This window comes from Mesorhizobium sp. SARCC-RB16n (assembly GCF_008520305.1).
Taxonomy (GTDB): domain Bacteria; phylum Pseudomonadota; class Alphaproteobacteria; order Rhizobiales; family Rhizobiaceae; genus Mesorhizobium.
The window spans coordinates 1-45,693 of sequence record NZ_ML703296.1 but is presented as its reverse complement, the minus strand read 5'-3'; the positions used below and the strand labels follow the sequence as shown (position 1 = coordinate 45,693).

Genomic DNA, 45,693 nt, shown 5'->3' with positions numbered 1-45,693 from the left:
GCTTACAGCAGGTCGGGCGAATCCTATTCGCCGCGACATGCTGTAGCGGCCGCTCAGCCGCCGCCAAGAATATCCAGGATCGAGGTCTGCCGCTTCTTGAGCGGACCGCCGACGCTGCCTGGCGGCACCGGATGGCCGACCGAAGCGGTGGTTCCGCCATCCGCCGGCATGTTGAAGCCATCGGCATCGACAGTCTCGGCAGGCCGCGCCGCGCGGACCGGCGCTGGCGTCGCCGGTGCCGCCGCCTGCGCGGCCGGCGCTTGCTGTCCAACCGAAACCGACGGAACCGGTGCCGGCTGGTTGTTGTCGGCCGAGGGAATGTCGTCGGGCACGATGGTGTCCGCCGGCGTCGATTTCCAGGTGCCGGGCAGCGGCCGAACCGGCACGCCCTCATGCGCGGCGACCATGAATTCATGCCAGGCCTGCGCCGGCAGTGCGCCGCCGGTGACCTTCTTCATCGCCGTGCCGTCATCATTGCCGAACCACACGCCGGTGGTGAGATTGGCGGTGTAACCCACGAACCAGGCGTCGCGCGAATTCTGGCTGGTGCCGGTCTTGCCGGCCGACGGCCAGGCGAAGGCCGCCTTCTTGGCGGTGCCGATCTCGACCGTGCCGGTCATCATCGAGTTCATCATGCCGACGATCTCGGGTTTTACGACACGTGGTGCGGCGCCGCCGGCAGCGTCGTAAAGCACCTTGCCCTCGGCGGTCGTGATGCGGCGGATGAAATGGATGTCGGGCTTGTAGCCGCCATTGGCGAAGGGCACATAGGCCGAGGTCAGTTCCAGCGGCGTCACTTCCGACGTGCCTAGCGCGATCGAGGTATTCGCCTGCAAATCGGACTGGATGCCCATGCGGTGCGCGGCTTCCACCACCGCGTTCGGCCCGACTTCCATGGTCAACTGCGCGGCAACCGAGTTCAGCGACTTGGCCAGAGCCGTCGCCAGGGTGACCTTGCCGAAGTACTTGCCGCCGTAATTATCGGGCGTCCAGTTGCCGATCTTGATCGGCGCGTCGTTGCGGATGCTGTCGGGCGTGCGACCGGCCTCGAGCGCCGCCATGTAGACGAACGGCTTGAACGCCGAGCCAGGCTGCCGGCGCGCCTCGGAGGCGCGGTCGAACTGGCTGGTCGAATAGTCGTAGCCGCCGACCATGGCGCGCACCGCGCCGGAATCGTCGATCGATACCAGCGCGCCCTGGGTGACGTTGAGCTTCTTGCCGCTGTCGTCGATCAGCTTGCGGATCGACTGTTCGGCGAGTTTCTGCAGGTTCAGGTCGACGGTGGAGTCGATGACGATATCGCCGCGCACGTCGCCGATCAGGTCGGGCAGTTCTTCCATGATGGTGTCGGCGACATAGTTTTCCGAGCCGGTCCAGTAAGAAGGCGAGCGCGTCGCCGGCGCGCTGAGCGCCGTCTTCAGCTCCTTCTCGCTGATCTTGCCCTCCTCGCGCATGGCGGCGAGCACCAGCTGCGAGCGCTCCTCGGCGGCCTTGGGATCGCGCGCCGGCGACAGCCGCGAGGGCGCCTTCAGCAGGCCAGCCAGGAGTGCGGCTTCCGACAAGGTCACGTCGCGCGCGCTCTTGCCGAAATAACGACGCGAGGCCGCCTCGACGCCATAGGCGCCGGAGCCGAAATAAACCCGGTTGAGGTACATTTCGAGGATCTGGTCCTTGGTGTGTTTGTGCTCCAGCCATAGCGCCAGCAGCACCTCCTGCACCTTGCGTTCCAGCGTGCGGTCGGGCTTCAGGAACAGGTTCTTGGCCAATTGCTGCGTCAGCGTCGAACCACCTTGCGAGAAGTGCCCGCCGATGAGGTTGGTCACCATGGCGCGCGACAGGCCGATCGGATCGACACCGAAATGCGAATAGAAACGGCGGTCCTCGATGGCGATCACCGCCTCGGGAATATAGGGCGACATTTCGTGCAGGCCGACGGCTTCGCCGCCGCTCATGCCGCGATTACCCAACAACTGCCCATCGGCCGAGACAATCTTGATATTGGGCGCGCGGTCGGGGATCGACCAGGTCGTGGCCGCGGGCATCTTGGCGCCATAGTAGATGACGACGCCGGCCACCGCGATGCCGCCCCATATGGCGAGCACGAAACACCAGTAGACCAACCGGCCGAGCACGCCGAACAGGCCACGCCCGCTTCCACCGCGTCTGGACCGCGACGATTTCCCCTTCGATGATTTGCGTTTGGCGGAGGCTTTGCGGTTGCTCGGCACGACGCGGTCCTCCTCGCTAGCCGAAAGACCCGTCTGGGATCTCGCCCGTGGCGGCCCCTCGAAGCTGGGCTCGATGCGACTGTCTCTGCGGTTCGCCATGCGCTGCGCTTGATGTCCCCGGTGCCAATGGCGCTCGGGTTGAAGAGTAGATGCGGCGATTTAAGGGCGGGTTAAGCAGGCCTCCGGCCAAACCGTTGAAATCCGTTAGGAATTTGTTAATCCTCTTCTCCCGTCACCTGTTGATCCCGACGAGCGCCCTTATTGCCTTCCCTGCGTTTTTCGATCTCATAGGTCAGCCATCGGCAGAACATGCCGGTGATCGAAGCCGCCGCGCCGACAAGCAGACAGGTGGTCAGCAGCGGGCTTTTGGAAGCGCTTGACCAACTGACGATGGCCAGCAGCACAACGCTCAGGGTTGAAATCAAATAACCCACGCCCTTGAGCAAGTGCAAAGAAGCCTTTGTCATCTCCTGGAATCTCCTAGGCCTGCTCTTCGGAACATTCATTGCGCCTTGGAGTTCCAATCCCGGACCATCCGGAACGCGACAGAGGCGCCTCATGCCCGACTACCTCAAGCTGCCGACGACGACGAAGGGCCTTGTCAGGGTCGTCGTCGAAACTCCGCGCGGTGCCGCGGCCAAGGTAGCGTATGAGCCGGCTACCCAGGTATTCGGCTATGTCCGCCCTTTACCGGTCGGAATGACCTACCCCTACGATTGGGGTTTTATTCCCTCCACATTGGGGGACGATGGCGATCCACTGGATGGACTAGTCATCCATCAGGCAGCCACGGGTGCCGGCACCGTCATCAAATGCAACCTTTTGGGTGCGCTGCGGGTCAAGCAGAAGGATCAGGGCGGCGAGGCCCTGCGCAACGACCGTTACGTCTTCTGTCCTCACCGCGAAGACGCTGCGGACGAGCCGGTGGCTGCGGACCATGTGCCGGAGCATCTCAGGCGCGAGATCGAACAGTTCTTTCTGTCGTCGGTGCTTGGGACCGGCAAAACCATCAAGTTCAAAGGCTGGCAGGATGCCGATGAGGCGCACAGAGCAATCAGGAAGGGCATGAAGGCCTTTGCTGCCAGGCTGCGCAAGTAGGCATGGCCACTTTCTGGTGCTTTGTTCCGATAGATCAGGCGCTTAAAGGCGCGCCATACTAGGTTCGAGCCCCCACCTTGTCTTTCCGACAATCGACGCCATCGGATAGAAGGCCAGCGACTGCTCCTCGCAGGTGACCGCGACGACACTGTTCGAACGGTCGATGTCGAGACCCTTCGGGCCACCTTCCTCGACACTGGCCCTGCCCCGCAGAAAGGTCTCCTCGTCGAGCACGCCGACTGAATGCGTCGGGCGGCGACGCCCGGCCCAGCCGTCGCCGCGTTCATAGATATGCACCGCCGGGCTGCCGGCATCGGCCACGAGGATATGCCGATCATCCCTGGTGAAGCGCAGGCCATGTGGAAAGCCGGCGTCTTGCAGGATGCCGACGGGCTCGCTCTTTGGCCCAAGCGACGAGGACGTCCGGTAAAGTTTCACGTCCCTGGTGCCATGGCTGCTGACGGCAATCCATTGGCCGTCATGGCTGACTGCGATCCCGTCGGGTACATCGAGGCCGTTCCTGAGCAATGGCTGGTTCTTGACCGTCCGATAGCCCAGCCAGCGTATGGCCACGTGCCGGGTGACCAGATGCGTATAATTGTTGCAGGCCAGCAGGCTGATACGGCCGCCGGACTCGCGCCGGACGACGACCGAGCCCGGTGTCCTGAGTTTGCAGAAAGGCTTGCCGTCGATCCGCCGAAGCGCGGTGATTTCCCGATGCTGGCCCGCCATGCTTTCCACGGGCAGGGCAAATATCGCAAGCTGCCCGTCGCGGTTGGCAACCACCAGGGTCTTGTCATCGATGAAATCGAGGCCGTGGACCTCGCCGATGTCGTCCGACCTCAGTTCCATGAAATCATGGATGGTAATCTCTGGGCCATCAGGCCACATCTCGACATCGATACGCAGGAGCAGACAGCGTTTGCGCGCGAAGGCCGCGATCGCCAGCAGCCGGTTGTCGGGCGAAAAGCGCAGATCCTCGGTGCGTCCCATAGCCGAAAGCGCTGCCCGAACTGCTTGGCTGGCCCTGAATGCGACCGGAGCTATCGTCGTGCAACTCCCACCGAGATCGAGCATTGGAAGATCCGTCTTGCAGACCCGGACCATTGACGCCCCCGCGCAGCCCCTGGATTTCGGGCCGCCGACCCCGTCGCGCTTGTCGACCAAAGCTGCCCGCCATCCGGAGAATCAAAACGGCATTCCAGTCGAGCGCAGGCTCAGTTCTGCTGGATCGAAATGCCCTTGTCGTCGATCTTGAGTTCGACGCCTTTCGGCCTGGTCTGCTCGCGGTAGACGAAGACGCCCAGCGCGATGACCACGACGACGAGCGCGCCAATGATGAGATAGAGTGTGTTCTGCTTCATGGCGCGCCCTTTGCCGTGCCGAGCCTCAGGCTCGTTTCAGGACCTTGACCAGAACCAAAAGGATGATGGCGCCGATCGTGGCGTGGATGATGGAGGCGATGATGCCGCCGCCGATCGAGAAGCCGATCCGCGGGAACAGCCAGCCGGCGATGAACGCGCCGACGATGCCGACGATGATGTTGCCGATCAGGCCGAAGCCGAAACCCGAAACGATAAGACCGGCGAGCCAGCCGGCGATGGCACCAATGATGATGAAGACGAGAAGGCTTTCGGCACCCATAGCGGTTTCCCCCGAGCAAGAGGGCGTGCGGAGCGGAAGGCTCCGAATCGGCCTCGATATCAACGACTTCAGCCTATGCGAAAGCCCCCGGCCTCGCCAGCGGCGCGCTCACTGGTCGTCGTCGCCGGCAGTGGGCCGCCAGCTGGTCGGCTCGACCTTCTTTTGCGTATGGCTGTCGGTGTAGACCCACCAGCCGCCGTCGCGGTACTGCGCTATGGATTCGTTGAGGACGCCGTCGCTGTCCTTCCAGGTGACGGTGACCTTGGAGCCGTCGGTCGGCGCGGTCGATATCGGCTTTCTGTCCGCCATCTCATCCCTTTTTTCAGCTATGGGCGAAGATATCCTCTTCGGCCCAGCCCATCAGGTCAAGCTTGGACCGTGTCGGCAGGAAGCGGAAGCAGGCGTCCGCCTCCTTCGTCCGCCCGTCTCGCGCCAGCCGCCCGGCCAGCACGTCGCGCAACCGATGCAGATAGAGCACGTCCGAGGCCGCGTATTCGAGTTGCTCGGGCGACAGTGTTTCGGCCGCCCAATCCGACGATTGCTGCGCCTTGGACAGGCCGACACCGAGAAGCTCGAAGCAGATGTCCTTCAGCCCGTGCCGGTCGGTGTAGGTGCGCGTCAGCCGCGAGGCGATCTTGGTGCAGAATACCGGCTCGGGCATCACGCCAAACGCATTGTAGAGCACGGCGAGGTCGAAGCGACCGTAGTGGAACAGCTTGGTGATGGTGCGGTTCCTCAGCAGGCTGACGAGGTTCGGTGCCTTTTTCTGGCCCGGCGTGATCTGGATGACATCGGCGCTGCCGTCGCCAGGCGAAATCTGTACCACGCAGAGCCGGTCGCGGTGCGGGTTGAGGCCGAGCGTTTCCGTATCGATGGCCACCGCCGCGACATTGTAGCGGGACAGGTCAGGCAGATCGTTTTTATGGAAGCGGATATCGCTCATCGTCTTCTCCGGGTCGCTGCCTTCGGCGTCGCGCATCCATCGAAGAAGCGCACACGCGCTCCGACACATTGCGCTGTCGACCCGTCCTCGCCGTGATCGGCGGAAAAATCAACAGAAAGTTGATTTTCCGCCCTCCAGGGTTGTTCGTCTTACCGTGTCAGCGCATCCAGAATGCGCGCCCAGGAGCGCTGGCCCTTGTGGAAGGAACTGAGTTCATATTTCTCGTTGGGCGAGTGGATGCGGTCGTCGTCGAGGCCGAAGCCGACCAGCAGCGATTCCATGCCGAGGTAGGTCTGGAAGTCGCCCACCACCGGAATGGAGCCGCCGCTGCCGGTCGTCACCGCGGGCTTTGGCCATTCGTCGGAAAGCGCGGTCTTGGCTTTGGCGAGGAAGGGCGAGTCATAGGAAAGCTGGATTGCCGGGGAACCGCCATGCGCGTGGAATTCGACCGAACAGTCAGCCGGAATACGCTCCTTGACGAATTTCTGAAACGCAGCCCGGATCTTGGCCGGGTCTTGCTTATGGACAAGGCGGAACGAGACCTTGGCCGATGCTTCCGCGGCAATCACCGTCTTGAAGCCCTTGCCGGTGTAACCGCCGATGATGCCGTTGAACTCGGCCGTGGGCCGGGCCCAGGTCAGCTCCAGCACCGAGCGGCTTTTTTCGCCTGACGGGATCGACAGGCCGACAGGTCCGAGGAATGTCTCGGCCGTCTCGCCCAGCGTCTCCCATGATTTCAGCACCTGCGAGGGCGTTTCCTCGACACCGTCATAGAAGCCCGGGATGGTGATATGCCCGTCCTTGTCGTGGATGTCGGCCAGCACCTTGGCCAGGATGCGGATCGGGTTGGCGGCAGCCCCGCCGTAAAGGCCCGAATGCAGGTCGCGGTCGGCGGCCTTCACCGTGATCTCCTCGCCGACCAGACCGCGCAGCCCGACGCAGATCGACGGCGTGTCGCGGTCCCACATGCTGGTATCGCACACCAGCGCGAAGTCGGCCTTGAGTTCCTCGGCATTGGCCTCGAGGAACGGCTTCAGCGAGAGCGAACCGGATTCCTCCTCGCCTTCGAACAGGATGGTGACGCGGCACGGCAGACCGCCGTGCACCTGCTTCCAGGCGCGACAGGCTTCGACGAAGGTCATCAGCTGGCCTTTGTCATCGGCCGAGCCGCGCCCAGTGATGATCTTGTGACCAGGTCCGACCTCCTTGATCGCGGGGGCGAAGGGGTCGTTTTCCCACAGTTCGATCGGGTCGACAGGCTGCACATCATAGTGCCCGTAGAACAGCACATGCTGCGCACCCGCCGGCCCGTCATGATGCGCAACCACCATCGGGTGCCCGGGCGTGTCGCGCACGCTGGCGTCGAAGCCGATGAGCTTGAGTTCCGCCACCAGCCATTCCGCCGCCTTGCGGCAGTCGGCGGCATAGGCCGGATCGGTGGAGATCGACTTGATCCCGAGCAGGCCGAAGAGCCGTTCCAGGCTCTGACCGAGGTTCTTGTCGAGACGGTCGAGGACAGGGGAAACTGCGGACATTTGCATAGCCTTTCGATTCAGTGCCGGAACCGTAAAGGCAGAGCGGCGAAACGAAAAGCCCGGGACATTGGACCAAGGCGCCGGGCGGCCGCCGCGGGCAAAAAAATGCCGCCGTGGTGGAGGGGGAACCACGGCGGCCTTTTACTCGAAACGATGCGGCAGCCCGGAGAGGGGGGATAGGCTGCCGCAGTTGTCCGGTATAGGCGGGGGACGGGCCTTACTCCGGACTTCGGCGAAAACTGCCGATGACGTGTATTTGGGTCTGTGAACGTGGCGATTCAAGGGCGCCAACGTTACACTTTTGTAACGTGCCCGTGAGCAGACTTGTATAACCCCGATCCGTCAGGGTTCCGATCTGTCAGGGGCCCGATCTGTCAGGGTGTTGACGGAACCGATACCTGGCGATGTCTTTGGCATGGACCAACCCACCGCGCCGCGCTATCCCTGCCGGCATGAAAAAAGGCGATCATCTTTTCCTCATCGACGGCTCCGGCTACATCTTCCGGGCCTACCACGCACTGCCGCCGCTGACCCGCAAGTCCGACGGCCTGCCGGTCGGCGCCGTTTCCGGTTTCTGCAACATGCTATGGAAGCTGATGCAGGATGCTCGCAACACCGATGTGGGCATTGTGCCGACGCATTTCGCCGTGATTTTCGACTATTCCTCGAAAACCTTCCGCAACGACCTCTATCCCGAATACAAGGCAAACCGTTTGGCACCGCCCGAGGATCTGATCCCGCAGTTCGGCCTGATCCGCCAGGCGACCAGGGCGTTCAACCTGCCTTGCGTCGAGATGGAAGGTTTCGAGGCCGATGATCTCATCGCCACCTATTGCCGGCTGGCCTGCGAGGCCGGCGGCGACACCACCATCATCTCCTCCGACAAGGACCTGATGCAGCTGGTCGGCGACACGGTCGGCATGTACGACCCGATGAAGGACCGCCAGATCGGCATCCCCGAAGTCATCGAGAAATGGGGCGTGCCGCCGGAAAAGATGATCGACATGCAGGCGCTGACCGGCGACTCCGTCGACAATGTGCCTGGAGTGCCCGGCATCGGACCAAAGACCGCGGCACAACTGCTCGAGCAGTTCGGCGATCTCGACGGATTGCTCGCACGCGCCGGCGAGATCAAGCAGGAGAAAAGGCGGGAATCGATCATCGCCAACGCCGACAAGGCGCGCATCTCGCGCCAGTTGGTGACGCTGAAGAACGACGTGCCGGTGGCCGACGGGCTGGACGATTTCGTGCTGCATGCCCCCGACGGGCCGAAGCTGATCGGCTTCCTCAAGACCATGGAATTCACCTCGCTGACCCGCCGCGTGGCGGAAGCGACCGGCACGGAGGCCGGCGACGTTCAGGCCGTCGCCGTAACGGTCGAACGCGCCGACAACGCCCATGGCCCCGACGTCGGCGCCGGAACACCGCCCGTTGCCCGAAACGGAGCAGGCACCGAGCTTGGCCAGGCTGCTGAAACCGAGACGACAGAGAAGCCAAAACAGGGTGACACCCCTTCGCTCCTGGCCGCATTGCGGCTGGAGAGCGCGGCGACACGCAAGATAGATACGTCGGCCTACCAGTGCATCCGCGATATCGCGACGCTGAAAGCCTGGGTCGCCGAGGCGCGGGAGGCCGGTATCGTCGCCTTCGACGTCAGGGCTACCTCGACCGATCCCATGCAGGCCGAACTGATCGGCCTTGCCATGGCCACGGCGCCCGGCCGCGCCGGCTACATTCCTTTTGCCCACAAGAGCGGCAACGGCGACCTGCTTGGCGGCGGCATGCTCGAAAACCAGATTCCGCTTCGCGAGGCACTGGCGGTGCTCAAACCGCTGCTTGAGGACAGGTCGGTGCTGAAGATCGCGCAGAACCTGAAATATGATCTGGTCATCATGAGCCGCTACGGCATCGATGTCGCGCCGTTCGACGACACCATGCTGATCTCCTATGTACTCGACGCCGGCACTCCCCATGGCCACGGCATGAATGCCCTTGCCGACAAATGGCTTGGCCATACACCCCTTCAGCTCAAGAACGTGACCGGTTCCGGCAAGAGCTCCGTCGGTTTCGACCAGGTCGACATCGACAAGGCGACCGCTCACGCCGCTGAGGATGCCGACGTGACGTTGCGGCTGTGGCTGGTGCTGAAGCCCCGCCTTGCCGCCAAGGGCCTGGTCTCGGTCTATGAGCGTCTGGAGCGGCCGCTGGTGCCGGTGCTGGCCCGCATGGAACAGCGTGGCATTTCGGTCGACCGGCAGATCCTGTCCAGGCTGTCGGGGGAACTGGCGCAAGGTGCAGCACGGCTCGAAGAGGAAATCTACCAGCTCATCGGCGAGCGCATCAACATCGGCTCGCCCAAGCAGCTCGGCGATATCCTGTTCGGCCGCATGGGCCTGCCCGGCGGCTCCAAGACCAAGACCGGCCAGTGGTCGACCTCGGCGCAACTGCTCGAAGACCTTGCCGCCGAGGGCCACGAACTGCCGCGCAAGATCGTCGACTGGCGCCAGCTGACCAAGCTGAAATCGACCTACACCGATGCGCTGCCCGGCTTCGTCAATCCCGAAACCAAACGCGTCCACACCTCCTACGCGCTGGCCGCGACGACGACCGGCCGTCTCTCGTCTTCCGATCCGAATTTGCAGAACATTCCGGTGCGCACGGCTGAAGGCCGCAAGATCAGGACCGCCTTCATCACCGACAAGAGCCACCGGCTGGTCTCAGCCGACTACAGCCAGATCGAACTGCGCGTGCTCGCCCATGTCGCCGAAATCCCGCAGCTGCGGCAGGCCTTTGCTGATGGCGCCGACATCCACGCCATCACAGCGTCTGAAATGTTCAACGTGCCGGTGGAGGGCATGCCGTCGGAAGTGCGCCGCCGCGCCAAGGCGATCAATTTCGGCATCATCTACGGCATCTCGGCTTTCGGCCTCGCCAACCAGCTGTCGATCCCGCGCGAGGAAGCGAGCGCCTACATCAAGAAATATTTCGAGCGCTTCCCCGGCATCCGCGACTATATCGAGGAGACCAAGGCCTATGCCCGCGAGCACGGCTTTGTCGAAACGATCTTCGGCCGCCGCATCCACTATCCCGACATCAGATCGTCGAACCCGTCGCTACGGGCCTTCAACGAGCGCGCCTCGATCAACGCCCGCCTGCAAGGCACCGCCGCCGACATCATCCGCCGCGCCATGATCCGCATGGAGGAAGCCTTGGACAAGGCCAGGCTGTCCGCCCGCATGCTGTTGCAGGTGCATGACGAACTGATCTTCGAGACGGTCGAGGCGGAAGTCGAGGCGACGATCCCGGTCGTGCGTCAGGTCATGGAAAACGCGGCGATGCCGGCGGTGTCGATGTCGGTGCCGCTGCATGTCGACGCGCGGGCGGCGAATAATTGGGATGAGGCGCATTGAGGCTCCGCCGACGAGAAGACCTTAGGCAGCCTCAGCCCGGCACTTCGCGCAGGTCCCACGAAATTCTATCACCGCCTTCTTGGCAGCGAAGCCGGTCGAACTGACCCATTCGTTCAGCCGGTGGTCGACGTCGTGATCGGACATTTCGGTCACTTGCCCACAGCTGTCGCAGATGGCGAAAGCGGTCATCGAATGGCTGTGGTCGTGCGGCTCGGCGCAGGCGACGAAGGAGTTGATGCTTTCCAGCCGGTGCACGAAGCCTGACTTCACCAGCGTGTCGAGCGCTCGATAGACCTGCAATGGCGCGCGAAAACCGCGCTCGCGCAGTTGGTCGAGCAAGGTGTAGGCGCTGAGCGGCCCGCTGGCGGTCTCGAGTTTCTCGAGCACGCACAACTGGTTTTTCGTCAGCACATCCCTTGCCGCCATGGTTCTGTTCCAACCCGTCCCGCGCCACCTGAAGACTGTTTGCGCGTGCAAACGGCCTGATCCCATTCAGATAGCGACGAACCGCGGTCTTTGCTACTCTTGTGTTGTTGTCCCGGGCCGATCGATGACGTGCCGGCACGTTAACAAGGCCGGCGGAATCATCCACCGCCCTTGTCAGCTGGCTTCGCCTATTTCCTTGGCGGGCCTTTGCGCTCGGCTGAGGCAGCCCACAGATTGATGTCGGACTCGCGCGCGTAAGTATCGATCTCGGCCAATTCGGCGTCGCTGAAATCGAGCACCTTGAGCGCCCCGACGCAATCTTCCACCTGCTCGGGCCGGCTGGCGCCGATCAGCGCCGACGTAACCCGGCCTTTGCGCAGCACCCATGCCAAAGCCATCTGTGCCAGCGTCTGGCCGCGCTTGCCGGCGATTGCGTTGAGCGCCTTGATGTTGGCGATGGTGCGGTCGTTGATGAAAGCTGTCTTCAGCGACTTGCCCTGGGATGCCCGGCTGCCGTCGGGAATGCCGCCGAGATATTTGTCGGTCAGCATGCCTTGCGCCAACGGCGAGAACACGATCGAGCCGACGCCAAGGCCCTCGAGCGTGTCGAGCAGGCCGTCCTCCTCGACCCAGCGGTTCAACATCGAATAGCTCGGCTGGTGGATGACGCATGGCGTGCCGAGCTGCTTCAATATGTCGGCGGCCTCGCGGGTGCGCTGCGAATTGTAGGAAGAGATGCCGGCATAGAGCGCCTTGCCTGAACGCACCGCATGGTCGAGCGCGCCCATGGTTTCTTCGAGCGGCGTGTCGGGATCGAAGCGGTGCGAATAGAAGATGTCGACATAGTCGAGCCTCATCCGCTTCAGGCTCTGGTCGAGGCTGGCCAGCATGTATTTGCGCCCGCCCCATTCGCCGTAGGGGCCTGCCCACATCTCGTAGCCGGCCTTGGTCGAGATGATCAGCTCGTCGCGATAGGCGGAAAAATCGGTGCGCAGAATCTCGCCGAAGGCGGTCTCGGCCGAGCCGGGCGGCGGTCCGTAATTGTTGGCAAGGTCGAAATGGGTGATGCCGAGGTCGAAGGCCTTGCGGGCGATCGCCTGCTTGGTCCGATGCGGCGTGTCGTCGCCGAAATTGTGCCACAGCCCGAGCGAGATCGCCGGCAGCTTGAGGCCGGACCGACCGCAACGGTTGTAGATCATTTTCTCGTAGCGGTTTTCAGCGGCGATATAGGGCATGGGAAAATCCTCGAATTTGAACGGACAAGGCACCGTCATCGCAGAGGCGATGAGCATGCCCATATCCATCCTTTAACCCCTCCCCGGAGGAACGGGGAGAGGGGTAAAGCAAAATTATCGATAATCTCCGCGCCCTATTTCTTCTTGGCCAGGAGATCCTTGGCTTGCTTGACGCCAAGCGCGGCCGGGCGCTCGCAAGTGGTCTGCATGGCGACGAACTTGCCGGTTTCGCCGGAGCGCAGGAGGCCGGTCATGACATCGACGGCATGCAGCGCGAGTTCCATCGAACAGCGGTGTGGCCGCCCTTCGGCGATTGCCAATGCCATGTCGGCGAGGCCTGCCGTGCGGTAGTTGGCCATCATGCCCTGGCCGTGCATCTCATTGGGGATACCAAGCGGATGCTTCCATTTCGGCAGCTTCTTGACCGGCTTGCCTTCTTCGGTGAAGCGCACGTCGCCGCCGAAAAAGTTCGGATCCGGCACGAACACCGTTCCGGCCTCGCCATAAAGCTCCATCGGCGCGTGGCCGTGGGCCCAGACGTCCCAACTTGTGTTCAGCGTCACCACGGCGCCATTCTCGAATTCCAGCAGGCCGTGAATGGTGGTTGGCGTGTTGACCGGGATTTTTTCACCCGCGCGCGGCTTGGAACTGATGGTCCGCTCCTTGGCCGGGGTCGTCGCGAAGGCCGCCACCTGCTTCACAGGCCCGATCAGTTGGATCAGATTGGTGATGTAGTACGGTCCGATGTCGAGCACCGGTCCAGCGCCGGGCTGGAAGAAGAAATCCGGATTGGGGTGCCACTGTTCCATGCCGTGGCCCATGACGTGGCACGTGCCGCTGGTGATCCTGCCAAGCTTCCCCTCGTCGATCAGCTCACGCACCAGTTGATGCGCGCCGCCCAGGAACGTGTCGGGCGCCGAGCCGATGCGCAGCCCCTTCTTCTCGGCCCGCGCCTTGAGGTCCTGGCCCTCCTTGAGCGACAGCACGAACGGCTTTTCCGAATAGACATGCTTGCCGGCATCGAGCACCTGCTTCGAGACCTCGTAATGCACGGCCGGAATGGTCAAGTTGACGATGATGTCGATGTCGTCGGCCTTGAGCAGATCCTCGACGGTCTCGGCGCGGAGCTTGAATTCCTTCGCCCGTGCCCTGGCCGCATCCATGTTGATGTCGGCGCAGGCGCGCATCTCGATGCCGCGAAACAGCGGCGCCAGTGAGAAATACGCCTTCGAGATGTTGCCGCAGCCGATGACGCCAATACCCAGTTTCCCATTACTCAGCTTCTTTGCCATGGTGACTGTTCCTAGTAGCTCTTGACGGTTGCGATCGAACGGCGGGCAAAGCGCTCGATATCGTTGGGATTGTCCTGTTCCATGACAAAGTATTTCGCCGCGCTCTTGGTCCGCAGCACCTTGATCAGCTCAGCCCAGTCGATCGTGCCGTGACCGACATCAGACCAGCCATCCTCATCCAGCCCCTCGCCTCGCCTGGCCATGTCCTTGACATGGACGGCGACGATGCGCTGGCCGTGCTTTTCGATCCAGGGCAGCGGGTCGGCGCCGCCGCGCACCACCCAGGCAACGTCCATTTCCCAGCCAATATTGGGGGCCGACGACAAGATATGATCCTGCGGCACCGAGCCGTCGGCGAGCGCCTTGAACTCGAAATCATGGTTGTGCCAGGCGAAGCCATAGCCGGCCTTCCCGGCGGTCTCGCCAACCTTGGCCAGACGCTCGCCGAAGCCGCGCCAACCGGCGGCGTCGGACGGCCTGTCCTCGGCCATCAGGTAGGGACAGATCAAAAGCTTGACGCCGAGCGCTTCGGCGATCCTGCGCACGCCGTCGAAATCCTTCTCCAGCGCGCCGATGGAAAAATGCCCGGTCGGCATCGAAAGGCCGTTCTTGTCGAGTTCGGCGCGGAAGGCCTTGGGATCGTCATAGACGCCGCCGAATCCTTCGACCTCGGCGTAGCCGAGCTTGCCGAGCATCTCGAGCACATCGGTCCAGGGCAAGAAATTGCGGGCGCTGTAAAGTTGAAATGACCAGTTCATCGTCTCTGTCCGTTCTGCTTGGGGATTGTCTTGGGGAGGATGGTTTCTTGAAGCTACATGCGGTTGCCGGATGGGGTATCGAACAGCGAGGCGCGGGCGGGATCAAAGCCGATCCGGATCGGATCGCCATTGCGCAGCGTCTTTTCCGCCTCGACACGGAAGGAAAAATTGCGGCCGCCGAGCTTCGTCCACACCAGCGTATCGGAGCCCATGGGCTCGACGATTTCCACCGCGGCATCGGTGGCAAAGGGCATGGAATTCGCGACCTCGCCAAAGGCAACGTGCTCGGGGCGGATCCCGAACACGCAAGGCCCGCTCTTGTTGCCGGCGCCGTCGAAGCCGTAGCGATCGAGCGGTATGGTCAAATCCCCGGTCTTGAACGTTGCCGTCGTGCCGGTCTCCAGTTGCCCCTCGACGAAATTCATCGCCGGCGAACCGAGGAACCCTGCAACGAACCGGTTGACCGGACGGTTGTAGATGGTCTGCGGCGCGTCGAGCTGCTGGATGACGCCGCCCTTCATCACCGCGATGCGATCGGCCAGCGTCATCGCTTCGATCTGGTCATGGGTGACATAGATCATCGTGTTCTGCAGCTTGCGGTGCAGAAGCTTGATCTCGACGCGCAGCTCCGAGCGCAGCTTGGCATCGAGATTGGACAGCGGTTCGTCGAACAGGAAGACGTCGACATCGCGCACCAGCGCCCGCCCGATCGCCACGCGCTGGCGCTGGCCACCGGAGAGTGCCGCCGGCTTGCGCTGCAAAAGCGGTTCGATCTGCAGGATCTCTGCGGCACGCGCGATGCGCCTGGCGATCTCATCCTTGGCGATGCCGGCGACACGCAGGCCGAAGGACAGGTTTTTTTCCACCGTCATCTGCGGATAGAGCGCATAGGACTGGAAGACCATGCCGATGCCGCGGTCCTTGGGCTCTTCCCAAGTGACGTTCTTGCCCTTGATGAAGATGCGGCCTTCGGAAATGTCGAGCAGGCCGGCGATGCAGTTGAGCAAGGTCGACTTGCCGCAGCCTGAGGGCCCGAGCAGCACGATGAATTCACCTTCGGCGACATCGAGGTTGAGCGTCTGCAGCACCGAGACCGCGCCGAAGTTCAGCGACAGGTCCTGGATCGAAACGCTGGTGCCGTTCGCCGCCATCGCCATCATCCTTTCACCGCGCCGGCGGCAATGCCGCGCACGAACAATTTGCCGGAAATGAAGTAGACGATCAGCGGCACCAGCCCGGTCAGGATGGTGGCGGCCATATTGACGTTGTATTCCTTCACGCCCTGCACCGAGTTGACGATGTTGTTGAGCTGCACCGTCATCGGATAGGTGTCGGGGCGGGTGTAGACGACGCCAAACAGGAAGTCGTTCCAGATGCCCGTCACCTGCAGGATGATGGCGACGACGAAGATCGGCAGCGACATCGGCAGCATGATGCGCAAATAGATGCCCCAGAAGCCGGCGCCGTCGACGCGCGCCGCCCGGAACAATTCCTCCGGCATGGAGGTGAAATAATTGCGGAACAGAAGCGTCAGGATCGGCATGCCGAAAATGGAGTGCACGATGACCAGGCCGGTAAGGCTGCCATAGAGGCCGATCTCGCGCAGGATGATGACGATCGGATAGATCATCACCTGGTAGGGAATGAAGGCGCCGACGATCAGGATGATGAAGAAAGTGTCGGCGCCCTTGAAGCGCCAGTTGGCCAGCGCGTAGCCGTTCACCGAAGCTATGGCGATCGAAAGGATCACCGAGGGAACCGTGATACGCACCGAATTCCAGAAACCGCGCGAGAGCCCGTCGCAATTGAGGCCGGTGCAGGCCTGCGACCACGCCTTGACCCAAGGCTCGAAAGTGATCTCGAGCGGTGGCGAGAAGATGTTGCCGAGGCGGATCTCCGGCATGCCCTTGAGCGAGGTCACGACCATCACATAGAGCGGCAGGAGGTAGTAGAGCGCGACCACGACAAGCGTGCCGTACAGGAAAATGTTGCGGCGCGAAAACATGTGCCGCGGCTTCGGTCCACTCGGGCCGGAGGCGCCAGCCCGCAGGTTTGACGAGGTGGCGGACAAGGCATGGTCAGACACGCTTGCGGCCTCCGAATTCGAGATAGGCCCACGGCACGATAACGATCATCACCGACAGCAGCATCATGGTCGAGGCGGCAAAGCCCTGGCCGAGGTTCTGTGCGAAGAACATGTAGTCGTAGACGTATTTTGCCGGCACTTCGGAGGCGATGCCCGGCCCGCCGCTGGTCTGCGCGACGACGAGGTCGTAGACCTTGACGATGCCGGACGCGATGATCACCAGCGTGGTGATGAACACCGGCCGCATCATCGGGATGATGATGAACAGATAGGTCTTCCACATGGGTATCCCGTCTACCCGTGCGGCCTTCCAGATATCCTCGTCGATGCCGCGCAGGCCCGCCAGCATCAGGCACATGATCAGCCCCGTACCTTGCCAAAGCGCCGCGATCGATATGCCATAGATGACGATGCTGGAATTGTAGAGCGGGTTGAAGTCGAAGCTGGTCCAGCCGAGGCTTCGTACCACGCCCTGGACGCCGAAATCCGGATTGAGCAGCCATTGCCAGACAAGGCCGGTGACGATGAAGGACAGCGCGAAGGGGTAGAGGAAGATGGTGCGGAACGTATCCTCGAAACGGATTTTCTGGTCGAGCAGAGCCGCCAGCAGAAAGCCGATCACCAGCGAGAACACCAGGGAGATCACGCCGTAGATCAAAAGGTTCTCGATCGAGATCAGCCAGCGCGGCGTCGCCCACAGCCGGTAATACTGCTCGAGCCCGACGAAATTCAGCCGCGGCAGCAGCTTCGAATTGGTGAAGGAATAGAGCACCGTCCACGCGGTGCCGCCGACAAAGACCACCATTGCGGTGAGGATCATCGGGATCGAAGCGACCTTCGCATTGAGATTGCGGAAGAGTTGGCTCGGGCGTTCGCTCTTGCTCATCGGTACAGCCGTGCTGGATCGGATAAGGGCGGCAAGTCAGCACGCCTGGGCTCCCGGCCCTGCTTGGCGAGGCCGGGAGCGAGGCGGCTCGTCAGTCGTCAGTCAGCCGAAGCGATGATGTCTGCGAAACGCTTCTGCGCATCTTCGAGGCTCATGTCGGGCTTGGCGAAGAACTCCGAGAACAGGTCCTCCTTCTGCTTCTGGCTGTCCTGCGAGAGCAACTGGTCCGTCCACGGGATGACCGCGCCCTTGGCCAGGATGGCGAGGCCCTTCTTCATGCAGTCATTGGCCGCGTTGAGGTCGACGTCGCCGCGCACCGGCAGCGAGCCCTTCTTGAGATTGAAGGCAACCTGGGTCTTGGGATCGAGCAAGGTTTCGGCCAGCACTTCCTGCGCCTTGGCCTTGTCGGCGTCCTTCAGCAGCGGGAAGTAGAAAGCGTCGCCACCGGTGGCGATGACCTCGTTCAGGCCAAGGCCGGGAAGGCAGGTATAGTCCTTGCCGGCGGTCTTGCCGGCGACCTGGAACTCACCTTGCGCCCAGTCGCCCATGATCTGGCCACCGGCCTTTCCGGTGATGACCATGTTGGTGGCCTGGTTCCAGTCCTGCACATTGGTGTTCTTGGCCATCTTGCGCGCATCGTCGGCCGCCTTGAAGACCTTGGCGACTTCGGGACCGGCGGCGAACTTGGCGTCCTTGTCCTTGTAGACCTTGAGGAAGGTGTCGGTACCGCCGACCGCGGCAAGCAGCACGTCGAAGGCGCCCGATGCCTGCCAGGCCTGCCCGCCGACCGCGAGTGGCACGATGCCTGCCTTCTCCAGCGCCGGAGCGGCGGCCACATACTCGTTCCAGTTCTTCGGCACCGGCACGCCGGCCTTCTCGAAGGCCGCGTTCGACAGCCACAGCCACTGCCAGGAATGGATATTGACCGGCACGCAATAGATCTTGCCGCCGATCGTGCACGAGTCGAGCAGGCTCTTGGGCCGTACCACTTCCGTCCATTTGCCCTTGGTGGCGACATCGGTGAGGTCGCGCATCAGGCCGGCCTGCACCAACTCTTCCGCTTGCCGGCCATGATTGAATTGGGTGGCCCCCATCGGATCGCCGCCGGTGATGCGGCTGATCATGATCGGCCGCGCCGTGCCGCCGGATCCGGCGATGGCGCCGTCGACCCAGTGGTTACCGGTGGCGTCGAATGCCTTGGCGAGTTCGGCGACCGCCGCCGCCTCGCCGCCGGAGGTCCACCAATGGGTGACTTCCAGATCAGTCGCGGCCGCCGGCCCGGCGAAATTGAGCGCAACCGTCGCGGCAAACACAGCGGTCAGGAATTTGTATCGCATTTCGGCTTCCTCCCAGAAATCTGAAACGTTACAGATTTTCGATACGGCAATTGAAGAACATGCGCAACCCCTTCCGGCAAGAGTCGGTTTGATATTTTTCGAGCCGCGAACAAAATCCTTTGGCCACAGCGCTATTGTGCGTCGCAATATGCAAAATTGCACCGCACACTAGGAAAAAGAGCAAAAAAACTTGCCAGGAGCGCGCTTCCCTCTGAATCCCAACGATTTTTCGCCACACGGTTGACGGCGTCTTTCCGCGCCCGCCAGGACCCGTTTTTACACCGATCGTGACAAGCTGTAACGTTTCAGTATATTAACCCCATTGCAGGTGGCGCGCCATGGAAGCGCCGCAACGATTGCCGGCCTGCCCGGCGGCTGCTATGCGCCTGATGGGCGGGACGGATGGACAGACAGCGCACGGACAAGGATGACGAGGCGACGGCACAGGAGCGGCCGACGCTGAAGACGCTTGCCTTCATGACCGGGCTCGGCGTCACCACCGTCTCGCGCGCCTTGAAGGACGCGCCGGAGATCGGCGCCGAGACCAGGCGTCGTGTCCAGCTCGTGGCCAAGCAGATCGGCTATCGCCCGAACCGCGCCGGCGTCCGTTTGCGGACCGGCAAGACCAATGTCATCAGCCTCGTGCTCAACACCGAGCACGAACTCATGAGCTTTGTCTCGGACATCATCTATGGCGTGACGGAAGTGATCGCCGACACGCCCTACCACCTGATCGTCACACCCTATTCGCGCTCGCAGGATCCGCTGGATCCCGTGCGCTATCTCGTGGAGACAGGCTCCGCCGACGGCGTCATCATTTCACGCACGCAGCCGAACGATCCGAGGGCCCGCTACATGCTGGAGCGCGGTATTCCCTTCGCGACGCACGGCCGCACCGACATGGGGCTCGTGCATCCCTATCATGATTTCGACAACTACGCCTTTGCGACCGAGGCGGTGCGCCATCTCGCCGGCATGGGCCGCCGCCGGCTCGCTTTGGTGACGCCGCCGGTTGGCTTGAGCTACTACCGTCACACGGTCGACGGCTTTGCCGACGCGCTGAGCGAAGTCGGCGCCAGCGAGGTGCCGTTCAACACCGTTTCGATCGACCACTCGATCGAGCAGATCAGGATGAGGACCGCACAGCTGATGCGGCGCGACGTCAGGCCGGACGGCATCATCAGCAGCGCCGCGGCCGCGACCCTCGCCATCGTCGCCGGTATCGAGGATGCCGGCCTGAAGCTCGGCCGCGACGTCGACGTGGTGTCGAAGCAGTCGTCGGAACTGCTGCATCTGTTCCGGCATGAATTGCTGGTCGTCAATGAAGATTTCCGGCTGGCCGGCTCCGAGCTTGCGCGCTCGGTGCTCGGCTGGATCGGCGGCACCGCACCTGGCTCGCTGCAGAGCCTGAGCGAGCCGAAGGGCGTCGTGGCCTATCGGCGCTCAGGCGATTAGCCGGCCGCTCCGCTGCCCCATGGCCCGTGGAAGGCACCCTGCTCGCCGACGCGTTCGAAGCCATGCGCACCGAAGAAGTCACGCTGCGCCTGGATCAGGTTCGAGGTACCACGGCCCTGGCGATACATGTCGAAATAGGCAAGCGCCGAAGACAGTGCCGGCACCGGCGCGCCGGCTTCGGAAGCCCTCGCCACGATACGCCGCAGCGACGGATGCGCCTCCTGCATCATGGTGATGAAGGCAGGCGCCATCAACAGGTTGGTGGAAGCGCCGCCGCTGCCGAAAGCTTCGGCCATCGTGTCCAGCATCTGCGAGCGGATGATGCAGCCGGCGCGCCAGATCTTGGCGATGGTCGGCATCGGCAGGTTCCAGTTAAACTCCTTCGAAGCGCCGCTCATCACCGCAAAGCCCTGCGCGTAAGCGGCGATCTTGCCGGCGAACAGCGCCAGTTCGAGGTCTTTCAGCAGCGCGTCCTTGTCGCCGGAAATCCTGGTCACCCCGATATTGCCATAGGCTTTTTCAGCCGCCTGCCGCTCGTCCTTGATCGACGACAGGACGCGCGCCGCCACCGCCGCCTCGATCGCGGTCGCCGGAATGCCGAGCTGCTGCGCCTCGATGACGGACCATTTGCCGGTGCCCTTCTGGCCGGCGCGGTCGAGTATGATGTCGACCACCGGCTTGCCGGTCTTCGCATCGTCGGCAGCCAGCACCTTGGCCGTGATCTCGATCAGGTAGGAATTGAGCCGGCCCTTGTTCCAGTTGGAAAACACCGTGCCGATCTCCTTCGGCCCCATGCCCATTCCGTCACGCAGGATGCCGTAGATTTCGGCGATCATCTGCATGTCGGCATATTCGATGCCGTTGTGGATGGTCTTGACGAAATGCCCGGCACCATCGGTGCCGAGCCAGGCCGCACACGGCTCGTCCTTGAACTTGGCGGAGATGGCGGTCATTACCTTCTCGACACGCTTCCAGGACTCTTCCGTGCCGCCGACCATGATCGACGGTCCATGGCGTGCGCCCTCCTCGCCGCCGGAGACACCCATGCCGATGAAGGTGAGGCCCGAGCCGGACAGTTCGGAGAAGCGCCGCATCGTGTCGCGGAAATTGGCATTGCCGGCATCGATGACGATGTCGTTGGCCGACAGCACGCCACGCAAGGCTTCGATCTGCTCGTCCACCGGCTTGCCCGCCAGCACCATGATGATGATCGGGCGCGGCGGCCGGATCGCGGCGGCGAGCTCCTCCAGACTGTAGCAGGGTACGACCATATCTTTCAGGGCACCGGCATTTTCGACGAAGGCGTCGGTGCGTGCCCTTGTGCGGTTGAAGACGGCGATGCGGTGTCCGTGCTCGGCGATGTTCAGCGCCAGGTTGGAGCCCATCGTGCCAAGGCCGATCAGGCCGATTTCGGCTTTTTCCATCGTTTCTTCCCTGCTTTCGGATCTGTGTTTTCGAGCTTGCGCTCATTGTTGCTTGAATGATTGACGGGCCTTCAGGCCTGCGTCAACCGCCTCGCCCAATTGTGTTGCCGGGGCCATTACGGCCTGATGTCGATCGGCGCCTCGATCTTCACCATCTCGAAGTCCGAGACCAGGATGTCTATGCGCACCATCCAGCGGCCGGGTACCGGGACGATGAGGTTGTCGACATGCCAGCTGCCGTCGCTGGGCTTGGTTGCCGCACGCTTCAGCGGCTCGATGCCGGAATCGGGCTTCGACAGCACCAGCGTCACTTCCTTGGCGTCGAGCGGCCCGAAATCGCCGGTCATGATGATCATCGAGGCGGCGACCGGCCCGGCATGGCCAGGCGTGATGCTGAGATCGGCTATCGCCTGCAGTGCGTGGATGTGGACCGAAACCGGCTCGGCCGCTGCGAGCGACAGCGCCCGTGGTGGCGGCGTGAAGCGCCAGCCCGAGGCGACTCCGAAGATCGCCAGCACGATCAGCACTTCGACGCCAACCGATCGGGTGAGCCTGCGTTGCACCTCGGTTGCTCCCGCTTCGGCCAAGGCAGTGAGCTTCCAGCGATTGAGGGCGGCAAGGGTGAACAGGAAGACCAGCAGCCCGAGTTTCAGCAGCAGCAGACGGCCATAGGCTGTGTCGATCAGCGCCGAGGGCGTCTGCACCTGGATCACGGCCAACACCATGCCTGCAGCGGCAAGCAGAGCGACCACAGGCAGGATTGCCCATGAGAAGCGGCGCAGGAACTTAACGGCGCCGGGCTCTTGACGCTTCAGCGCGAGGCCGAGCGGCACCAAAGCGCCGGCCCAGAAGGCGATGCCTACGCCGTGCACGAAGACCAGGGGCCGTGTCAGCCATTGCGGTTCGGCGGCACTGGCATGGCCGGATGCGGCAAGTGCGACGCCGACGCTGGCGAGGCCCGCAAGAGCAAATGGCCTGGCTGCCACGCGCGGTCCAGCGAGCGACAGCAGGCCAAGCCCTAGTGCGATCAGGGCGATCAGCACCGTCCAGCCGAAGCTGGTGCCGAGCCCGGTGCGCCAGATCACCGGCTGCGCCAGATGGGAAAGCGGCGCCCCGAGCGCATCGAGACCTTGAAAGCCCAGAGACAAGGGCGCCGCGACCAGCCCGCACAGGATCGCCCCGGCAACAAAGCGCCGACCGGCACGGCCATCCCCGGCCAGCCAAGCAAGGGTGAAAGCGCCGCCAATGCCTAGGAAAAGGCCCGCATAGAGAAGAACCTTGCCGATCCATATCGCCGACCGCAGCGGCCAGTCGATCGCTTCGGAGACGGCCGGCGGCTCGCTTGGTGCGCCGATGGAAAACAAGAGCGAGCCGCCGACCGGATGGCCGTCGGCGGAAATGACACGCCAGCTCAGCACATGCGTGCCCGATTTGAGTAGCCGCGGATTGTCGATCTCGACCGTCTGGTCGCTCAGGCGGAAGGACGTCAGCGCAACCGGCGTGCCGTCGGGCGTCCCCAGCGTCAGCACCAGCGGCGAGACCGGCTCGCTGAAGGTCAGCGAGAACCGCGCCGGCGCCTGCGCCATCACGGCGCCGTCGACCGGGTCGGTCTTGATCAGCGCCGCATGGGCAAGGGCCTGGCCTGTCGAGGCCATGACGATGAGCACCATGACCATCGCGAAAAGCCCACCGGCCCAGCCGAAGCGTTTGCCGGTCGTTGCGGGCCTTTGAAGTGGGGATGTCGCGTTCATGCTTTGGCCATGGAATTGGCGGCGCACCTTGCGGACAGGGCGCGCCGCCAGAAAATCACTTCTTCGGCTTGAGCTTGATGCCAGGCGCCGGGTTCTCCAGCGCGTCCTCATCCTGTCCAGCCGCCGGAATCTCGATCCAGCGGACGGCGGCATCGCCGCATTCCTGCACCACCGGGATGTAGAGCTTCTGGCCAGCGGGCAGATCCGCCTTCAGCGTCGCCCGGAAGACGAACTCGTCGTAGAATTCATCCGGCAGATTGCCGCCGCTCCAGTCGACTTCCTTCACCCCGTCGGCCACCGCCTGGCCATAGAGCTGGTAGGACTTTTCGTATTTGCCCTTCTTGGTCTGCAGCGTCCAGCCTGGCTTCGGCATCGGCTTCACCGCGATCACCCCTTCCGGGATCTGCACACGCACGGCGGTCGTCGTCTTGCCGTCGCAACCATGCGGCACGCGCAGCACTGCCTTGTAGGTCGAGCCAACGGCCGCCTCCTGGGTTTCGAGCGTGATGTGCGCGAAGGCGGCATTTGTCCCCAGCACGAGAAACGCGCCGGCCGCCAAAAGATACTTGTTCATGATGGTCCCTCTGATTTCAAATTTGTGAATCGGCGCGATCAATTGGCGTGGTCGTCCATGCCGCCCATTTCGCCCATGCCTTCGACGGCGAACTCGACGTTGACCGTACCGGCCTTCTCGAAAGTCAGCGTGGCGGCGAATTTCTCGCCCTGCTTGGGTTGCCGCTTCAGGCCGATGAACATCAGGTGATAGCCGCCGGGCGCCAGCGACACCTTGCCTCCGGCCGGTATCTCCAGGCCACCGGTGACCGGCCGCATGGTCATGACGCCGTCCTTGACCCCCATTTCATGCAGTTCGGCCTTTTCGGAGACGTCGGAGGAAATCGACAGCAGCCGGTCCGCGGCGCTGCCCTTGTTGAGGATGGTGAAATAGCCGCCGGCCACCTTGGCGCCGGCCGGCGTGGCGCGCGACCAGGGATGTTCGATTTCGAGATCGCCGACCTTGAATTCATGCGCCAGGACGGCCTGGGCGCCAAGGAACACAAGCACTAGGGCTAACGCCGCAATGCCGAGATCAGCTTTGAAGCGAGACAGGGTGCGGCCGAACACTGTGCCCGTCGAGATAGGGAAAGAATGGGACATGGTTACTCCATGACGTGATGATCGCGCCGTCGCCGGTCGCGAATGGTTTTGATCTTGGATTGAGTACGCTCGCGAAAGGTTCCGCAAGCAAGCAAGCTCAAGCCGCCAGTGGCGGCGCGCGCGGGTTCGACGGGGAGCGTTCGCGGGCGAAATCGAGATGCGTGGTCGCCGGGAAGACAAAGGCGACGGCCTCGAAGGAAAGGGACGAAAGCGCGAGCCCGGCATCGGGCGGCGGCGCATAGGCTGGAGAAAACATGCTGCAACCGAGCGTGCAGCAGGCCGGCAGATGGGACGGATGCTGGTCGCCGCCGGGGAGCTGAGTGGCGCCGTCATGGGTACAGATGACGTTGCCGAAGGCATCCAGTTGCGCGGCACTCGGCCCGGCGAAGGCAAACGCACCAAGGGTCGACTGGAGCAGCAGCAGGTAGGCCGCGACAAGCGCGACCGGTATGCTCCACCGTCTCCCCTTCTTGTTCAAATGACTTGCCTGTTCAAACCATCTGCATCTTCAAGCGATTCCTGAAAGATGCTTATCACGGCACGCAGAGGTCGAAAATCGCCAATTCGATCCTGCGGCAACGCGGCAGGATCAGGCCTTTTGGGATGGTCGGCTTTCCGGGATCGAGGTCAGCAATGTCTGGCGTGCCGACTTCAGATGCTTGCGGCAGGCTGAATCGACCTTGCCGAGGTCGCGCGACTTGAGTGCCTCGATATAGGTTAGATGCTCGCCGATCGCGACTTCGTTGCGCTCGCGCTCCTGCGCCTTGTTCCATTGGTAGTGGTAGTGGAAGATCATGGCGATGACGTCGTAGAAATCGACGATGAAGCGGTTGTGCGAGGCGCGATGGATAAGCCGGTGGAAGCGCTCGTCCAACTCCGAGAATTCATTGAAGCGCGTCGCGATCTCGTGTGCCAGAACGCGATGTTCCCCCTCCAGCCGGTCGAGATCGCCCCAGACCGCACTGTCTTGCGGCAGCGCGGCGAAGGCGGCGGCCGAGCGCAATTCGAACATTTCGCGGATCTCGGTCAGTTCCAGCGCGAAGGCCCGTGTAAAGCCTTTCAGCACCCAGTGGCTGTTGCGGCGTTTTTCGATCAGGCCGAAGCGGGAGAAGCGGATCAGGAACTCGCGTACGCTGGTGGTGCCGACGCCGATCTCGCGCGCCAGTTCGAGCTCGTTGATCTGCATGCCGGCCTCGGCGCCGCCGGCCAGCAGCCTGCGCATGAACGACCGCTCGATGATCTCGGCAAGCGTGTCGGTCTCTTCCTCGGGAAAGAAATCGTCGGGACGCGGGTCGCGCAGCACCGTCTTGGCGCGCTTGTTCCAGGCGATCAGCCCGGTTTCCTCCATGCGCGCCAGGATGCTGCGCACGGTCGTGCGGCTGACGCCGAGCAGCGCGCCCAGCTCCGGTTCCGAAGGCAGGCTGCGCGTCTCGTCGAGCAGCCTGAGGCAGCGGTTGTAGGCGTCCTTGTAGACGTTGTTGCTCTTCGACATCCCTGACCCATTCATGCCGGCGCTTGCGGCGGCCGGCTTGAAGCGCAATATGACGTTCCCATGACCCTGAAAAGCAGGAATCGCTTTCGCTGGGTCCGGCTCATTGTTTCCAGCGCCACCACTTACCAAGGGTGGATCCGCAGCGAAAAAACAATTGACGCAAAACTGTTTTTTCACGATAAAAGACATTAACTCTTAACAGACGCGTGTCAATCCGCGCATCCCAGGATCACCCAGGAAACGCCCGTGAACGTCTCGAACACCATTCTTCTGTCCCCCGCCGACAATGTCGCCGTTGCCAATGGCCGCATCGAGATCGGCACCGCGCTGCCGGGTGGCGCGCTCTCCGTCGCGGTTATCGAGCCTGGCCACAAGGTGGCGATCAAGCCGATTGCCGCAGGTGAAGCCGTGGTCAAATACGCCCAGGCGATCGGCCGCGCCACACAGGACATCGCGCCGGGCGAGCATGTCCATTCGCACAATCTGGTCTTCGAGGCTGGCCGCCTGCCTGTGGTGCCGCCGAGCGAGGCCGAGCATGCGACCGAAGCCGACCGTGCCCGCACCTTCATGGGCTATCGCCGCGCCGATGGCCGCGCCGGCACGCGCAACTTCATCGGCATCATCGCCAGCGTCAATTGCTCGGCCACAGTCTGCCATTCGATCGCCGACATCGCCAACAGGACGTTGCTGCCGAAATATCCCGGCATCGACGGCTTCGTGCCGATCGTCCATGGCCAGGGTTGCGGCATGAGCGCCACCGGCGACGGCATGATGGTGCTGCATCGGACCTTGGCCGGCTACGCCCGCCACCCGAATTTCGGCGGCGTGCTGATGGTCGGCCTCGGCTGCGAGGTCAACCAGCTCACGCTCTACGGCCAGAAAGGTGCCGCAGCCGGCAAGCGCCATTTCAACATCCAAGATGCCGGCGGGTCGCGCAAATCGGTGGAAAAGGCGATGGGTGTGCTGGCCGAGATCGCCGAGGAAGTCGGGCAGTTGAAGCGCGAGCCGATTCCGGTCAGCGAGATCGTCGTCGGCCTGCAATGTGGCGGCTCCGACGGCATGTCGGGTATCACGGCCAATCCCGCGCTGGGCGCGGCGGTCGACATTCTCGCCGGCGTCGGCGGCATAGGCATCCTCTCCGAGACGACTGAAATCTACGGCGCCGAGCACCTGCTCGCCTACCGCGCCGCAAGCCCCGAAGTGGCCAAGAAGCTGGATGGCTATGTGAAATGGTGGGAAGATCACGTCGCCAAGCACGGCGCCTCGATAGACAACAACCCCTCGCCTGGGAACAAGCGCGGCGGTCTCACCACCATCCTGGAAAAGTCGCTGGGTGCGGTCGCCAAGGGCGGCCAGACGCCGCTCAACGGCGTGTTCGGCTATGCAGAGAAGGTCACCGGCAACGGGCTGGTGTTCATGGACACGCCCGGCTACGACCCGGTCTCGGCCACCGGACAGGTCGCTGGCGGCGCCAATGTCATCGTCTTCACCACCGGCCGCGGTTCCTGCTTCGGCTGCCGGCCGACACCGTCGATCAAGGTCGCCACCAACTCGACCATGTATCACCAGATGGAAGAGGACATGGACGTCAATTGCGGTGTCATCGCCTCCGGCGAAAAGACTATTGCCGGCATGGGCCGCGAGATCTTCGAACTGATCGTCGAGACGGCTTCGGGCCGCAAGACCAAGAGCGAGGATTTTGGCTACGGCGACAACGAGTTCGTGCCCTGGCATCTCGGCGCGACGCTCTAGTTTTCGACGCATATCTGGTAAACTTGCCGAGCCGCACAACGGTCGGCCACGGGGAGGTGGTGCATGGAAAGACGCCGCATCGGCCAGACAGCGCTGGAGGTCACCGAGATCAGCTTCGGCGGCGCCGCGATCGGCGGCCTCTACCGCGCTTGTTCGCGCGAAGCGGCGATGGAAACGCTGCAAGGCGCCTGGGAAGCGGGCTTGCGTTATTTCGACACCGCGCCCTTCTACGGTTTCGGCCTGTCGGAGCGTCGCTTCGGCGACTTCCTGCGCTACAAGCCACGCGATTCCTACGTGCTGTCGACCAAGGTCGGCCGCCTGTTCCGTCCGGTGCCGGAAGACCAAGTGCCGGACCATTCCTATGTCGATCCGCTGCCCTTCGCGCTGGACTACGATTATTCCTATGACGGCATCATGCGGTCGGTCGATTTCAGCTATGCGCGGCTTGGTCTGAACAAGATCGATATCCTTTATGTGCACGACATCGGCGCCTACACGCATGGCGTCGAGAAGACCAAGCTGCACCTTCGCCAGCTAATGGATGGCGGGCTTAAGGCGCTCGAAGAGCTGAAGCGTGCAGGGACGATTTCCGCCTACGGACTTGGCGTCAACGAAGTCCAGATCTGCCTTGACGTCATGCGACGGGCGCCGCTCGACTGCATCCTGCTCGCCAGCCGCTATTCGTTGCTCGACCGCAGCGCGGAAGCCGAACTGCTGCCGCTGTGCCGTGCGCGGCAGACGTCGCTGGTTATCGGCGGCGTTTTCAACTCGGGCATATTGGCAACCGGGCCGGTGCAAGGCGCGCATTTCGACTACCAACCCGCCAGCCACGATGTGCTCGACCGTGTCGATGCCATGGAGAACATCGCCGGTGAAGGCGGCTACCCGCTGGCGGCCGCCGCGTTCCAGTTTCCTTTGCATGAGCCTGTGGTCGCCACCGTGCTGACCGGCACGGCAAAATTGGCGAACCTGACGCGCAACCTCGAACTGCTCGATATCGACGTGCCGGAGACGGAATATGCCAAGTATCGTCCCTATACGGTGGTGCAGGAACTGTCTTGAAGCGCGCATTCGCAATGCGCACAGGATCGCGGGCCAGCTTCACAATGTTGCGACCTCGGAAAAGAATGAACATTCCATGTTGACTGGTGGGTGGAATTAATATTCCATACCGCGTGGAACGGAAACGGGAGCGCCCGACTAAGACAAGACAGTGAGCCGCGGTGATGGGTGGGTCATTGTCGGGCCGTCGGGAGGACTGACTGGAAACACCGCTTGCATCGGCTGGATTGATGCACTATCAAAACAGCGCAACTGTTTTTTATTGATAAAGTTCTGTTTGGGCCACGCCTATCCGAACCGGGCTTCCGTGAACGTTCACCAGGCGACTTAGGGAGGATCCTATGAAATTTGTGACCAGCATTCTCAACCGCCGCGCCGTCATGGCCCTGGCGGCAGCATCGATGCTCGCCGGCGTCATGCATACCGCACCGGTTTCGGCGGCGGACGTGACCATTCCGATCATTGTCAAGGACACCACGTCCTTCTACTGGCAGATCGTTCTGGCCGGCGCCCGCAAGGCCGGCAAGGACCTCGGCGTCAACGTTCCGGAACTCGGCGCCCAGGCTGAAACCGACGTCAACGGCCAGATCTCCATCCTCGAGAACGCCGTCGCCGGCAACCCGGCCGCTGTCGTTATTGCGCCGACGGAAGCCAAGGCGCTCGGCAAGCCGATCGACGAGGCCGCCGCCAAGGTCAAGATCATCGGCATCGACTCCAGCGCCGACTCCAAGGCCTTCACCTCGTTCCTCACCACCGACAACGTACAGGGCGGCCGCGTCGCGGCGGACGGTCTTGCGGCTGCCATCGGCGCCGCCAATGGCGGCAAGATCGAAGGCAAGGTTGCGCTGATCACCGCACTTCCCGGCGCCGGCTCGCTCGAGCAGCGCGCTCAGGGTTTCAAGGAAGAACTCAAGGCCAAGTACCCCGGCCTTGAACTGATCGCCGACAAATATGCCGACGGCCAGGCCACCACCGGCCTCAACATCGCCACCGACCTGATCACCGCCAATCCGGACCTGAAGGGTATCTTCGCGTCCAATCTGATCATGGCGCAGGGCGTCGGCCAGGCGATCGCCGAGAACAAGCTTGCCGGCAAGGTCGCGCTGATCGGTTTCGACAGCGACGAGAAGCTGATCAAATTCCTGAATGACGGCGTCATTTCCGGCCTCGTCGTGCAGGATCCTTACCGGATGGGCTATGACGGCATCAAGACCGCGCTCGCGGCTTCGAAGGGCGAGAAGGTCGAAGCCAATGTCGACACCGGCGCAAATCTCGTCACCAAGGCCAATATGAAGGAACCGAAGATCGACGCACTGCTGAACCCGAAGCTCAAGTAAGCATCGGCGCAGGCGCACTGTTTCCGGGGCTTCGTTGCCCCGGAAACAACACGCATAACGCTTGGAAATCCGCCGCCTTGGGCTAGGCTGCTTTGGCGAGAGTTTCAAAGCCTCGCAGCGTGTCAAATCGTGAGGCCAATCTGGGAGGATTGTCATGACATCGACGGCGCAAGACCTGCACCCTGCCCCCGTTCTGGAGCCCGGCAGGACGATCCTGGAACTGCGCGGCCTCGAGAAGAAATATCCGGGCACCCATGCGCTGAAGCCGGTGACCCTCGCTTTCAAGGCCGGTGAGATCCACGCCATCGTCGGCGAGAATGGGGCCGGAAAATCCACCCTGATCAAGCTCCTGACCGGCGTCATGCCGCGCACCTCCGGCGAGGTAATCTGGGAGGGCAAGCCGGCGGCGCTCGCAACCCCGCACGAGGCGATGGCGCTGGGCATCAACGCCGTCCACCAGGAAGTTGTGCTCTGCCGTCATCTGACCGTCGCCGCCAACATGTTCCTCGGGGAGGAAAATTCGCGCTTCGGCATCCTGCAGCAGCGCGCCATGGTCAGGGAGGCGCAGAAGATCATCGACGGTCTCGGCTTCGACCTGCCCGCCCATGTCACTCTCGGCGACCTCACCATCGGCCAGCAACAACTGATCGCTGCCGCCCGTGCCACGGTGCGTGGCACCAAATTTCTGATCTTCGACGAGCCGACCGCTTACCTGACCCGCAAGGAGGCCGACCAGCTCTTCACCCTGATCCGCCGGCTGAAGTCAGAGGGCGTGACGATCATCTACATCAGCCACCGCATGGAGGAAGTCTTCGAGCTGGCCGATCGTGTGTCCGTGCTGCGCGACGGCACGCTGGTCGGCACCAGGAATATCAGTGAGACCAATGACGCTGAACTCGTCAAGCTGATGATCAACCGCTCGATCGAACAAATCTACCACAAGGAGCATTTCACTCCGGGTGCCGCGATCATCGAGGCCAGGAACCTCTCGGGCAAGGGCTTCGAAAACGTGTCGATGACGGTCCGCGCCGGCGAGATCGTCGGGCTCTATGGCCTGATCGGCGCTGGACGCAGCGAATTCGTCACCACGCTCTACGGTCGCCACCGCAAATCGGCCGGCCAGATCCTGTGGGAAGGCAAGGATGTCCAGGTCAATTCCGAGCATGACGCCATCAAGCTCGGCATGGCGCTGGCGCCGGAAAGCCGCCGCGACCAGGGCCTCTGCCTCAATTTGCCGGTCGGCCTCAACCTCAACTTGCCGATCTACAAGCGCATCTCCAACAATCTCTTGATCTCCGGAGCACAGGAAAAGACCCAGGCCGACCGCCAGATCGCCGATCTCAGGATCAAGACGCCGACCCGCAATGCTTTGGCCTCGAGCCTGTCGGGCGGCAATCAGCAGAAGATCGTCATCGGCAAATGGCTGGCGCATGGCGCCAAGCTGTTCATCTTCGACGAGCCGACGGTTGGCGTGGATGTCGGCACCAAGGCCGAAATCTACCGCCTGTTCAGCGCGCTCTTGTCGAAGGGCGCCGGCATCATCCTGATCTCGTCCTATTTGCCGGAAGTCTATGAACTGGCCGACACGCTGCACGTGTTCCGCCGCGGCAAGCTGGTGGCTACGCACGGGTTCCACACCGCCGATCACGAGGACATTCTCACACAGGCGCTCGCCGAGAAACAAGAAAAGCTGGGAGGAAAGACATGAGCACCGAGGCGATTCCCGCCGAAAAACCAAAGCGCAATTACAACGCCCTGTTCGGACTGACGCTGCTGGCGCTGCTGGTGCTGCTGTGGGTCATCCTGTCGTTCTCCACATCGAGCTTCGCGTCGGCCAACAACATCTCGAATCTGCTGCGTCAGGGTTCGATGATCGCCATTCTGGCTGTCGGCCAGACCTTCGTCATCATCACCGGCGGCATCGATCTGTCGGTCGGCGCCGTGGTCGGCTTCGCCACCGTCATCGCCGCGATGCTGATCAATGCCGGCGTCCCGGTCTTCTTTGCCATCCTGCTCACCCTGCTGGTCGGCGTCGCCATCGGCCTCTTCCATGGTTTTGGCATCGTCAAGATGGGCCTGCCGCCCTTCATCATCACGCTGGCGACCCTGACATCGCTGCGCGGCATTGGCCTTTTGATGACCAACGGCAATTCGATTTCGATCAACAATGATGCTTTCCAGGAATTCTCGCGCAACTCCTTCCTCGGCATTCCCAATCTGTTCTGGATGGTCCTTCTGGTTGGCATACCCGCCTATGTATTCCTGCATCACAGCCGCTGGGGCCGGTACCTGTTCTCGGTCGGGTCGAACGCCGAGGCCTCGCGCCTGTCCGGCGTCAATGTCCAGCGCACCATCTTCATGGCCTACACGCTGTCGGGTCTCTGCGCGGCATTCGTCGGCGTACTCTTGGCTTCGCGCATCGGCATCGGCAATCCGACCCAGGCCGAAGGCTGGGAACTGCAGGCGATCGCCTCGTCGGTGATCGGCGGCACCTCACTGTTCGGCGCGGTCGGCTCCGTGCATGGGCCGCTGCTCGGCGCCTTCATTCTCGCCACCATCAACAACGGCGCCAACCTGCTGAACGTCAATGCCTTCTGGCAGCGTGTCATCACCGGCGTGCTGATCATCGTCATTGTCTATTTCGACGGGCTGCGCCGTCGCGGCGGCAAGTAGTCAACGAACCGAAGGTCGATCGCCGGCCCGGTATCAAAACGGGCCGGCGTTTTCGTAAACCCAAAATGGACTGAAACATGAAAGCCGTCGTCTGCCGCTCGCCCGGCGAACTCGTTCTGGAAGACCGTCCCGTACCCTCCCAGCCGCCTCCCGGCTGGGCGCTGGTCGCGGTCAGCCATGTCGGCATCTGCGGCACCGACTACCATATCTTCGAGGGCAAGCACCCATTCCTCGCCTATCCCCGCATCATGGGCCACGAGGTCTCCGGCACCGTGATCGAGACGGGCGAAGGCGTCGACCTCGCGCTTGGCGAACCGGTGATCATCAACCCCTATCTCTCCTGCGGCAAATGCATCGCCTGCCGGCACGGCAAGCCAAATTGCTGCGTCAGGATCGAAGTGCTCGGCGTGCACCGCGACGGCGCCATGTGCGAACAGATCCTGGTGCCAGCTGAGAATCTCTATCCCACCAACGGCCTGTCGCCCGCCGACGCCGCCGCCGTCGAATTCCTGGCCATCGGCGCCCATGCCGTGCGGCGCGCGCGGGCAGAGCCTGGCGCCCGCGCGCTGGTTATCGGCGCCGGGCCGATCGGACTTGGCACCGCCATCTTCGCCCGCATCGCCGGGCTTGACGTGACGCTGCTCGATATGAGCACCGAGCGGCTGGATTTTGCCGAGGGCGAACTCGGCTTCCAGACGCTCGACGGCTCGCGTGGCACGGCGGCGGATTTGGTCAAGGACGCGACCGACGGCGAAGGGTTCGACGTGGTCTTCGACGCCACCGGCAACACCCGGTCGGTGCAATCGGCCTTCGCCCACGTCGCGCATGGCGGCACGCTGGTGCTGGTCAGCGTCGTCAAGGACGACATCGTCTTTTCCGACCCCGAATTCCATAAGCGCGAAATGACATTGGTGGGCAGCCGCAACGCGTTGCGCGCCGACTTCGATCACGTCGCCGCCTCGATCCGCAACGGCGCCGTGCCGTTGGCCAAGCTCGTCACCCACCGCACAACGCTGGCCGATACGCCAGGGGATGTCGCTCACTGGGCGCATGAAAAGTCGGGCCTGATCAAGGCTGTGATCGAGATCGGATAACCAGGCGTCACAGCGCCGAGAGCTTCAGCTCCACCCGCTCCGCAGGAAAACGTGACTCCGAAAACTGGATCGGCCGGCCGTCGGGCGTGACGTTGACCGCCACCGTGACCAGCACGATGGCACCCGGCTGCAGGTCAAGGTCGGCGAGATCGGCGGCATCGGCATGGCGCGCCGAGAGCACGGTGGATTGCCGAAGATAATCGTCGATGCCGAAACGAGCGAGCGACGCCGTGATCGACCCGGTCTCGGCCATCGCGGCATCGATGCCGGCAAAGCGCCTGGCATCGAACCAACTGGCGGCGCGCGACACTGGCCGTCCATCGGCCTCGCCCCGTGTTTCCAGCCGCATCGCGCCAGCGCCCCTCGCAAGGCCAAGGCCCTCTGCGACACGCTGGCTGGCTGGCTCGATCGATGAAGCGAGCAGCACGATGTGCCGTTCCGACGTCTGCCCCTGCAGGCCCGCCGAGAAGCGCGTACGCGCGCCGATCGGATAGGACAGCCGCTTGCGTGACAAGACGAAGGTGCCGCGCCCCTGTTCGGCCCGCAACACGCCCTCCTGCACCAGGGCCGATATGGCGCTGCGCACGGTGTGGCGGTTGACGCCATAACGTTCCGCCAGTGCGACCTCGGGCGGCAGCGCGGCATTCTCGATGAAATCACCAGCGGCGATCGATTGCAGGATCCTGTCGGCAATCTGGCGCCACAGTGAGACACCGCTGCGCCGCTCGATGCTATCGGCCACTTGCTGCCCGATCATGTTTTTGCCCCCCGGCCAATCCTGTCACGCACCCGTCATGGACTCGCGTTAGGTAATATGTATAATTTGTATAGTTGTCTATATCAATAGACAAATTTAGCGAAGAGGAAAATTGGCGATGCGAGGACAGGAAGCCCGCGACCAGGCGGAGCGCAAGGCCGCCATGGACACCTTGGCGCGATCCAGCGGCGACGACATCGTGCGGCTCTGGAACGAGGCCGGCCTGCCTTCGCAAGCTAAGCTGCTGCGCGGCCCCGAGACCGGCCTGGTCACGCTGCGTGGCCGCATCGGCGGCGGCGGCGCGCCCTTCAATGTCGGCGAAGCGACCGTCACCCGCGCCACGGTCCGGCTGCCATCCGGCCAGGTCGGCCATTGCTACGCGCTTGGCCGCGACAAGCAGAAGGCGAAGCTAGCAGCCGTCGCCGACGCGCTCTGGCAGGATCCTGCCCGCCGCACCGAGGTCGAGACCATGCTCATTACGCCCTTACGCTCGGCTCTGACTGCTGCCCACGAAAAACGCCACGCCGAGACGGCGGCAACGAAGGTGGATTTCTTCACCATGGTCCGCGGAGAAGATTGATGGATATCGCTGCGCAATCGATCGAGGGCGGCTTCGCCGATCCGGTCTTCAACGCCCAGACTGTTTTTCGCGCCGTCATGGACGCGATGGCTCGGCCCGGCACAGTGCAGCCTTTGCCGGCCCTGGCCCGTCCGCCGGCGCCGTTCTCGGCGACATCAGGCGCCATTGCCCTGGCGCTGTGCGACAACGACACGCCACTCTGGCTCGACCCGGCCCTGCATGCCTCCGCCGCGATCGGGTCCTGGCTTGGCTTCCACACGGGCGCGCCGCTGGCCAACACATCAGCCGACGCGCATTTCGCGTTTGTCGCCACGCCGGCCGAGATGATGGCGCTCGACGGTTTTTCGCAAGGCACCCAGGACTATCCCGACCGATCGACGACGCTGGTCCTCCAGGTCGGCGACCTCGTTTCAGGGACCCCGCTGCTGTTGGAAGGCCCCGGCATCGAAACGAACGCGACGATCGCACCGGCACAGATGCCGCGCCATTTCGTCGAGCAATGGAAGCAAAACAACAAGCGCTTTCCGCGCGGCGTCGACATCGTCCTCGCCACATCGGAAGGCGTAGCCTGCCTGCCGCGCACGACGCGCATCAAAACGATGGGGGCTTGAAGATGTATGTCGCGGTAAAAGGTGGCGAAGCCGCCATTGCCAACGCTCACAGCCTGCTTGCCGACCGCCGGCGCGGCGACCGCTCGGTGCCGGCACTGCGCCTCGACCAGATCGTCGAACAGCTGGCGCTCGGTGTCGACAGGGTGATGAGCGAAGGCTCGCTCTATGACCGTGAATTGGCGGCACTCGCTATCGTCCAGGCGCGCGGCGACATGATCGAGGCGATCTTCCTGGTGCGCGCCTACCGCACCACGCTGCCGCGGTTCGGTTACAGCAGTCCGATCGACACCAGCGCGATGCTGGTCGAACGGCGGGTCTCGGCGACTTACAAGGACTTGCCTGGCGGCCAGCTGCTCGGTCCGACCTTCGACTACACGCACCGCCTGCTCGACCCGGAGCTTGCCGCCGGCGCCGATGTCGCAGAACCGTTGCAGCGCACCGGCGAGGCCGAGGCCATGCCGCGTGTCTCGGCCATCCTCGCCCGCGAAGGCCTGATCGAGCCCGATGGCGACATGCCGCAGGATCACATTCCCGGCGACATCACGCGAGAGCCGCTGGAATTCCCGATGGCGCGCGACATCCGCCTGCAGGCGCTGTCGCGCGGCGACGAGGGATTTCTGCTGGCGTTAGGCTATTCCACGCAGCGTGGCTATGCCCGCAACCATCCCTTCGTCGGCGAGATCCGCATCGGCGAGGTCCAGCTGGAGCTTGACGTTCCCGAACTGCCTTTCGCCGTGCCGCTCGGCACGGTGCGGGTCACCGAATGCCAGATGGTCAACCAGTTCAAGGGCTCGGCCAAGGCGCCGCCGCAATTCACCCGCGGCTACGGTCTCGTCTTCGGCCAGAGCGAGCGCAAGGCGATGGCCATGGCGCTCTGCGACCGCGCCCTGCGCGCCTCGGAGCTCGGCGAGGACATCGTTGCCGCCGCCCAGGACGAGGAATTCGTCATCTCGCATTCCGACAATGTCCAGGCGACCGGCTTCGTTGAGCACCTGAAGCTGCCGCACTATGTCGATTTCCAGGCCGAGCTCGACCTCGTGCGCCGCATGCGCGCCGAGTATGAGGCGCGCGAGAATCCGCCGAAGGCGGAAGAAAAGAAGGACGCAGCGGAATGACTGCGCAACCGACCGACATCGCCACCTACAACTTCGCCTATCTTGACGAGCAGACCAAGCGGATGATCCGCCGCGCGATCCTCAAGGGCATCGCCATCCCCGGCTATCAGGTGCCGTTCGCCTCGCGCGAAATGCCGATGCCTTATGGCTGGGGCACCGGCGGCGTCCAGGTCACTGCATCGATCATCGGCCCCGATGACGTGCTGAAGGTCATCGACCAGGGCGCCGATGACACCACCAACGCGGTCTCGATCCGCGCCTTCTTCAAGAAAGTAGCCAATGTCGCGGTAACGACCGATACCGCCGCCGCCACCATCATCCAGACCCGCCATCGCATCCCCGAACATCCGCTCACCGCGGGCCAGGTGCTGGTCTATCAGGTGCCGATCCCCGAGCCGCTGCGCTTCCTCGAACCGCGCGAGACCGAGACGCGCAAAATGCATGCGCTGGAGGAATACGGCCTCATGCATGTGAAGCTCTACGAGGACATCGCCAAGCACGGGCGCATCGCCACCACCTATGCTTATCCGGTCAAGGTCGAGGGCCGCTATGTGATGGACCCGTCGCCGACGCCGAAATTCGACAATCCCAAGATGCACCGCTCGCCGGCCTTGCAGCTGTTCGGCGCCGGCCGCGAAAAGCGCATCTATGCGGTGCCGCCTTTCACCGATGTGGTCAGCCTCGACTTCGAGGATCATCCGTTCGAAGTGCAGACTTTCGACCAGCCCTGCGCGCTGTGCGCGGCCGAGAATGTCTATCTCGACGAGGTCATCCTCGACGACCACGGCGGCCACATGTTCGTCTGCTCCGACACCGATTACTGCGAGAAGCGGCGAGCAGACGGCCATCGCGGTCACCTTGCCCCCGAAACCGATCTTGCCCCAGGAAACATGGAGCCGGCGCGATGACCGACGAACCGCTGCTGCGCGTCTCGGCGCTGTCGAAATTCTATGGCTCGCGCGTCGGCTGCGACAATGTCTCCTTCGACCTGTGGCCGGGCGAGGTTCTGGCGGTCGTCGGCGAATCTGGCTCCGGCAAGACGACGCTGCTCAACTGCCTGTCGACGCGGCTGCTGCCGTCCTCCGGCACCGCGAGCTACCGCATGCGTGACGGCCAGTTCCGCGAACTCTACCGCATGAGCGAGGCCGAGCGCCGCTTCCTGATGCGCACCGACTGGGGCTTTGTCCATCAGAATCCGGCCGATGGCCTGCGCATGACGGTGTCTGCCGGCGCCAATGTCGGCGAGCGTCTGATGGCGGTCGGCGACCGCCATTACGGCAAGATCCGCGCCACGGCTGTCGACTGGCTGTCGCGCGTCGAGATCGAGGAAGACCGCATCGACGACGAACCCCGCGCCTTTTCCGGCGGCATGCGCCAGCGCCTGCAGATCGCCCGCAACCTCGTCACCGGGCCACGGCTGGTGTTCATGGACGAACCGACCGGCGGCCTCGACGTCTCGGTGCAGGCGCGCCTGCTTGATCTCTTGCGCGGTCTGGTCACCGACCTTGGTCTTGCGGCCATCGTCGTCACCCACGACCTCGCCGTCGCGCGGCTTCTGTCGCAGCGCATGATGGTGATGAAGGACGGCCGCGTCGTCGAAAGCGGCCTCACCGATCGCGTGCTCGACGACCCGCGCGCCCCCTACACGCAATTGCTTGTTTCTTCGATTTTGCAGGTTTGACGATGGCGCTTGAACACCCCGCTCTGTCCTGCCGGACATCTCCCCCTCAAGGGGGGAGATTGGCAGTTTCCATGTCCCGCCTATTCTACAATACAGCAGTTTGGCGACGACGAATGCGACAGCCGATCTCCCCCCTTGAGGGGGAGATGCCTGGCAAGGCAGGGGGCGCTGTCCCGCCGACGATTGACGATTGGAGAACCTTCTGATGCCGACCCCACTCGTTGTCTCCGACGTCGCCAAAAGCTTCACCATGCATCTGCGTGACGGCATCAAATTGCCTGTCGTCGCCGGCGTCTCGTTCTCGATCAAGGCGGGTGAATGCACCGTGCTCGGCGGTCCGTCCGGTGCCGGCAAGAGCTCGATCCTGAAGATGCTCTACGGCAACTACGCCGTCGACGAAGGCCAGATCATCGTCACGCACGAGGACGGGTTGATCGATCTCGCCCGTGCCAGCCCGCGCACGGTGCTTTCCGTTCGCCGGCAAACGATCGGCTATGTCAGCCAGTTCCTGCGCACCGTGCCGCGCGTCTCCGCTCTCGATGTCGTCGCAGAACCACTGGTTGAACGCGGCGAGGAGCGCGAGGCAGCCCGAGCCAAGGCACGCGCCTTGCTGGCCCAGCTCAATCTGCCGGAAAAGCTCTGGATGCTGCCGCCGGCAACCTTCTCCGGCGGCGAGCAGCAGCGCGTCAACATCGCGCGCGGCTTCATCACCGAGCACCCTATCCTGCTGCTCGACGAGCCGACCGCATCGCTCGACGCAACGAACCGCGACGTGGTGATCGAACTCATCGCCGCCAAGAAGGCGGCAGGCGTCGCCTTGCTCGGCATCTTCCATGACCACGAAGTGCGCGAGGCGGTGGCCGACAGGGTCATCGACGTCACCGCCTTCGCTCCGGGAAAACTCGCCGCATGACCAGGAAATTGTCGGAAACGCCGCTGGTGCATCCGACGGCGGAGGTGCACAACTCGACGCTCGGCCGCTGGACCGAGATCGCCGACCGCAGCCGGGTCTCGGAAAGTCAGCTCGGCGACTATTCCTACATGATGCAGGACTGCGCGGTCTGGTGCGCGACGATCGGCAAATTTGCCAACATCGCGGCCAGCGTGCGCCTCAACGCCACCAACCACCCGACCTGGCGGCCGACGCTGCACCACTTCACCTACCGCGCGTCGGACTATTGGGACGACGCCGAGCACGAGAGCGAATTCTTCGCCGAGCGTCGCGCCAAACGCGTCACCATCGGCCACGACACCTGGCTCGGCCACGGCTCGACCGTCCTGCCCGGCGTCACCGTCGGTGACGGCGCCGCGGTTGGTGCCGGCGCGGTCGTATCGAAAGATGTCCCGCCCTACACCATCGTCGCCGGCGTGCCGGCCAAACCGATCCGCGAGCGCTTCGACCGCCACACCGCTGAACGCTACCAGGCGCTCGCCTGGTGGGACTGGGACCATGCCAGGCTCCGCGCCTCGCTCGACGACTTTCGCGAACTATCGGCCGAGGCGTTCCTGGAGAAGTACGAGGGATAGGGCAATTCCAGGAAAACTGGGAACCGGTTGCGTCAGGCAAAGAGACAGAGCTCTCACATCATCGTCATAGGGCGAGCCTGTTCATATCCCTGACATACGATTCGGACAGGACGCCATCTCCCAAGGAGATCGCCATGCTCGACACCGTCAGACCCTCGCTCGCCGGCTTCTTTGCCGGCTCCAATCCGTCGCCGCCGCCGCACCTTGGCACGCGCTACGACGTGTCGGGCAACTTTCTCCTCGAGCCCGGCAATACCGTCGTCAGCCATCTGGTCAGCGGCTCGCCCTCCGAAGCAGTGGTTCTCGCTGTCCGCAATCGGATGATGGCAATGCCCGATGCCGACCGCCTCGCCTTCACGCCGGTCTCCAGCCTGCACATGACGTTGTTCCAGGGCATCATCGAATATCGCCGCCGCTTGCCCTTCTGGCCGCGGGACGTGCCGCTCGACACCGGAATCGACGCCATGACCCGCCTCTATCTGGAGCGCCTGAAGGGTTTCGAGGGCGCCGGCCCTTTCAGTATCAAGGTGGTCGAAGTCCTGCCGACCGGTCTCACCGTTGCCGGCGCGACCGACGAGGACGTGCGCATCATGCGTGAATGGCGCGATGCGCTTACCGTGCCGTTCGGCTACCGGCACCCCGATCACGACGCTTACGTCTTCCACATCACCTTCGCCTATCAGATCCAGCGTCTTGCAGATGATCGGGCCGCCGCATGGCAGGTGCTTTTCGATGATTGCCTGGCGCTTTTCGCGCGGCAGGCGCCGGTGATCGAGATCAAGGCCCCCGCCTTCTGCGCCTTCCGCGACATGAAGCATTTCGAGGAGTTGCTGGTGCTCGGCTGATTGCCCGCAAGGTGCCGGTCATCACGCCTGTGGAGCGTAACAAAACTGACATCATCGCGACACGGCAGGTTCATGTGGTTGCGTTAGGCGAGAGCCTGACGATCAATAGGTCCGGACTGGAACCTGCCATGCCAGCAACCTCTGCCACGCTCGAAATTCGCGGTGTCAGCCGACGATTTGGCAAGAACACCGCCGTCAGCGACGTCAACATCTCGATCCCGCAGGGGCAGATGGTCGGCGTGATCGGTCGTTCGGGTGCCGGCAAATCCACTCTTCTTCGCATGATCAACCGTCTTGTCGACCCCAGCCAGGGGTCGATTTTTTTTGACGGCGCCGAGGTCTCCCAGTTGCGCGGCTCGCCCCTGCGGCGCTGGCAGCGCGACTGCGCCATGATCTTCCAGCAGTTCAACCTGGTGCCGCGCCTCGACGTGCTGACCAACGTGCTGCTTGGCAAACTGAACCACCGTTCGACCATGTCCAACCTTCTCGGCATGTTCTCGCGCGCCGAGTGCGCGGAGGCGGTCGCCGCGCTCGAGCGGCTCGACATCGCCCGTACGGCACTTCAGCCCGCCGGCACCTTGTCGGGCGGCCAGCAGCAGCGTGTCGCCATCGCCCGCGCCATGATGCAGCAGCCCAAGGTGATCCTCGCCGACGAGCCGATCGCCTCGCTCGACCCGCTCAACGCCAAGGTGGTGATGGATTCGCTGCAGGACATCAATCTGCGCGAAGGCATCACCGTCGTCACCAACCTGCATACGCTGGATACCGCCCGCACCTATTGCAACCGCATCATCGGCATGGCAGCCGGCAAGGTCGTCTTCGACGGGCCGCCCGAAGAGCTCGACCGCGAAGCCGTGCGTCTCGTCTACGGCGCCGACAGCAATGGCGGCGAGATATCGGAGGTCATCACCTCCACCAGCGTTGCCTTCAAGCAGAAAATCGCCGCATCCGCCGGACCGCTCGAACCCGCATTCCCGGGATACTGAGCCCATTGCGGGCCAATAGCGAGCAGCCTGGATCGTCCGCCCGCGTCAAGGGCACTTGTCAAAATCAAGAACGCTGCCGGCGCGGGGCCGGAACTTACAGGAGAGATATCAATGTTCAGGAAGATGGTTTTCGGTGCCGTTTCGGTGCTCGCCATGGCCACCAGCATGGCCCACGCCGCCGATATGAAGGAATTTCGCGTCGGCATTCTCGGCGGTGAAAACGAAACCGACCGGCTGCGCAACTATCAGTGCCTGGCCGATCACCTGAAGGCCGAATTCGGCTTCGAAAAGGTTTCGCTTTTCCCGGCCGCCGACTATGACGGCGTCATCCAGGGCCTGCTCGGCGGCACGCTCGACTTCGCCGAACTCGGCGCTTCCGGCTACGCCAGCGTCTATCTCAAGGATCCGAAGGCGGTTACCCCGATCCTCACCACCAAGCAGACCGACGGCTCCACCGGCTATTATTCGATCGGCCTGGCGCTGAAGACCTCGGGGATCACCGACATTAAGTCGGCCAAGGGCAAGAAGCTCGGCTATGCCGACCCGGATTCGACCTCCGGCTATCTGATCCCGCTGACCCAGATTCCGAAGACCACCGGCGCCTCGAACGAGGCCTTCTTCGCCTCGACCCAGTTCAACGGCGGCCACGAGAACAACATCCTCGCCCTGCGCGACGGCAAGGTTGATGTCTCCGTCGACGATTCCTCGGGCATCGGCGACTTCAAGAACGGCTTCACCTCGGGCACCTTCCACAAGGTGGTCGCCAAGGGTGCCGTCGACCCGAACGACTTCGTCGAGGTTTGGCGCTCGGGCCTGATCCCGAACGGCCCGCTCGTCGTGCGCACGGCGATTGGCGACGAGATGGCCACAAAGCTGGCCGCCTTCTTCACCGAACTGCCCAATAAGGACAAGGCCTGCTTCGAAGGCGTCGAAGGCGGAGATTTCACCGGCTACGTTCCGGTGAAGCCCGACTTCTACAGCGTCATCGTCGAAGCCCGTAAGGCAGCCATCGGCGGCTAACGGCGAAATCGCAAAGGGGCGGTACCTCATCAAGTACCGCCCTTTTTGCATCTCCGATCATGACCCTTTCCGTGACAGCTCCCTCCGGCGCCACCCATCAGGTGGCCGATGCCTGGCGACGCCAGACGTCGCTGCGCCGATTCTATACCGTGCTCGGCGTCGGCCTGCTGCTAGCCGCGATGTTTTCCAGCATGTGGTTCGCCGACGAAGCCAATGCCGGGCATTTCTTCAAGCGGTTGCCACACCTTCTGGATTTCCTGAGTTGGCTGGTCCCGAAGGATTGGAACGACGTCTGGCGCGCGCTATTCGACATCGCTTCGCCACATGATACCGGCAGCCAGGAATTCAATTTCCCGCTCGGTCGCGTCTATGTCTGGGGTGGATACTACATCCCCGAATATTTCGAATTGATGCTGACCACGGTGAACGTGGCGCTCGTCTCGACCTTCATCGGATTCATTTTCGCAGTCCCGTTCTCCTTCATCGCGGCGCGCAATCTGACGCCGCATCCGGCCCTGCGGCTGGTCGTCAAGCGCTTCATGGAACTGTTGCGTGCCTTTCCCGAAATCGTCATCGCCGGCCTGTTCGCGGCAATCGTCTCGACCGGTCCGATCGCCGCCATCATCGCCATCGGCCTGCATTCGATCGGCGCGCTCGGCAAGCTGTTCTACGAGATCAATGAGAACATCGACATGCGTGCCGAGGAAGGCCTGACTGCGGTCGGCGCCAACTGGTTCGAGCGGGTGCGCTTCGCCGACCTGCCGCAGGTGTTGCCCAATTTCGTGTCCTATACGCTGCTGCGGGTCGAGATCAACGTGCGGGCCTCGACCATCATCGGCGCCGTCGGCGGCGGTGGCATCGGCGAGGAATTGAAGCTCTCCATCTCGCGCGGCTTCGGCGCCAAGACGCTGGCGCTGGTGCTGCTGCTGTTCACGACCATCTTCATCATCGACCAGTTTTCGGCCTGGCTTCGTCGCAAGCTGGTCGGCGAACAAGCCTTTATGATGGGGGCGTAAATCATGGCGACCATGACCGCCGAGGAGATTCTGTCGATCGAGGCGCGCCACCCGCAGGTGTTCCAGCGCCCGGCATACAAGCGCTTCGGTCCGCTGCTCCTGTTCGTTGGCACTCTCCTCTATCTGGTCTACGCCTTGTGGTTCTTCAGCCTGCCGCAGGTATTGCGCGAATCGCATTGGGAGCGGCTGCCACTGTTCCTGACGCAATGGATCAGCTACGATCTGCAGCCTGAATTCCGGCTCGACCAGCCGGAGATCACACCCAAATATCCGCGTTTTTCGGCGCTGGGCGAGAATCCAAATCCGGATTGGGTTATCAAGAACGCCGACGGTTCCTACACCGTGCAGATCGACGGCCAGGCCAAATCCGTCACCTTCGACAAGGGCTATGCGACGATTGTCGCTCATGGACAGACAGTGCCGGTGGCGCTGACCAGCGGCAAGCCGGTGGTCTCAGGCCCGGTGCCCGACTGGATGACGGTTCATGATGACGAAGTCGTGGCCAAGATGGGCTTCGTCGGCGAGGTGCGCGTCACCGTCGACCGCGTCAAGGTGCGCAAGCGCTTTCTCGGCTGGGCGAACTTCGTCTTTGACACACGCTCGCCCTTCTTCGGCAAATCAGCAGGGGAAGTGATCTCGCTGATCATGTCGGGGCCAGAACTGAAGCCCGGCACCTCGAACCTCGCGCTGGCCGGCGACAACATCTGGAACAACGCCCAGTGGCAGCATGGCGATGTCTGGACGAAGCTCTTGCAGACCATCGTCATGGCTTTCCTCGGCACGCTGCTCGGCAGCATCGTCGCCTTCCCGCTGGCCTTCTTCGCGGCGCGTAACATCACGCCGAGCGGTGTGCTCAGCCAGGTGCTCAAGCGCTTCTTCGACTTCATGCGCTCGGTCGACATGCTGATCTGGGCGCTGTTCTTCACCCGCGCCTTCGGTCCCGGTCCGCTGGCGGGTAGCGCCGCTATCTTCTTCACCGAGATCGGCACGCTCGGTAAGGTCTATTCGGAAGGCCTGGAGAACATCGACGACAAGCCGCGCGAGGGGGTGCTTTCGACCGGTGCCAACGGCCTTTTGGTGCAACGCTACGGCGTGATGCCCGAAGTGATCCCGATCTTCATCAGCCAGACGCTCTACCAGTGGGAATCCAACACCCGCGGCGCCACCATCATCGGCGCCGTCGGCGCCGGCGGCATCGGCCTGAAACTGTGGGAAGCGATGCGCACCAACTCCAACTGGGCCAACGTCTTCTACATGGTGTTGCTGATCCTGTTCGTCGTCTTCATCTTCGACAACATCTCCAACTTCCTGCGCCGCCGGCTGAGCCGCACGATCCACGATTACAACAGGCTGCAGGCCCAGCAGGGATAGCTTTGTAATATAGAAACGGACGAGAAGGCCGGCGGGACAGCGCCCCCCCTCTGCCCTGCCGGGCATCTCCCCCACGAGGCAGGGCTATCGCATATGAGTGATGGCATTGAT

The 45,693-nt window shown here is 63.1% G+C and carries 44 protein-coding genes; 21 read left to right on the top strand and 23 right to left on the bottom strand.

The genetic code is table 11. The annotated features are described in order from the left end of the window. Positions 1-53: 53 nt before the first annotated feature. Together C7I87_RS30665 and C7I87_RS30660 are read right to left on the bottom strand one after the other, a co-directional pair. Positions 54-2,327 (bottom strand): transglycosylase domain-containing protein, encoded by a 2,274-nt coding sequence (locus C7I87_RS30665; RefSeq protein ID WP_149907713.1) that lies wholly within the window; start codon positions 2,325-2,327, stop codon positions 54-56. A gap of 116 nt (positions 2,328-2,443) precedes the next feature. Continuing rightward, a complete protein-coding gene (locus C7I87_RS30660; protein WP_149907712.1) occupies positions 2,444-2,695 on the bottom strand; it encodes a hypothetical protein in 252 nt (83 codons plus the stop codon). Positions 2,696-2,786: 91 nt separating this feature from the next. On the opposite strand from C7I87_RS30660, the gene C7I87_RS30655 reads away from it, so the two are divergent. Further along, complete coding sequence (locus C7I87_RS30655) at positions 2,787-3,326, top strand: inorganic diphosphatase (RefSeq protein WP_149907711.1); 540 nt, start codon at positions 2,787-2,789, stop codon at positions 3,324-3,326. Between the two features lie 42 nt (positions 3,327-3,368). On the opposite strand, the gene C7I87_RS30650 is transcribed toward C7I87_RS30655, so the two are convergent. From C7I87_RS30650 to C7I87_RS30625, 6 genes are all read right to left on the bottom strand, one after another. After that, positions 3,369-4,403: a lactonase family protein gene (locus C7I87_RS30650; protein WP_246696460.1), complete on the bottom strand. Its 1,035-nt coding sequence runs from the start codon at positions 4,401-4,403 to the stop codon at positions 3,369-3,371. A 140-nt stretch (positions 4,404-4,543) separates the two neighbouring features. After that, entirely contained in the window at positions 4,544-4,690 is a 147-nt protein-coding gene (locus C7I87_RS30645) for a hypothetical protein (protein WP_149907710.1), read from the bottom strand. Positions 4,691-4,715: 25 nt separating this feature from the next. Next, positions 4,716-4,970: a GlsB/YeaQ/YmgE family stress response membrane protein gene (locus tag C7I87_RS30640; RefSeq protein WP_140756328.1), complete on the bottom strand. Its 255-nt coding sequence runs from the start codon at positions 4,968-4,970 to the stop codon at positions 4,716-4,718. A 108-nt stretch (positions 4,971-5,078) separates the two neighbouring features. Continuing rightward, complete coding sequence (locus C7I87_RS30635; protein ID WP_140756330.1) at positions 5,079-5,279, bottom strand: hypothetical protein; 201 nt, start codon at positions 5,277-5,279, stop codon at positions 5,079-5,081. A 13-nt stretch (positions 5,280-5,292) separates the two neighbouring features. Then, positions 5,293-5,913 (bottom strand): ribonuclease D, encoded by a 621-nt coding sequence (locus tag C7I87_RS30630; RefSeq protein ID WP_149907709.1) that lies wholly within the window; start codon positions 5,911-5,913, stop codon positions 5,293-5,295. A 149-nt stretch (positions 5,914-6,062) separates the two neighbouring features. Next, a complete protein-coding gene (locus tag C7I87_RS30625; RefSeq protein WP_149907708.1) occupies positions 6,063-7,448 on the bottom strand; it encodes a M20/M25/M40 family metallo-hydrolase in 1,386 nt (461 codons plus the stop codon). 452 nt (positions 7,449-7,900) lie between these two features. Here C7I87_RS30625 and polA point away from each other — a divergent pair, with 452 nt between their 5' ends. After that, positions 7,901-10,858: a DNA polymerase I gene (gene polA / locus C7I87_RS30620; protein WP_188394060.1), complete on the top strand. Its 2,958-nt coding sequence runs from the start codon at positions 7,901-7,903 to the stop codon at positions 10,856-10,858. Between the two features lie 21 nt (positions 10,859-10,879). Here the strand turns inward: polA and C7I87_RS30615 are convergent, their stop codons facing one another. The 8 genes from C7I87_RS30615 to C7I87_RS30580 all read right to left on the bottom strand — a co-directional run bounded on the left by C7I87_RS30615 (position 10,880) and on the right by C7I87_RS30580 (position 18,878). Then, the gene (locus C7I87_RS30615; RefSeq protein WP_149907706.1) at positions 10,880-11,284 is read right to left on the bottom strand and encodes a Fur family transcriptional regulator; all 405 of its coding nucleotides are present in this window, start codon (positions 11,282-11,284) and stop codon (positions 10,880-10,882) included. A 188-nt stretch (positions 11,285-11,472) separates the two neighbouring features. Continuing rightward, positions 11,473-12,519 carry an L-glyceraldehyde 3-phosphate reductase gene (gene mgrA, locus C7I87_RS30610; protein ID WP_149907809.1) on the bottom strand — a complete coding sequence of 349 codons (1,047 nt, stop codon included), beginning with the start codon at positions 12,517-12,519 and terminating at the stop codon, positions 11,473-11,475. A 134-nt stretch (positions 12,520-12,653) separates the two neighbouring features. Next, a complete protein-coding gene (locus C7I87_RS30605) occupies positions 12,654-13,811 on the bottom strand; it encodes a Gfo/Idh/MocA family protein (protein WP_149907705.1) in 1,158 nt (385 codons plus the stop codon). A gap of 11 nt (positions 13,812-13,822) precedes the next feature. After that, entirely contained in the window at positions 13,823-14,569 is a 747-nt protein-coding gene (locus C7I87_RS30600; protein ID WP_149907704.1) for a sugar phosphate isomerase/epimerase family protein, read from the bottom strand. 53 nt (positions 14,570-14,622) lie between these two features. Continuing rightward, positions 14,623-15,726, bottom strand: coding sequence for an ABC transporter ATP-binding protein (locus tag C7I87_RS30595; RefSeq protein ID WP_373424798.1), 1,104 nt, complete (start codon positions 15,724-15,726; stop codon positions 14,623-14,625). Continuing rightward, positions 15,726-16,655, bottom strand: coding sequence for a carbohydrate ABC transporter permease (locus tag C7I87_RS30590; protein ID WP_149907702.1), 930 nt, complete (start codon positions 16,653-16,655; stop codon positions 15,726-15,728). Before C7I87_RS30590 ends, C7I87_RS30595 begins: the two co-directional genes overlap by 1 nt. Then, positions 16,648-17,541, bottom strand: coding sequence for a carbohydrate ABC transporter permease (locus C7I87_RS30585; protein WP_149907701.1), 894 nt, complete (start codon positions 17,539-17,541; stop codon positions 16,648-16,650). The genes C7I87_RS30590 and C7I87_RS30585 overlap by 8 nt, the downstream gene beginning before the upstream one ends. Positions 17,542-17,639: 98 nt before the next feature. Next, the gene (locus tag C7I87_RS30580; RefSeq protein WP_149907700.1) at positions 17,640-18,878 is read right to left on the bottom strand and encodes an ABC transporter substrate-binding protein; all 1,239 of its coding nucleotides are present in this window, start codon (positions 18,876-18,878) and stop codon (positions 17,640-17,642) included. 402 nt (positions 18,879-19,280) lie between these two features. Between C7I87_RS30580 and C7I87_RS30575 the strand changes: the two genes are divergently transcribed. Further along, the gene (locus tag C7I87_RS30575; RefSeq protein WP_149907699.1) at positions 19,281-20,333 is read left to right on the top strand and encodes a LacI family transcriptional regulator; all 1,053 of its coding nucleotides are present in this window, start codon (positions 19,281-19,283) and stop codon (positions 20,331-20,333) included. Here C7I87_RS30575 and gndA read toward each other — a convergent pair. The 6 genes from gndA to C7I87_RS30545 all read right to left on the bottom strand — a co-directional run bounded on the left by gndA (position 20,330) and on the right by C7I87_RS30545 (position 26,155). After that, positions 20,330-21,757 (bottom strand): NADP-dependent phosphogluconate dehydrogenase, encoded by a 1,428-nt coding sequence (gndA, locus tag C7I87_RS30570; RefSeq protein WP_149907698.1) that lies wholly within the window; start codon positions 21,755-21,757, stop codon positions 20,330-20,332. The two genes, C7I87_RS30575 and gndA, sit on opposite strands and share 4 nt — an antisense overlap. A gap of 116 nt (positions 21,758-21,873) precedes the next feature. Further along, positions 21,874-23,508: a copper resistance CopC/CopD family protein gene (locus C7I87_RS30565; protein WP_149907697.1), complete on the bottom strand. Its 1,635-nt coding sequence runs from the start codon at positions 23,506-23,508 to the stop codon at positions 21,874-21,876. A 55-nt stretch (positions 23,509-23,563) separates the two neighbouring features. Beyond that, entirely contained in the window at positions 23,564-24,082 is a 519-nt protein-coding gene (locus tag C7I87_RS30560; protein WP_149907696.1) for a YcnI family copper-binding membrane protein, read from the bottom strand. A gap of 38 nt (positions 24,083-24,120) precedes the next feature. Beyond that, positions 24,121-24,663 (bottom strand): copper chaperone PCu(A)C, encoded by a 543-nt coding sequence (locus tag C7I87_RS30555; protein WP_149907695.1) that lies wholly within the window; start codon positions 24,661-24,663, stop codon positions 24,121-24,123. Positions 24,664-24,760: 97 nt separating this feature from the next. Next, on the bottom strand, positions 24,761-25,114 hold the full coding sequence (locus C7I87_RS30550) for a DUF2946 family protein (RefSeq protein WP_149907808.1): 354 nt from the start codon (positions 25,112-25,114) through the stop codon (positions 24,761-24,763). A 138-nt stretch (positions 25,115-25,252) separates the two neighbouring features. Continuing rightward, positions 25,253-26,155 carry a GntR family transcriptional regulator gene (locus C7I87_RS30545; RefSeq protein WP_149907694.1) on the bottom strand — a complete coding sequence of 301 codons (903 nt, stop codon included), beginning with the start codon at positions 26,153-26,155 and terminating at the stop codon, positions 25,253-25,255. A gap of 246 nt (positions 26,156-26,401) precedes the next feature. Here C7I87_RS30545 and C7I87_RS30540 point away from each other — a divergent pair, with 246 nt between their 5' ends. The 6 genes from C7I87_RS30540 to C7I87_RS30515 all read left to right on the top strand — a co-directional run bounded on the left by C7I87_RS30540 (position 26,402) and on the right by C7I87_RS30515 (position 34,073). Next, positions 26,402-27,907, top strand: coding sequence for a UxaA family hydrolase (locus C7I87_RS30540; protein ID WP_149907693.1), 1,506 nt, complete (start codon positions 26,402-26,404; stop codon positions 27,905-27,907). Positions 27,908-27,970: 63 nt separating this feature from the next. Then, positions 27,971-28,969 (top strand): aldo/keto reductase, encoded by a 999-nt coding sequence (locus C7I87_RS30535; protein WP_149907692.1) that lies wholly within the window; start codon positions 27,971-27,973, stop codon positions 28,967-28,969. Between the two features lie 341 nt (positions 28,970-29,310). Next, positions 29,311-30,306, top strand: a complete 996-nt coding sequence (locus C7I87_RS30530; protein WP_149907691.1) for an ABC transporter substrate-binding protein — start codon at positions 29,311-29,313, stop codon at positions 30,304-30,306. A 154-nt stretch (positions 30,307-30,460) separates the two neighbouring features. Next, complete coding sequence (locus tag C7I87_RS30525; protein WP_149907690.1) at positions 30,461-32,014, top strand: sugar ABC transporter ATP-binding protein; 1,554 nt, start codon at positions 30,461-30,463, stop codon at positions 32,012-32,014. Beyond that, positions 32,011-32,979, top strand: coding sequence for an ABC transporter permease (locus C7I87_RS30520; RefSeq protein WP_149907689.1), 969 nt, complete (start codon positions 32,011-32,013; stop codon positions 32,977-32,979). The genes C7I87_RS30525 and C7I87_RS30520 overlap by 4 nt, the downstream gene beginning before the upstream one ends. A gap of 77 nt (positions 32,980-33,056) precedes the next feature. Further along, positions 33,057-34,073 (top strand): zinc-binding alcohol dehydrogenase family protein, encoded by a 1,017-nt coding sequence (locus C7I87_RS30515; RefSeq protein ID WP_149907688.1) that lies wholly within the window; start codon positions 33,057-33,059, stop codon positions 34,071-34,073. 7 nt (positions 34,074-34,080) lie between these two features. Here the strand turns inward: C7I87_RS30515 and phnF are convergent, their stop codons facing one another. Further along, on the bottom strand, positions 34,081-34,830 hold the full coding sequence (phnF, locus tag C7I87_RS30510; protein WP_149907687.1) for a phosphonate metabolism transcriptional regulator PhnF: 750 nt from the start codon (positions 34,828-34,830) through the stop codon (positions 34,081-34,083). Positions 34,831-34,948: 118 nt separating this feature from the next. On the opposite strand from phnF, the gene phnG reads away from it, so the two are divergent. The 12 genes from phnG to phnE (C7I87_RS30445) all read left to right on the top strand — a co-directional run bounded on the left by phnG (position 34,949) and on the right by phnE (C7I87_RS30445) (position 45,582). After that, positions 34,949-35,410 (top strand): phosphonate C-P lyase system protein PhnG, encoded by a 462-nt coding sequence (gene phnG, locus C7I87_RS30505; protein WP_149907686.1) that lies wholly within the window; start codon positions 34,949-34,951, stop codon positions 35,408-35,410. After that, positions 35,410-36,021 (top strand): phosphonate C-P lyase system protein PhnH, encoded by a 612-nt coding sequence (phnH, locus tag C7I87_RS30500; protein ID WP_149907685.1) that lies wholly within the window; start codon positions 35,410-35,412, stop codon positions 36,019-36,021. The genes phnG and phnH overlap by 1 nt, the downstream gene beginning before the upstream one ends. 2 nt (positions 36,022-36,023) lie before the next feature. Further along, positions 36,024-37,136, top strand: coding sequence for a carbon-phosphorus lyase complex subunit (locus C7I87_RS30495; RefSeq protein ID WP_149907807.1), 1,113 nt, complete (start codon positions 36,024-36,026; stop codon positions 37,134-37,136). After that, positions 37,133-38,044, top strand: coding sequence for an alpha-D-ribose 1-methylphosphonate 5-phosphate C-P-lyase PhnJ (locus C7I87_RS30490; protein WP_149907684.1), 912 nt, complete (start codon positions 37,133-37,135; stop codon positions 38,042-38,044). Before C7I87_RS30495 ends, C7I87_RS30490 begins: the two co-directional genes overlap by 4 nt. Beyond that, complete coding sequence (phnK, locus tag C7I87_RS30485) at positions 38,041-38,817, top strand: phosphonate C-P lyase system protein PhnK (RefSeq protein ID WP_015315654.1); 777 nt, start codon at positions 38,041-38,043, stop codon at positions 38,815-38,817. The genes C7I87_RS30490 and phnK overlap by 4 nt, the downstream gene beginning before the upstream one ends. 205 nt (positions 38,818-39,022) lie before the next feature. After that, positions 39,023-39,730 carry a phosphonate C-P lyase system protein PhnL gene (gene phnL, locus C7I87_RS30475; RefSeq protein WP_149907683.1) on the top strand — a complete coding sequence of 236 codons (708 nt, stop codon included), beginning with the start codon at positions 39,023-39,025 and terminating at the stop codon, positions 39,728-39,730. Beyond that, the gene (locus C7I87_RS30470) at positions 39,727-40,344 is read left to right on the top strand and encodes a DapH/DapD/GlmU-related protein (protein ID WP_149907682.1); all 618 of its coding nucleotides are present in this window, start codon (positions 39,727-39,729) and stop codon (positions 40,342-40,344) included. Before phnL ends, C7I87_RS30470 begins: the two co-directional genes overlap by 4 nt. Before the next feature lie 134 nt (positions 40,345-40,478). Next, positions 40,479-41,189, top strand: coding sequence for a DUF1868 domain-containing protein (locus tag C7I87_RS30465; RefSeq protein ID WP_149907681.1), 711 nt, complete (start codon positions 40,479-40,481; stop codon positions 41,187-41,189). Between the two features lie 128 nt (positions 41,190-41,317). Then, a complete protein-coding gene (phnC, locus tag C7I87_RS30460) occupies positions 41,318-42,175 on the top strand; it encodes a phosphonate ABC transporter ATP-binding protein (RefSeq protein ID WP_149907680.1) in 858 nt (285 codons plus the stop codon). A gap of 111 nt (positions 42,176-42,286) precedes the next feature. After that, a complete protein-coding gene (phnD, locus tag C7I87_RS30455) occupies positions 42,287-43,195 on the top strand; it encodes a phosphonate ABC transporter substrate-binding protein (RefSeq protein WP_149907679.1) in 909 nt (302 codons plus the stop codon). Between the two features lie 59 nt (positions 43,196-43,254). Further along, positions 43,255-44,211, top strand: coding sequence for a phosphonate ABC transporter, permease protein PhnE (gene phnE / locus C7I87_RS30450; protein WP_149907678.1), 957 nt, complete (start codon positions 43,255-43,257; stop codon positions 44,209-44,211). A 3-nt stretch (positions 44,212-44,214) separates the two neighbouring features. Further along, positions 44,215-45,582, top strand: coding sequence for a phosphonate ABC transporter, permease protein PhnE (gene phnE, locus C7I87_RS30445; RefSeq protein WP_149907677.1), 1,368 nt, complete (start codon positions 44,215-44,217; stop codon positions 45,580-45,582). Positions 45,583-45,693 lie beyond the last annotated feature (111 nt).

Bases quoted from the DNA above. Each gene is read 5' to 3' on its own strand.
- C7I87_RS30665 (WP_149907713.1), bottom strand. From the start codon at position 2,327: ATGGCGAACCGCAGAGACAGTCGCATCGAGCCCAGCTTCGAGGGGCCG.
- C7I87_RS30660 (WP_149907712.1), bottom strand. From the start codon at position 2,695: ATGACAAAGGCTTCTTTGCACTTGCTCAAGGGCGTGGGTTATTTGATT.
- C7I87_RS30655 (WP_149907711.1), top strand. From the start codon at position 2,787: ATGCCCGACTACCTCAAGCTGCCGACGACGACGAAGGGCCTTGTCAGG.
- C7I87_RS30650 (WP_246696460.1), bottom strand. From the start codon at position 4,403: ATGCTCGATCTCGGTGGGAGTTGCACGACGATAGCTCCGGTCGCATTC.
- C7I87_RS30645 (WP_149907710.1), bottom strand. From the start codon at position 4,690: ATGAAGCAGAACACACTCTATCTCATCATTGGCGCGCTCGTCGTCGTG.
- C7I87_RS30640 (WP_140756328.1), bottom strand. From the start codon at position 4,970: ATGGGTGCCGAAAGCCTTCTCGTCTTCATCATCATTGGTGCCATCGCC.
- C7I87_RS30635 (WP_140756330.1), bottom strand. From the start codon at position 5,279: ATGGCGGACAGAAAGCCGATATCGACCGCGCCGACCGACGGCTCCAAG.
- C7I87_RS30630 (WP_149907709.1), bottom strand. From the start codon at position 5,913: ATGAGCGATATCCGCTTCCATAAAAACGATCTGCCTGACCTGTCCCGC.
- C7I87_RS30625 (WP_149907708.1), bottom strand. From the start codon at position 7,448: ATGTCCGCAGTTTCCCCTGTCCTCGACCGTCTCGACAAGAACCTCGGT.
- polA (WP_188394060.1), top strand. From the start codon at position 7,901: ATGAAAAAAGGCGATCATCTTTTCCTCATCGACGGCTCCGGCTACATC.
- C7I87_RS30615 (WP_149907706.1), bottom strand. From the start codon at position 11,284: ATGGCGGCAAGGGATGTGCTGACGAAAAACCAGTTGTGCGTGCTCGAG.
- mgrA (WP_149907809.1), bottom strand. From the start codon at position 12,519: ATGCCCTATATCGCCGCTGAAAACCGCTACGAGAAAATGATCTACAAC.
- C7I87_RS30605 (WP_149907705.1), bottom strand. From the start codon at position 13,811: ATGGCAAAGAAGCTGAGTAATGGGAAACTGGGTATTGGCGTCATCGGC.
- C7I87_RS30600 (WP_149907704.1), bottom strand. From the start codon at position 14,569: ATGAACTGGTCATTTCAACTTTACAGCGCCCGCAATTTCTTGCCCTGG.
- C7I87_RS30595 (WP_373424798.1), bottom strand. From the start codon at position 15,726: ATGGCGATGGCGGCGAACGGCACCAGCGTTTCGATCCAGGACCTGTCG.
- C7I87_RS30585 (WP_149907701.1), bottom strand. From the start codon at position 17,541: ATGAGCAAGAGCGAACGCCCGAGCCAACTCTTCCGCAATCTCAATGCG.
- C7I87_RS30580 (WP_149907700.1), bottom strand. From the start codon at position 18,878: ATGCGATACAAATTCCTGACCGCTGTGTTTGCCGCGACGGTTGCGCTC.
- C7I87_RS30575 (WP_149907699.1), top strand. From the start codon at position 19,281: ATGGACAGACAGCGCACGGACAAGGATGACGAGGCGACGGCACAGGAG.
- gndA (WP_149907698.1), bottom strand. From the start codon at position 21,757: ATGGAAAAAGCCGAAATCGGCCTGATCGGCCTTGGCACGATGGGCTCC.
- C7I87_RS30565 (WP_149907697.1), bottom strand. From the start codon at position 23,508: ATGAACGCGACATCCCCACTTCAAAGGCCCGCAACGACCGGCAAACGC.
- C7I87_RS30560 (WP_149907696.1), bottom strand. From the start codon at position 24,082: ATGAACAAGTATCTTTTGGCGGCCGGCGCGTTTCTCGTGCTGGGGACA.
- C7I87_RS30555 (WP_149907695.1), bottom strand. From the start codon at position 24,663: ATGTCCCATTCTTTCCCTATCTCGACGGGCACAGTGTTCGGCCGCACC.
- C7I87_RS30545 (WP_149907694.1), bottom strand. From the start codon at position 26,155: ATGTCGAAGAGCAACAACGTCTACAAGGACGCCTACAACCGCTGCCTC.
- C7I87_RS30535 (WP_149907692.1), top strand. From the start codon at position 27,971: ATGGAAAGACGCCGCATCGGCCAGACAGCGCTGGAGGTCACCGAGATC.
- C7I87_RS30530 (WP_149907691.1), top strand. From the start codon at position 29,311: ATGAAATTTGTGACCAGCATTCTCAACCGCCGCGCCGTCATGGCCCTG.
- C7I87_RS30525 (WP_149907690.1), top strand. From the start codon at position 30,461: ATGACATCGACGGCGCAAGACCTGCACCCTGCCCCCGTTCTGGAGCCC.
- C7I87_RS30520 (WP_149907689.1), top strand. From the start codon at position 32,011: ATGAGCACCGAGGCGATTCCCGCCGAAAAACCAAAGCGCAATTACAAC.
- C7I87_RS30515 (WP_149907688.1), top strand. From the start codon at position 33,057: ATGAAAGCCGTCGTCTGCCGCTCGCCCGGCGAACTCGTTCTGGAAGAC.
- phnF (WP_149907687.1), bottom strand. From the start codon at position 34,830: ATGATCGGGCAGCAAGTGGCCGATAGCATCGAGCGGCGCAGCGGTGTC.
- phnG (WP_149907686.1), top strand. From the start codon at position 34,949: ATGCGAGGACAGGAAGCCCGCGACCAGGCGGAGCGCAAGGCCGCCATG.
- phnH (WP_149907685.1), top strand. From the start codon at position 35,410: ATGGATATCGCTGCGCAATCGATCGAGGGCGGCTTCGCCGATCCGGTC.
- C7I87_RS30495 (WP_149907807.1), top strand. From the start codon at position 36,024: ATGTATGTCGCGGTAAAAGGTGGCGAAGCCGCCATTGCCAACGCTCAC.
- C7I87_RS30490 (WP_149907684.1), top strand. From the start codon at position 37,133: ATGACTGCGCAACCGACCGACATCGCCACCTACAACTTCGCCTATCTT.
- phnK (WP_015315654.1), top strand. From the start codon at position 38,041: ATGACCGACGAACCGCTGCTGCGCGTCTCGGCGCTGTCGAAATTCTAT.
- phnL (WP_149907683.1), top strand. From the start codon at position 39,023: ATGCCGACCCCACTCGTTGTCTCCGACGTCGCCAAAAGCTTCACCATG.
- C7I87_RS30470 (WP_149907682.1), top strand. From the start codon at position 39,727: ATGACCAGGAAATTGTCGGAAACGCCGCTGGTGCATCCGACGGCGGAG.
- C7I87_RS30465 (WP_149907681.1), top strand. From the start codon at position 40,479: ATGCTCGACACCGTCAGACCCTCGCTCGCCGGCTTCTTTGCCGGCTCC.
- phnC (WP_149907680.1), top strand. From the start codon at position 41,318: ATGCCAGCAACCTCTGCCACGCTCGAAATTCGCGGTGTCAGCCGACGA.
- phnD (WP_149907679.1), top strand. From the start codon at position 42,287: ATGTTCAGGAAGATGGTTTTCGGTGCCGTTTCGGTGCTCGCCATGGCC.
- phnE (WP_149907678.1), top strand. From the start codon at position 43,255: ATGACCCTTTCCGTGACAGCTCCCTCCGGCGCCACCCATCAGGTGGCC.
- phnE (WP_149907677.1), top strand. From the start codon at position 44,215: ATGGCGACCATGACCGCCGAGGAGATTCTGTCGATCGAGGCGCGCCAC.